Source organism: Hafnia sp., assembly GCF_036648275.1.
In the GTDB taxonomy this organism is placed as follows: Bacteria; Pseudomonadota; Gammaproteobacteria; order Enterobacterales; family Enterobacteriaceae; genus Hafnia; species Hafnia alvei.
In genome coordinates this window covers 201,652-259,322 of the sequence record NZ_JAVXIQ010000001.1, presented here as the reverse complement: position 1 = coordinate 259,322, position 57,671 = coordinate 201,652, and the positions used below count along the sequence as shown (strand labels likewise).

Annotated in this window: 53 protein-coding genes and 1 riboswitch (1 of these 54 running past the window's edge); of the genes, 22 read left to right on the top strand and 31 right to left on the bottom strand. The window is 48.7% G+C overall.

What is annotated here, in order from left to right; all coding sequences use genetic code 11:
* From RSC70_RS01375 to mqo, 5 genes are all read right to left on the bottom strand, one after another.
* Positions 1-368 carry the 5' portion of an A24 family peptidase gene (locus tag RSC70_RS01375; RefSeq protein WP_227658630.1) on the bottom strand. 139 nt of this gene lie to the left of the window's left edge, so the window shows 368 of its 507 coding nt (coding positions 1-368); its start codon is at positions 366-368; its stop codon lies off the left edge, out of view.
* An 84-nt stretch (positions 369-452) separates the two neighbouring features.
* On the bottom strand, positions 453-689 hold the full coding sequence (locus RSC70_RS01370) for a Flp family type IVb pilin (RefSeq protein ID WP_025801724.1): 237 nt from the start codon (positions 687-689) through the stop codon (positions 453-455).
* A gap of 173 nt (positions 690-862) precedes the next feature.
* A complete protein-coding gene (locus RSC70_RS01365) occupies positions 863-1,453 on the bottom strand; it encodes a winged helix-turn-helix domain-containing protein (protein WP_130998616.1) in 591 nt (196 codons plus the stop codon).
* Positions 1,454-2,065: 612 nt separating this feature from the next.
* Positions 2,066-3,379: a serine hydrolase domain-containing protein gene (locus RSC70_RS01360; protein ID WP_332541434.1), complete on the bottom strand. Its 1,314-nt coding sequence runs from the start codon at positions 3,377-3,379 to the stop codon at positions 2,066-2,068.
* 189 nt (positions 3,380-3,568) lie between these two features.
* Positions 3,569-5,221 (bottom strand): malate dehydrogenase (quinone), encoded by a 1,653-nt coding sequence (gene mqo, locus RSC70_RS01355; RefSeq protein ID WP_282806643.1) that lies wholly within the window; start codon positions 5,219-5,221, stop codon positions 3,569-3,571.
* A 456-nt stretch (positions 5,222-5,677) separates the two neighbouring features.
* Here mqo and RSC70_RS01350 point away from each other — a divergent pair, with 456 nt between their 5' ends.
* The 3 genes from RSC70_RS01350 to RSC70_RS01340 all read left to right on the top strand — a co-directional run bounded on the left by RSC70_RS01350 (position 5,678) and on the right by RSC70_RS01340 (position 8,181).
* A complete protein-coding gene (locus RSC70_RS01350; RefSeq protein ID WP_063587340.1) occupies positions 5,678-6,529 on the top strand; it encodes an aldo/keto reductase in 852 nt (283 codons plus the stop codon).
* A 65-nt stretch (positions 6,530-6,594) separates the two neighbouring features.
* The gene (locus RSC70_RS01345; RefSeq protein WP_332541430.1) at positions 6,595-7,584 is read left to right on the top strand and encodes an aldo/keto reductase; all 990 of its coding nucleotides are present in this window, start codon (positions 6,595-6,597) and stop codon (positions 7,582-7,584) included.
* Between the two features lie 162 nt (positions 7,585-7,746).
* Complete coding sequence (locus tag RSC70_RS01340) at positions 7,747-8,181, top strand: hypothetical protein (protein ID WP_063587342.1); 435 nt, start codon at positions 7,747-7,749, stop codon at positions 8,179-8,181.
* A gap of 103 nt (positions 8,182-8,284) precedes the next feature.
* On the opposite strand, the gene RSC70_RS01335 is transcribed toward RSC70_RS01340, so the two are convergent.
* Positions 8,285-9,298 carry a magnesium transporter gene (locus tag RSC70_RS01335; RefSeq protein WP_025801717.1) on the bottom strand — a complete coding sequence of 338 codons (1,014 nt, stop codon included), beginning with the start codon at positions 9,296-9,298 and terminating at the stop codon, positions 8,285-8,287.
* A 57-nt stretch (positions 9,299-9,355) separates the two neighbouring features.
* Positions 9,356-9,540: riboswitch (M-box (ykoK) riboswitch) on the bottom strand.
* Between the two features lie 200 nt (positions 9,541-9,740).
* On the bottom strand, positions 9,741-10,313 hold the full coding sequence (locus tag RSC70_RS01330) for a TetR/AcrR family transcriptional regulator (protein WP_130934325.1): 573 nt from the start codon (positions 10,311-10,313) through the stop codon (positions 9,741-9,743).
* Between the two features lie 119 nt (positions 10,314-10,432).
* Here RSC70_RS01330 and RSC70_RS01325 point away from each other — a divergent pair, with 119 nt between their 5' ends.
* The 7 genes from RSC70_RS01325 to RSC70_RS01295 all read left to right on the top strand — a co-directional run bounded on the left by RSC70_RS01325 (position 10,433) and on the right by RSC70_RS01295 (position 17,809).
* Positions 10,433-11,899, top strand: coding sequence for an MFS transporter (locus RSC70_RS01325; protein ID WP_130998640.1), 1,467 nt, complete (start codon positions 10,433-10,435; stop codon positions 11,897-11,899).
* Between the two features lie 22 nt (positions 11,900-11,921).
* The gene (locus RSC70_RS01320) at positions 11,922-12,443 is read left to right on the top strand and encodes a DedA family protein (protein WP_332541429.1); all 522 of its coding nucleotides are present in this window, start codon (positions 11,922-11,924) and stop codon (positions 12,441-12,443) included.
* A gap of 89 nt (positions 12,444-12,532) precedes the next feature.
* A complete protein-coding gene (locus tag RSC70_RS01315; protein ID WP_040046954.1) occupies positions 12,533-12,880 on the top strand; it encodes a nitrous oxide-stimulated promoter family protein in 348 nt (115 codons plus the stop codon).
* A 301-nt stretch (positions 12,881-13,181) separates the two neighbouring features.
* Positions 13,182-15,335: a TonB-dependent receptor plug domain-containing protein gene (locus RSC70_RS01310; RefSeq protein ID WP_332541427.1), complete on the top strand. Its 2,154-nt coding sequence runs from the start codon at positions 13,182-13,184 to the stop codon at positions 15,333-15,335.
* A gap of 2 nt (positions 15,336-15,337) precedes the next feature.
* The gene (locus RSC70_RS01305) at positions 15,338-16,174 is read left to right on the top strand and encodes a heme/hemin ABC transporter substrate-binding protein (protein ID WP_130986197.1); all 837 of its coding nucleotides are present in this window, start codon (positions 15,338-15,340) and stop codon (positions 16,172-16,174) included.
* Between the two features lie 45 nt (positions 16,175-16,219).
* Complete coding sequence (gene hutX, locus RSC70_RS01300; RefSeq protein ID WP_234619200.1) at positions 16,220-16,717, top strand: heme utilization cystosolic carrier protein HutX; 498 nt, start codon at positions 16,220-16,222, stop codon at positions 16,715-16,717.
* 87 nt (positions 16,718-16,804) lie between these two features.
* Positions 16,805-17,809, top strand: a complete 1,005-nt coding sequence (locus tag RSC70_RS01295) for a FecCD family ABC transporter permease (protein ID WP_234619199.1) — start codon at positions 16,805-16,807, stop codon at positions 17,807-17,809.
* Positions 17,810-17,856: 47 nt separating this feature from the next.
* On the opposite strand, the gene RSC70_RS01290 is transcribed toward RSC70_RS01295, so the two are convergent.
* Positions 17,857-18,429, bottom strand: coding sequence for a DedA family protein (locus RSC70_RS01290; protein ID WP_040046922.1), 573 nt, complete (start codon positions 18,427-18,429; stop codon positions 17,857-17,859).
* 291 nt (positions 18,430-18,720) lie between these two features.
* Here RSC70_RS01290 and chaA point away from each other — a divergent pair, with 291 nt between their 5' ends.
* From chaA to RSC70_RS01275, 3 genes are all read left to right on the top strand, one after another.
* A complete protein-coding gene (gene chaA / locus RSC70_RS01285) occupies positions 18,721-19,830 on the top strand; it encodes a sodium-potassium/proton antiporter ChaA (protein WP_040046923.1) in 1,110 nt (369 codons plus the stop codon).
* A gap of 184 nt (positions 19,831-20,014) precedes the next feature.
* Positions 20,015-20,299, top strand: a complete 285-nt coding sequence (locus RSC70_RS01280) for a type II toxin-antitoxin system TacA family antitoxin (protein WP_046457807.1) — start codon at positions 20,015-20,017, stop codon at positions 20,297-20,299.
* Complete coding sequence (locus RSC70_RS01275) at positions 20,290-20,772, top strand: GNAT family N-acetyltransferase (protein ID WP_332541426.1); 483 nt, start codon at positions 20,290-20,292, stop codon at positions 20,770-20,772. Before RSC70_RS01280 ends, RSC70_RS01275 begins: the two co-directional genes overlap by 10 nt.
* Before the next feature lie 20 nt (positions 20,773-20,792).
* Here the strand turns inward: RSC70_RS01275 and RSC70_RS01270 are convergent, their stop codons facing one another.
* Positions 20,793-21,635, bottom strand: a complete 843-nt coding sequence (locus tag RSC70_RS01270) for a DMT family transporter (RefSeq protein WP_043492829.1) — start codon at positions 21,633-21,635, stop codon at positions 20,793-20,795.
* Between the two features lie 152 nt (positions 21,636-21,787).
* Positions 21,788-22,576 (bottom strand): phosphate starvation-inducible protein PhoH, encoded by a 789-nt coding sequence (gene phoH, locus RSC70_RS01265; protein ID WP_025801705.1) that lies wholly within the window; start codon positions 22,574-22,576, stop codon positions 21,788-21,790.
* Between the two features lie 534 nt (positions 22,577-23,110).
* Here phoH and RSC70_RS01260 point away from each other — a divergent pair.
* Entirely contained in the window at positions 23,111-23,545 is a 435-nt protein-coding gene (locus RSC70_RS01260; RefSeq protein ID WP_025801704.1) for an Rrf2 family transcriptional regulator, read from the top strand.
* 89 nt (positions 23,546-23,634) lie between these two features.
* Here RSC70_RS01260 and cheZ read toward each other — a convergent pair whose 3' ends face one another.
* The 12 genes from cheZ to flhD all read right to left on the bottom strand — a co-directional run bounded on the left by cheZ (position 23,635) and on the right by flhD (position 36,115).
* On the bottom strand, positions 23,635-24,279 hold the full coding sequence (gene cheZ, locus RSC70_RS01255) for a protein phosphatase CheZ (RefSeq protein WP_332541425.1): 645 nt from the start codon (positions 24,277-24,279) through the stop codon (positions 23,635-23,637).
* A gap of 9 nt (positions 24,280-24,288) precedes the next feature.
* Positions 24,289-24,678 (bottom strand): chemotaxis response regulator CheY, encoded by a 390-nt coding sequence (cheY, locus tag RSC70_RS01250; protein WP_025801702.1) that lies wholly within the window; start codon positions 24,676-24,678, stop codon positions 24,289-24,291.
* 35 nt (positions 24,679-24,713) lie between these two features.
* Entirely contained in the window at positions 24,714-25,766 is a 1,053-nt protein-coding gene (locus RSC70_RS01245) for a protein-glutamate methylesterase/protein-glutamine glutaminase (RefSeq protein ID WP_025801701.1), read from the bottom strand.
* Positions 25,763-26,638 (bottom strand): protein-glutamate O-methyltransferase CheR, encoded by an 876-nt coding sequence (cheR, locus tag RSC70_RS01240; protein WP_025801700.1) that lies wholly within the window; start codon positions 26,636-26,638, stop codon positions 25,763-25,765. The genes RSC70_RS01245 and cheR overlap by 4 nt, the downstream gene beginning before the upstream one ends.
* 67 nt (positions 26,639-26,705) lie before the next feature.
* Positions 26,706-28,337 (bottom strand): methyl-accepting chemotaxis protein, encoded by a 1,632-nt coding sequence (locus RSC70_RS01235; RefSeq protein ID WP_063587645.1) that lies wholly within the window; start codon positions 28,335-28,337, stop codon positions 26,706-26,708.
* A gap of 253 nt (positions 28,338-28,590) precedes the next feature.
* Positions 28,591-30,255: a methyl-accepting chemotaxis protein gene (tsr, locus tag RSC70_RS01230; RefSeq protein ID WP_063587349.1), complete on the bottom strand. Its 1,665-nt coding sequence runs from the start codon at positions 30,253-30,255 to the stop codon at positions 28,591-28,593.
* Between the two features lie 241 nt (positions 30,256-30,496).
* A complete protein-coding gene (gene cheW, locus RSC70_RS01225) occupies positions 30,497-30,991 on the bottom strand; it encodes a chemotaxis protein CheW (protein ID WP_040046929.1) in 495 nt (164 codons plus the stop codon).
* A gap of 77 nt (positions 30,992-31,068) precedes the next feature.
* A complete protein-coding gene (cheA, locus tag RSC70_RS01220; RefSeq protein ID WP_234619217.1) occupies positions 31,069-33,108 on the bottom strand; it encodes a chemotaxis protein CheA in 2,040 nt (679 codons plus the stop codon).
* A 9-nt stretch (positions 33,109-33,117) separates the two neighbouring features.
* The gene (motB, locus tag RSC70_RS01215) at positions 33,118-34,107 is read right to left on the bottom strand and encodes a flagellar motor protein MotB (RefSeq protein ID WP_025801695.1); all 990 of its coding nucleotides are present in this window, start codon (positions 34,105-34,107) and stop codon (positions 33,118-33,120) included.
* Positions 34,104-34,997: a flagellar motor stator protein MotA gene (gene motA / locus RSC70_RS01210; protein ID WP_040046931.1), complete on the bottom strand. Its 894-nt coding sequence runs from the start codon at positions 34,995-34,997 to the stop codon at positions 34,104-34,106. The genes motB and motA overlap by 4 nt, the downstream gene beginning before the upstream one ends.
* A gap of 183 nt (positions 34,998-35,180) precedes the next feature.
* The gene (gene flhC / locus RSC70_RS01205) at positions 35,181-35,762 is read right to left on the bottom strand and encodes a flagellar transcriptional regulator FlhC (RefSeq protein ID WP_025801693.1); all 582 of its coding nucleotides are present in this window, start codon (positions 35,760-35,762) and stop codon (positions 35,181-35,183) included.
* A 2-nt stretch (positions 35,763-35,764) separates the two neighbouring features.
* Positions 35,765-36,115, bottom strand: coding sequence for a flagellar transcriptional regulator FlhD (gene flhD / locus RSC70_RS01200; RefSeq protein ID WP_025801692.1), 351 nt, complete (start codon positions 36,113-36,115; stop codon positions 35,765-35,767).
* A 1,111-nt stretch (positions 36,116-37,226) separates the two neighbouring features.
* Here flhD and RSC70_RS01195 point away from each other — a divergent pair.
* From RSC70_RS01195 to RSC70_RS01180, 4 genes are all read left to right on the top strand, one after another.
* The gene (locus tag RSC70_RS01195) at positions 37,227-37,646 is read left to right on the top strand and encodes a universal stress protein (protein WP_040046933.1); all 420 of its coding nucleotides are present in this window, start codon (positions 37,227-37,229) and stop codon (positions 37,644-37,646) included.
* A gap of 160 nt (positions 37,647-37,806) precedes the next feature.
* Positions 37,807-38,037 carry a (4Fe-4S)-binding protein gene (locus RSC70_RS01190; RefSeq protein WP_130999429.1) on the top strand — a complete coding sequence of 77 codons (231 nt, stop codon included), beginning with the start codon at positions 37,807-37,809 and terminating at the stop codon, positions 38,035-38,037.
* A 10-nt stretch (positions 38,038-38,047) separates the two neighbouring features.
* On the top strand, positions 38,048-38,320 hold the full coding sequence (locus RSC70_RS01185; protein WP_025801688.1) for a GNAT family N-acetyltransferase: 273 nt from the start codon (positions 38,048-38,050) through the stop codon (positions 38,318-38,320).
* An 85-nt stretch (positions 38,321-38,405) separates the two neighbouring features.
* The gene (locus RSC70_RS01180; RefSeq protein WP_332541422.1) at positions 38,406-39,311 is read left to right on the top strand and encodes an alpha/beta hydrolase; all 906 of its coding nucleotides are present in this window, start codon (positions 38,406-38,408) and stop codon (positions 39,309-39,311) included.
* 56 nt (positions 39,312-39,367) lie between these two features.
* Here the strand turns inward: RSC70_RS01180 and RSC70_RS01175 are convergent, their stop codons facing one another.
* Both RSC70_RS01175 and RSC70_RS01170 read right to left on the bottom strand, forming a co-directional pair.
* Complete coding sequence (locus RSC70_RS01175; RefSeq protein WP_063587352.1) at positions 39,368-39,871, bottom strand: DUF2501 domain-containing protein; 504 nt, start codon at positions 39,869-39,871, stop codon at positions 39,368-39,370.
* 187 nt (positions 39,872-40,058) lie between these two features.
* A complete protein-coding gene (locus RSC70_RS01170; RefSeq protein ID WP_234619220.1) occupies positions 40,059-40,382 on the bottom strand; it encodes a hypothetical protein in 324 nt (107 codons plus the stop codon).
* On the opposite strand from RSC70_RS01170, the gene RSC70_RS01165 reads away from it, so the two are divergent.
* The 3 genes from RSC70_RS01165 (at position 40,311) to RSC70_RS01155 (ending at position 45,870) form a co-directional block, all read left to right on the top strand.
* A complete protein-coding gene (locus RSC70_RS01165; protein ID WP_234619216.1) occupies positions 40,311-42,023 on the top strand; it encodes a penicillin-binding transpeptidase domain-containing protein in 1,713 nt (570 codons plus the stop codon). The two genes, RSC70_RS01170 and RSC70_RS01165, sit on opposite strands and share 72 nt — an antisense overlap.
* Before the next feature lie 363 nt (positions 42,024-42,386).
* The gene (locus RSC70_RS01160) at positions 42,387-43,994 is read left to right on the top strand and encodes a phosphoethanolamine transferase (protein ID WP_332541421.1); all 1,608 of its coding nucleotides are present in this window, start codon (positions 42,387-42,389) and stop codon (positions 43,992-43,994) included.
* Between the two features lie 511 nt (positions 43,995-44,505).
* A complete protein-coding gene (locus RSC70_RS01155; protein ID WP_282806657.1) occupies positions 44,506-45,870 on the top strand; it encodes a GGDEF domain-containing protein in 1,365 nt (454 codons plus the stop codon).
* Positions 45,871-45,877: 7 nt separating this feature from the next.
* Here RSC70_RS01155 and RSC70_RS01150 read toward each other — a convergent pair whose 3' ends face one another.
* Positions 45,878-46,582 carry a DUF2461 domain-containing protein gene (locus RSC70_RS01150; protein ID WP_040046939.1) on the bottom strand — a complete coding sequence of 235 codons (705 nt, stop codon included), beginning with the start codon at positions 46,580-46,582 and terminating at the stop codon, positions 45,878-45,880.
* Between the two features lie 74 nt (positions 46,583-46,656).
* On the bottom strand, positions 46,657-47,229 hold the full coding sequence (locus RSC70_RS01145; protein WP_130999425.1) for a hydrolase: 573 nt from the start codon (positions 47,227-47,229) through the stop codon (positions 46,657-46,659).
* Between the two features lie 274 nt (positions 47,230-47,503).
* Between RSC70_RS01145 and RSC70_RS01140 the strand changes: the two genes are divergently transcribed.
* Positions 47,504-48,688, top strand: coding sequence for a multidrug efflux MFS transporter (locus tag RSC70_RS01140; RefSeq protein WP_234619192.1), 1,185 nt, complete (start codon positions 47,504-47,506; stop codon positions 48,686-48,688).
* A 60-nt stretch (positions 48,689-48,748) separates the two neighbouring features.
* Here RSC70_RS01140 and brnQ read toward each other — a convergent pair whose 3' ends face one another.
* The 5 genes from brnQ to RSC70_RS01115 form a co-directional block, all read right to left on the bottom strand.
* The gene (gene brnQ / locus RSC70_RS01135) at positions 48,749-50,038 is read right to left on the bottom strand and encodes a branched-chain amino acid transport system II carrier protein (protein WP_332541419.1); all 1,290 of its coding nucleotides are present in this window, start codon (positions 50,036-50,038) and stop codon (positions 48,749-48,751) included.
* A gap of 597 nt (positions 50,039-50,635) precedes the next feature.
* Positions 50,636-51,535 (bottom strand): DUF4434 domain-containing protein, encoded by a 900-nt coding sequence (locus RSC70_RS01130; RefSeq protein ID WP_332541417.1) that lies wholly within the window; start codon positions 51,533-51,535, stop codon positions 50,636-50,638.
* Positions 51,535-54,510, bottom strand: a complete 2,976-nt coding sequence (locus RSC70_RS01125) for an NfrA family protein (protein WP_332541416.1) — start codon at positions 54,508-54,510, stop codon at positions 51,535-51,537. Before RSC70_RS01125 ends, RSC70_RS01130 begins: the two co-directional genes overlap by 1 nt.
* The gene (nfrB, locus tag RSC70_RS01120; protein ID WP_149227635.1) at positions 54,507-56,729 is read right to left on the bottom strand and encodes a cyclic di-3',5'-guanylate-activated glycosyltransferase NfrB; all 2,223 of its coding nucleotides are present in this window, start codon (positions 56,727-56,729) and stop codon (positions 54,507-54,509) included. Before nfrB ends, RSC70_RS01125 begins: the two co-directional genes overlap by 4 nt.
* A gap of 523 nt (positions 56,730-57,252) precedes the next feature.
* The coding region (locus RSC70_RS01115; RefSeq protein ID WP_332541414.1) for a nickel/cobalt efflux transporter at positions 57,253-57,671 on the bottom strand (419 nt) is incomplete at its 5' end.

Here is a 57,671-nt window from a genome sequence, read left to right as displayed (position 1 = left end):
GTTAAAAACAAGAAATCATAAAATGCGTTGCTTTGAAAAGAGAGCGCTAATACGGTTACTAGCTTGGCATCACCGCCACCCCATAAGCGGGCGACAAAAAGGATAAATCCTCCCACTAACGCGACAAGACCAAACAAAATATTTGGCAGATGTGATTGTAAAAGAATCAAGGACAATAGCGATATGGCGAGTAATGCAAGACTCGTGTGTGTGATCCTTCTAAAAAAAATGTCCTGCCACATAATAAAAATCAAAATCATGCAGGTGACAATAAAATTAGCTTTGATTAACCACACCATGTCTATTTCCACGCCTATTCCACTTCGGTTATTAGAAAAATGCACAACAAAATGCAGCAAGAAAATCATCCATGATGTTCTTGCTGCTAAACAGAGAGCCTTACAATAAATACGTTCTAACTTATTGTTATCGCGTTACGGTGTTGTATTCCGTTACGGCGTAGTTTTGCTGATAGTAACGCTTTTGATTGCTTCAGCAATTTTATCAAACGTTTCTTTCAATGCGCCCAAGAAGCCTGAGTTCTGATCACCAAGAATAAATGCCAACAGAGTAGCCATGGCTACGCCGATTAATGCATATTCAATCGCAGTCACGCCGCGTTGATCTTTACCAAACTCATGAAAACGAACATGAGCAGCCACATAACATTTAGTTAAAAAAGTGTTCATCGATATTCCTTGTAAATTTAAATCCGCCATTTCGGTGGCGTGTTAATAACCATCTTGTTGTTGCCGATGCCCCATAGGTAACGACGGAGCCATTAGAATCTATTGCGCCTCAGGAGTCCTTATTGAGGTCATATTTGTTTTTATAATTTATGATTGATAAACAACGCTGAGAATTATTTAGCAAAAAATAGAATAACTACCACAGCAAGTGTCGATATCCAGCACACCGCTAGCAACGATAATATCGAGATAAATACATTCCAGCGGCGTGAGTGATACCACTCTTTTCCGTTATTCGATGACTCCTTGTGGTGAGCATATCTCATAGTCTCTAAGGGTGACGCTAGCGTTTCATTCATTCCAACCGAAGTCGCCAAAGAGAGTGCTGGCACTTTTTCTTCTTGACCATTATCGGGAAGATATTTTTTCTCACGCAGCACATTCCCCATATACTTGACCCCTTTTCTGGGTATCGTTTTTATAAATGCGCTTGAAAGTCCAATCTGATCAAATGACTTTCTCAACATATAGATTTGGCCATAGTAGCTACTGTCACTCACTGAACCGCGCTGCTCATGCCATACCTGATTGATAATATTTTGTTTATCGGTCTCCCCTTCTAATAAAAGAAGCAAGAATCGATAACTATTTTCTGGCAGGTTAATCACTGTTCCAAAGTCGTTAATCAGACAGCGCTTTTCAGGCTCAAACCGAATGCCATCCCCAAGGATGAATATCGTGTCATCCTTACTTACATCATTCATTAGCCGTAAGCTCCAGTGTGACTTCAATCTTCACTATTATTAGCCTTCGCTGTTAAAAATAGAATCTCATTATCCTCATCTATCTTATCGAATAGCCTATTTAAGATTGAATTATACAAGAGAGAAATAATCGAATAAACCCTATAGACCTCATTTGATCTCATTCATAAAAATTAAGAATAATATAGCGAATATTATATCGATACGCCTTTTTTTAAAGGATGTCAGATCGCGAGAAATACAAAATAAAGATTAATCATTAGTACTATTTTAAAATAACCATAAATAACCTCATGTTGATAAAAAATATAACCATTATAAATAAGAATATTTCTTAGGAATTTAAATAGAACTATTAATTTCAGAAGGATTGTTTTTTGCAATCAGGCATAACCTATACGCTTAGAAAAAACTTATTAATAAGAATATACTGAAGTTTGCGAGATTTATAATTATTTACTGAGAGTTATTGATATCTGCCTGCGAGGTTTAGCTATGTTCTGAAGCCCTTCCTGCGTGTATCTAGCCCACTCTCACGGCTCAAATACAAAGGGTTATAAGTATAAAAAAACCACGCCGAGGCGTGGTTTGAACATCTAAACATGTGTTTGACTATTTGGCTAAATGATTCGCGATAGCATTAAACATCAGCGAAGCCTCAAGCGGTTGCGCACTGAAGGACGGTTCCGCCTGTGGCCAAGTAGACCACTGCACAATAACCAGCTTCTCTTTTTGATTCACAACGATCATTTGACCAAAAATGCCCAAGGCCCACAGGGTATCATTGCTTTCCAACCCTTGTTTCGGCCCTACGTTAACGGCATTCGCTGGTACGCTATTATTCCACCACTCATAACCGTAGCTGCCATCAGGGTGCGCTGCGGTCACCGATTTCTCTGCTCGATTCCATGTGCGCGCATCCGCAACCCAATGATCGGGTAGCATTTTAGTTCCGTCAGGCAGCACGCCGTCATTCATGATAAACAGGCCAAACTTGCCCCAATCTTCGAGCGTGGCGTTAAATCCATGAGCGCCTACATCATGTTTGCCCACCTGATAACTGTGCCAGACACCGTCGTGGACCATTCCATCGGGCTGCCATATTTTGTCCTGAAGGTTCTGTGCCAGCGATTTTCCGGTCGCCTTTTCTAGCGTATCGCCCAGCAGCCATGCCCCGCCAGACGAGTAAGACCATGCCTGTCCCGGTTTGGCGTAGGCTTTCCGCTGTGGATCTTTCACCAATTTATTGACGCAATGGTAGGTGTCACTGTTGGCTTCACACTGGGTGAGTTGCGCAAAGTCAGATTTAGGATTGGTGTAATCCTCGCCCCAGGTAACGCCCGAAGTGTGCTGTAACAGCTGGCGGATCGTGACATGTTCCCATGCCGTACCGCGTACATCAGGATTGTATTTAACCACCTCATCGTCTAACGAGGTGATTTTCCCCTCTTTCAGCGCCACTCCCACCAGCGTTGATACCACGGATTTCCCCACTGAGCGTGATGTCCACAGCGTGGTCGGCGTATTTCCCTTACCGTAATAATCCCACACTATTTTGCCATCTTTAATCACCATCATGCCCGTAACGCTGTTGCGCTTGAGGTAATCTTTCAGCGCAATGTTCACGCCATGATATTGGTAAGTGACACCAGATAAGTTCTGTGCCGCACGCGGGATTGGCTTCGCTTTTCCGGCTTTGAAAACGTCACCTTCATAGGAGCGGTAGTCATTACGAAATCCGACGACCCGCTGTTGTTGATCCCACGTCAGCATGTTTTTAACATCGGGTAGTTGTGTGTCTGTCGGTGCAGGGCAGACCGCGAGTTTCAAGCTATGGCAGTCGTTAGCCGCTGGCGCAGCATTCACCTGTAGCGCAGCCCCCAAACATAGTGCCAGCAGGCAAATACCGGTTTTAATTTTAGTCATGATGTTCCCTTAGTTTCGGTCATGGTCTTGTTTGTAAGACCACTTTATGACGAGTTCAGGAATGTACCGAGGCGGATAGTGTGGGGAAATCCCACATAAAAACGTGTTTGAATCGTTGAGGTTTGGAAAGGAATTGAGTGAGATTTTTTGCAGATAAACGCCCCCGGCTAGCACCGGAGGCATCTCGATTTACAGCGCCATATCGTGCTGTGGAGAATCTTGGCGTTTTTCTTCCGCCTGTATCGCCATGTGGCCTTGATCGTTCATTTGAATCACCGGTGGTTTAGTTAATTGCAACGCTGCCGCGGTGTCATCCCATGTTTTCTGCGTTAACGCCGCGTTACCATTCAGCTTTTGACCGTAGCTGGGTACGATATCGCGAATTTTGCTCTGCCACTCTGGGGAATTGAACTGTTCTGGGAACATCTGCTTAATCACATTCAACGTGATCGGTGCGGCAGTTGAGGCTCCAGGTGAGGCACCCAACAACGCAGAGATTGTTCTTTGCTTATCAACAACCACTTCAGTGCCCAGTTTCAGTACGCCACCTTTCTCAGGATCTTTTTTGATGATCTGTACACGCTGACCCGCTTGGATGAGTTTCCAATCTGCTTTTTGCGCCAGTGGGTAGTACTCTTTCAGTGAAGCAAAGCGATCATCATCACTCAGCATAACCTGGCTAATGAGGTATTTAACCAAATCAAAATTATCCAAGCCGACATCCGTCATTGGAATAAAGTTGCTGGTTGTGGTGGTGCTCAGCAGGTCAAAGATAGAGCCATTTTTCAGGAATTTAGTCGAGAACGTCGCAAATGGCCCAAACAATACCACGCGTTTACCATCAATAAAGCGAGCATCTAAATGCGGTACTGACATCGGCGGCGCACCAACTGATGCCTGACCATACACTTTTTCTAAATGCTGCTTGGTAATCTCAGGGTTTTCTGTCATCAAGAAAGAGCCCCCAACAGGGAAACCGGCATAGTTTTCCGCTTCAGAAATCCCCGTTTTTTGCAGCAATTTCAACGCCCCACCGCCCGCACCGATAAATACATATTTGGCGTCAATCGCATGCTCGCTGCCATTGTTGATATCTTTGATCGTGACATGCCATGAGTTGTCATTATTACGTTTAAATTCAGTCACTTCTGCCGAGGTTTGCAAAGAGAAGTTGCTGTTTTTCTTCAGGCTGCCGATCAGTTGGCGGGTAATCTCGCCGTAGTTAACATCAGTCCCCACAGGAGTCCAAGTCGCGGCCACTTTTTGGTTGGCATCGCGACCATTCATCACCAGTGGAGCCCACTGTTGGATCTGAGCGTGATCGGTTGAGAATTTCATACCTTGGAATAACGTGGTTTGCTGTAAGGCATCGTAACGTTTTTGCAGATAATTAACGTTTTTATCACCCCATACAAAACTCATATGCGGCGTAGAATTAATAAAAGCATGCGGATCATTCAAAATCCCGCGCTTAACCTGAGCAGACCAGAATTGGCGAGAGATCATGAACTGTTCGTTTATATCCAGCGCCTTGCTGACATCGATGGTGCCATCTGGTCGCTCCGGCGTGTAATTCAGCTCCATATTCGCAGAATGGCCGGTTCCGGCATTATTCCAGCCATTGGAAGACTCGAGCGCAACGCCGTCGAGTTTCTCTACCATCACCTGTTTCCATTCAGGTTGTAGTTCTTGTAGCCAGGTGCCAAGTGAAGCACTCATGATGCCGCCGCCGATCAGAAGAAAATCGGTCTTTTGCGTCGCATCATCTTTCGCCCAGGTAGCCGTGCTGACGAACAGCGCGACCGCGGTTAGAGAAACAATAGTCTTTTTTAGTGCAGGCATAATAATAATTTTACATTTCTAAGATATATTCAGTGAATACATGCTACTCCATTTTTACCTTAATTTAAAATTGCATTCACATCTCTATTTATCCATAGGGTTTCTACACGTTCTTAAACTCACGAAATAAAGGCTCATTGATAAATGTAGCAATCTTAATAAGGGTATAAATTAACCACCGAGCTGTACGTACAGCTTTATCTTAGTGAGCATCGCTGCTCTGGATATATATCTTTGAGGAGATAAAGAAAAAGGGTTTCCTATTTCACTCTCTTGCTTGCACATATTATGAATAAAGCCCCCTAACAACAGGCTGTTATCCTTGTCCGTCTTACATCAATCACATCGCCTTCAATTAATGAATTTAACTCATAAAGGTTAGTGCATTTAGGTATCTAATCGAATAAACCCGTTTGCGTTATGCTTTCTCCATCGCAACAAACGGAGGACTGCATCATGCAAACGGTCACACTTAACAACGGTATTGAAATGCCTTTACTCGGCTTTGGCGTTTTTCAGATGACGGACGCAGCCGAATGCGAACGTGCGGTGATTGACGCTATCGAAACGGGTTATCGTCTCATCGATACCGCGGCCTCTTATCAAAACGAAACTCAGGTGGGGAATGCCCTGCGGCAGAGCGGGATTGCTCGCGATGAGCTTTTCGTAACCACCAAACTTTGGCTACAAGATACCAATTATGAAGGTGCAAAAGCGCAGTTCGAGCGTTCACTCAATCGCCTGCAACTTGATTATGTTGACCTTTATTTAATTCATCAGCCATATGGCGACGTGCACGGTGCGTGGCGGGCGATGGAGGAGTTGCAGCAGGCGGGGAAAATTCGTGCCATTGGCGTAAGCAATTTTCACCCCGATAGACTTGCCGACCTGATGGCGTTTAACCGCGTTGTACCAGCGGTGAATCAGGTGGAGGTTAACCCCTTTAATCAGCAGCTTCACGCCGTGCCATGGATGAACAGCCGCCATATTCAGCCTGAGGCTTGGGCACCTTTTGCGGAAGGGAAAAATGGTCTGTTTCAACATCCGGCGCTGACGGCTATCGCCAACCAGTATGGCAAAACCGTCGGACAGGTGGTGCTGCGTTGGCTATATCAGCGAGGCATCGTTTCGTTGGCGAAATCCGTTCGCAAAGCGCGGATGGAAGAAAATATAAACATTCTGGATTTTGCACTTTCAGATGCGGACATGACGCAGATTGCCGCGCTAGACACCGCGACCAGCGCCTTTTTCTCTCATCGCGATCCGGCGATGGTGGAATGGCTCACCCAGCGCAAACTTGACGTGTAACCCTCTTAATATGTCAGCAACACTTACCTCAATAAAATAATGACCTCAATAACAAGGCTTTTAAAATGCAAAAACGAATTCTTGGTAAGTCTGGGCTAGAAGTATCCGCAATGGGTCTGGGCTGTATGGGGTTGAGCTTCGGCTATGGCCCTGCTACCGACACTAAACAAGCAATAGAACTGATCCGCGCAGCCGTTGAACAGGGTGTGACCTTTTTCGACACCGCAGAAGTCTATGGCCCTTATTTAAATGAATCACTGCTTGGCGAAGCGCTTGAGCCGTTCCGCGATCGCGTGGTTATTGCCACTAAATTTGGTTTTACCTTCGGTAATGATAATAAGCAGCAGATTTTAAACAGTCGCCCTGAGCATATTCGTGCCGCCGTTGAAGGTTCGCTGAGCCGATTGAAAACAGACGTCATCGATCTGCTATATCAGCATCGCGTTGATCCCGAGGTTCCTATCGAAGATGTTGCTGGAACCGTGAAAGATTTGATTGCTGAAGGCAAAGTGAAGCACTTTGGATTATCTGAAGCCGGTGTTCAAACCATTCGTCGCGCACACGCCGTTCAGCCCGTTACGGCGCTGCAAAGTGAATACTCAATGTGGTGGCGTGAACCTGAGCAAGAAATCATGCCGTTGTTGGAAGAGCTAGGCATTGGTTTTGTTCCCTTTAGCCCTCTGGGCAAAGGTTTCTTGACTGGCGCTATCAACGCACAAACCACCTTTGGGGCAGATGATTTTAGAAGCAAAGTGCCGCGTTTTGCCTCCGAAGCTATAGAGGCCAACGAAAAACTCGTGTCTCTGCTTGCTGCGTTAGCCGCAGAAAAAAACGTCACTCCGGCACAAATTGCACTAGCGTGGCTGTTAGCGCAGAAACTATGGATTGTGCCAATTCCTGGCACCACCAAACTTCATCGTTTAACAGAAAACTTGGGCGCAGCCGAACTGGTGCTGAACGCAGACGATTTGCGTAAAATCGCCAACGCCCTCGAAACCGTGAAAATCGTGGGCAATCGCTACCCTGCTTCATTGATGGCGCGCGTCGGACGATAAGGGATTAATGGCAGGCGGCCATTGAGCTGTCTGCCTTCATTCAATATTCCAATCATTCACGCCGTTTGATTATGTTGGGTAAAACCTGAGGCCTGAACATTTAAAGTTTGCCACATAATGTGTCGCTCTTAGTTCAGTACCCACTTGATAATAAGCCCTGACATGAAAAAATTATCCGCTCTCGCCTTAGGCTCAGTATTATCACTGACGGGATGTGCCGCCATCGTTGGTGATGAAGCTCAAACGGTTTATGTAGACAGCTCACCGTCTCAGGCTCTGTTCGTTATTTCTGATAATCACGGGCGAATTGCCGCCACCGGAACCACGCCCACAACGGTGACGCTGCCGAAATCTGATGGCACTTATTTGGGGTGGCTGAACTATCAGATAACGTTTTCCAGAGCTGACTTCCAGCCTGTTGTCATGCCGCTCAAAACGCGTCCTAATGCTTGGTATATATTCGGTAATTTGACCACATTAGGCGCAGGCTGGCTGATCGATCCTTTTTGGGGCGGCATGTATAACCTGCATCCCGACTCGGTTCATATCAATATGCTGCCGTGCCCGGTCGGCCGATTCGGTTCATTCTGTTCCTAATCTCGCCTGCATAACCTAATGACTATCCCTTCCCATACGGGAAGGGATACTTATATCTATCACTATATTCAGAGCTTCGCCTAATGATAAGACGGCGTCGCCTTTAATTGATTCCCAAGGTGTACTGCGCAATTTTGAAATAAATAATCAAGCCGGTTCCATCGATAAACGTGGCAATAAACGGTGCAGACACTACCGCTGGGTCAATGCCCACGCGTTTCAATACCATCGGAATCACGGAAGAAACCACGGCGCTCCACAGCGTAATACAAACCAGCGTTAAACTGACAATCAGCGTAATTTCAGGGCCGATGCCCATCATCCATGCACGAACACACCCCGCAAGCCCTAAGGTCGCCGCGATCATCAACGACGTCGTCATCTCTTTACGGATAATTTTGCCCAGATCGCGTAACCGCACCTCACCTAGCGCCATCGAACGCACCAAGGTTGATGTTATCTGTGTACCACTGTTTCCGCCCGTGCCAATAAGCAACGGAATAAAGAAAGCCAGCGCAATGGCAGATTCCAGCGCCTCTTCAAAATGTTGGATCACGCTGCTGGTGTAAGCTTCGGCAACAAACAGCAGTAACAACCACACCGAACGCTTCTTCCACAGCGTTATTGGGCTGGTTTCTAGATACGGTTTTTCCAATGGCAAACTGGCACCCTGACGCTGCGCATCCTCAGTCACTTCATCTTCTAATAAATGCGCAATTTCTCTTTCGGTAAGGCATCCTACTAATTTACCGCCCGCAACGACGGGAACAATATCGACATCCTCCTTGGAAATACGGGAAATAACTTCGGTTCTTTCATCTGCGGGGCTTACATGGAAAAAGTGATGTTCCATTAAATTTCGAATATCTTGGGTATCATTTGTTTCCTGAAGCAATTTCTTAACGGGTAATACCCCGCATAATTGCTCACCGGCAACCACGAAAACTTGTGCCGGTATATCGTTGCTTTTAAGTTGAGAGAGGAAGACCTTACGTGCTTCTTGCACGCTAAGAATATGAGATAGCATGATAAAGTCAGTACTCATATATTGAGCAATGGCATCATCTTCAAACTCATCATTATGATTATGGATCGCATTTTTTACATGGTAAGACATAGTTTGATTCCCTATAGAATTAAAACCTCATAGGGGCGAACAAGACTAAGATAGGAAAATAGATCCCTACGTCTTGGGTTTAGCACTATACAACGTATTCAGCAACATGTTGAATTTACTGAAAGTTACCTTGGCAACACCTTGATTCGATGGATGCCTGTATTTCCCTGTGTGGTCTCTCTCGATACCATCAGGGCGGTAACTTATGTTTGTATAGGAGCCTCGCCATAACGAGATCGTCATAAAACACGGAAATCCTACACTGCAAAAATAAACCCGTTTTCATAATCCGATTTTGGTTTATTGAATATTTAGAAAAATGCATTCAAGTTAAACGAAATCTATTTAACTTAAACAAACCTTCGCTAGTGATTACTTCTTTTTAGTTATTCACCTATCATTTTTTGAGCATCTATCACGATCTAATAACGTCCACATCACGTTATTTATTGGTCTCTTTATCTGTATTTTTATCTGCGGGTAAAATAATCGTTTCAATGTCTTGGAATATAGACTCCCACTCGGTTTGATCAATATCCATTAAACCAAAATAACGCAGCATAAATGCGCCCTCGGTCGCTAAAAACGCGATTCTGGCCTGCTTTCCTTGCTCTGAATCGAGGTCTAAATTTGCAATGCGTTCACGGTACCAGCTGCGCGTATTTTCCAGATGCTCTTTGGTCTGTAGCAGATTGACCAGTAACCCCGCAGCTTTGGCGCTGGAAGCCTGATCGTATTTATGCGTGGCAACTACATGTGCCGCAACGCGATGAGTCGGTGAGTCATCCTGCGTAGCCACGAGATCAAACACCCGATCGTAGGCATTTCCCCAGCGTTCGAACATGGCATCAATCAGCGCGTCTTTGTTGCCAAAACAGTATTGTACGCCGCCTTTTGAGATCCCCATCGCACGCGCCACAGAGTCGATAGTCAATGCCGCAGCGCCATGGTTCGCAATGATCTCTTCCGCTGCATCCAGCACTTTTTCTCTATCGATACTGCGTTGACGTCCCATTTAGGCACCCTCGTTTTAAATACGTACGTATGGATTGAAACTATACATTATCATTCATAAACTTTGTTAGCTGAATGATTGTCGCCACTAGCGGCGCCACAAATTTTAGAGACAAGATGATGAACGTACACTATCGCTGGCTAACACTCACACTCGTATCCAGTGCGCTGTTTTTAATCGTTGTTGATATGACGGTACTGTACACCGCGCTACCTAAACTAACGCTGTCACTGAACGCAAATGCTTCCGAAAAACTGTGGATTATTAATGCCTATCCGCTGGTTGTAGCTGGGCTATTGCCTGCCACGGGCATGCTAAGCGATCGCATCGGTCACAAAAAATTATTTATCTATGGCCTTCCGGTTTTTGCCGCTGCCTCACTGTGCGCCGCATTCTCCCCGAGTGCTTCGACGCTCATCGCCTCACGCGTATTTTTGGCCGTGGGCGCAGCTATGATGATGCCGCCTACGCTTTCGATTATTCGCCATACGTTTACCGATCCTAAAGAGCGCGCTTTGGCCATTGGCATTTGGTCTGCTGTCGCCTCCGGCGGCGCGGCTATCGGCCCCGTCATTGGCGGTGCCTTGCTGGAATATTTCTGGTGGGGCTCCGTTTTCCTGATTAACGTACCGGTGGTTTTGCTGGTATTTCCACTGGCGAGCCGACGAATCCCAAAATGCGGCAGTACCAGTAATCGCCCTTGCGACTATCTCGGCTCCGTTCAGATCATGGTAGGACTGGTAGCATCGATCTACGCGTTGAAAGAACTCAGTAAACCGGATGCGTCATGGACGATAATGTTGCTATCCGCCCTGATTGGCATCGTATTTTTAGTTCTATTTTACAAACGCCAGCGCAGATCTGAGTCACCTATGATTGATTTTTCGCTGTTTAGCAACCGCATGTTTTTCAGCGGCGTTTGTATTGCGTTGGTCGCCATGCTGGCGATGGTCGGCGTTGAATTGGTACTCAGTCAACGCCTCCAGTTGGTGGTTGGGTTGTCACCGCTACAGGCGGCGTTATACATCCTGCCGATCCCACTCGCCTCAGCGCTGGCGGGGCCTTTTTCTGGCCTTTTGCTACCCAAATATGGCGAGCAGAAGATCGTACTGGGCAGCCTGCTGATAACCGGACTCGGTATCCTTGGTTTAGCCCTGCGCTATCAGGAAAGCATTATTGAAATCTTCGGCTATTTGATTGCGATTGGATACGGTATCGGCGGTGCATTTACCGCGTCTTCGACCGCGATTATGTTCAACGCGCCAAATGAAAAATCGGGTATGGCCGCCTCCATTGAAGACGTGGCGTATGAATTGGGCAGCGTCCTTGGGATTACTCTATTGGGGGGAATGATGACGGCCATCTATAGCAACAGCCTGATACTTCCCGCTGAGTTTGAGGAGAATATCGAAGCTTACGACAGTATCGACGAAACGTTGAAGCTGGCGGGAAACATGGATATTGAGCAGGCGCAGACCCTGACTCACCTTGCCCACATGGCATTTGATCAGGCGTTTGTTTCCGTTTTGATTTCCGCCTCCCTGTTACTGTTGTTGAGCGCCGTTACGCTAAAACGCACTCAATAATGCCGCTGCTTTGGAGATTATCATGGCGTGGTTAGAAACCTTTTTGTCACAGATTGTCGATCGCCCAGTGCTTATTTTTGCCCTGTTATTTGCTATCGCGCTCGGTAAATCAACCGTGATGATCTCCTCAATCCTGCCACCGGCATCATTGATGTTGCTGGCGGTGATCGCCATCAGCCAGCCGTCGCTTTCCATCACGCTGGTTTGGCTCGCGATCACGCTGGGAGCCACCTTAGGCTCGGTGCTGACGTTTCATTTTGGTCAACTGATTAACCAGAGAATGCTTTTCCCACGTTTTTTCTCTCGTCATAACAGCAAATTGCAGCGCATCAGCGAAAAGCTACAGCATAAAGGCGGTCTGCTGGTTTTGTTCACGTCGCGTTTTGTCGCCGTATTGCGCTATATGGTGCCTATGGCCTCCGGAATGATGACCTTTAGCCGCACGCGCGTTTACTGCGTCACCGCATTTTCAGCTGCCGTGTGGGCGTGCCTATTTATCGGTATCGTTTCTGGCGCGCTCTATTTCGCCGCTCCCATCATTTAGCCATCAGCGTTAAGAGGTATAGAATCCGTCTCATCAATACATGTATTATAGATGAATATTATGTTGCGATGATGCAGGGAGACTTAGCGATGGCAGATAGCCGAATTCAAAGAGAAAAGCTGACGATCAGAAAAATGATCTCGCTTTATCAGCACCGCTGCCCCGATGCTCAGCATGACGACGAGCACTACGACAACCTGTATGCCTATGCGGTCAAACGCCTCGACCGCTGTGTGTTCGGTGCAGAAAAACCGGCCTGCAAGCAATGCCCTGTGCACTGCTATCAACCTGCCAAGCGCGAAGAAATGAAGCAGATTATGCGTTGGTCAGGCCCGAGAATGCTGTGGCGGCACCCTATTCTTACCGTGCGTCACCTGATTGACGACAAACGCCCTGTACCCGAATTGCCGGAAAAATATCGTCCTAAAAAACCTTAAACGATGAAACGCGTGGGCGCTCAACCCGCGCTGTTGCTGTCCTAATCACTTTCACACTGATAGGCTTGGAAAACATAAACATCGTATTAAATCTATATAGAAAGTACTTACTGTATTTTTACTCTTTTTAAATACCAAAATTCAGAACTAAAAACTCTCTCCACGAAAATATCACCCCCCTCTCTTTTTTGACCTAAATCAATTATGCATTTGATTTACACCTTTATTTGTAGACGTCAGATGCAAGTTTAACTATAAAGCCAAATGATAATCATTATTGTTCGCTTTAAGGTTAAAGACTATGTTCAGTACAAGGAATACGTGCTTTTTACTTTCAGCTTTATCTCTGTTTGTTTCACAGCAGGTTAGCGCAGCATCGGCTCCCCAGCAGTCCGGTGGCAGCGTTGACGAAGATCCTATTTATGTCACCACCACCAGCCGTAGCGAAACAACCCTATGGGACAGCCCTGCAACGATTCAAGTTATCGACAGCGAGCAGCTTGAGCGTTCCACCCGTTTATCGTTAGCCGATGAACTGCAAGATATTCCCGGCGTTGAAATCACCGATAACGGTTTAGCTGGCCGCAAGCAGGTGCGCATCCGCGGTGAAGGCTCTTCACGCGTGCTGTTGCTAATCGATGGTCAGGAAGTCACCTACCAACGCGCAGGACAGGATTTTGGCCCCGGTATTTTAATTGATGAATCTTCGCTCGAGCGCATTGAAGTGGTCAAAGGCCCCTACTCGGTGCTTTATGGCTCTCAGGCCATCGGTGGCGTGATCAACTTCATCACGCGCAAAGGCGGCGATAAGCCGGTCAGCGGTTCGGTCAAAGCGGTTTCTGATACCGCCACCAACGGCTGGCGTGAGTCTGCCAGCGCATGGGGCAGCATCGGTAATTTAGATTACCGGCTGAACGGCAGCTATGCCGATCACGGCGATAGAGACACCCCTGATGGCCGTTTACCGCATACCGGCTTCAACAATAATAGCCAAGGCCTGTGGCTCGGCTACACGCTGGATAAGCATAAGTTTGGCCTTTCGCTAGACCGCTATAAGCTCTCCACCCAGACCTATTATGACGATCCGGCTTATCAGGAATTCAGCGTCAAAATACCAAAGCTGGAACGCGAAAAGATTGGGTTGTTTTATGACTACGCGGTAGACGGCGAATATTTAAAGAATATTCACCTCGACGCTTACAGCCAAAAGCTTGAACGTAAATTCGAGAATAAGGTTACGGTTGTCACGCCTACCGGCAGCCCGATGATCGGCGATCTGCGCGTGGCTAACCAAACGCAGTCTGAAGATACACAGAATACGCGCGGGCTCACCCTGCAATCTAACTTCGAGCTACCCGCGAATAACAATCTGGTGATCGGCGCTCAATATCAAGAAGACCGCGTCAAACAAACCTCCAACGGCAGCACGCAGTCCAGTAGCTCACACGGCTTCCCTGCCGCCGTGAATTACACCAAAGATACGCTGGCACACAACCGTTCGGAGCAAACCAACTGGTCAGCCTTTGGACAAAATGAGTGGCAGTTTGCTGATAACTGGAAATGGACGCTCGGCGCACGCCAATATTGGTTGAAATCTCAGCTATTGAACGGTGACGAAACGGTTTCTCACTCTTCTCAAGGCACGACCACCACCACGCTCGGCTCACAGTCCGTCAGCGATAGCGCGTTTGTAACCGCCACCAGCCTGCGCTATTCCGGTATCGCCAATACCGAACTTCGTTTGGCCTTCGCGCAGGGCTATGTATTCCCAACCCTAACGCAGCAATTTATGCAGACATCCGCAGGTGGCGGCGTGACCTATGGCAATCCGGATCTAGACGCCGAGCACTCCAATAACTTCGAGTTTGGGGCGCGCTATAACGGCAACATGTGGTACATCGACGGCGCGATTTACTACTCCGAAGCCAAAGACTATATCGCCTCAATTGCCTGCTCAGGGCAGAAAATCTGTAACGGCAACAGCAACTCTTCGCGTACCGATTATTACTACTACGATAACGTCGACCGCGCCAAAACCTACGGAATGGAACTCTCCGCCGAATATAACGGCTGGATGATTTCACCGTATGCCAGCGGCAACATCATGCGCCGTCAGTTCATCAGCCCAACCATGAAAACATGGGATACCGGCGATCCCAGCGTCACCGGACGTTTGGGGGTAAAAAACACGATGTTGTTTAATGCGATGAACTTGACCTCCGACCTTTATATTCGCGCGGCCTCCAAAGCCACGGACAGCACCGGTAGCGAAAAGGAAAATCACGCCGGTTGGGCAACCCTAAACCTGGCGTTTAACAGCGAATTTGGCGCTGACGATCAATATCAGGTCAACGTTGAGCTCAACAACCTCACTAACAAACGCTATCAAACCGCGCATGAGTCTATTCCTGCTGCGGGCATTAATGCAGCCGTTGGTTTTGCTTGGAAATTCTGATGATGAAAAAATTGATTATCGGCGCACTGGCGCTGCTGCTCACCAGCGGCGCGATGGCTCAAGAGCGCTTAGTGGTCGCTGGCGGCTCGTTGGTGGAGCTGCTCTACGCGCTTGGCGCGGGTGACACTCTGGTTGGCGTAGATGAAACCACGGCCTATCCACCTGAAACTAAAGCGCTGCCGCACATTGGTTATTGGAAACAGCTGAGCGCCGAAGGTATTTTGTCGCTGGCTCCGACCACCTTTATTACTTGGCAAGACGCCGAACCCAAGCTGGTGCTAAACCAACTCGCACAACAAAAAGTGAAGGTGCTGACGCTGCCGCGCACGCCCGCCACCGTGGAACGGATGTACAGCAACATCCATACCTTAGCTGCCAGTGTGAACAAAACAGCGCAGGGCGATGAGTTAGTCGCCAACCTCCAGCAACGGCTAGCCGCTGCCGACAAAAAAAACCAGCAAATCGCTAAACCCGTACGCGTGATGTTCTTGCTATCACCGGGCGGCGGCGTGCCGCAAATTGCCGGAACCGAAAGCGTAGCGGGCACTATTTTGTCGTTGGCCGGTGGGCAAAATATCGCAAGCCACGCGGAATATAAAACCTACAGCGGCGAAGCAATTATCGCGGCTAATCCCGACGTTATCGTTGTCACCACCCAAAGCTTGGCTGCCGCCGACGGTAAAAAGCAGCTGGGCAACGTAGCCGGTGTCACCCGCACCGCCGCATGGAAAAATCAACGCATCGTTGAAATCGATCAGTCGCTCATTCTGGGGATGGGGCCACGCATCGTTGATGCGGTTGAATTCCTCCAGCAGCAACTTTATCCAAACCCTGCTTAATTTTTTCACTGATACGACAAGTACTTATAACAAGGAGCAACAACAATGACGCATTCTGAACTGCATGCATTCATGCAAACCCGCCCTGATGGCACGCTGGAGGCCATCGCTGAAAAATTCAACACCACGCTGCTTGACGTGATCCAGCATTTGCCGGAGCACACCTTAGTTTCTGGCGATAAATTCGATGCGGTGTGGGATAGCGTCGTGGAATGGGGTAGCGTAACCACCTTGGCGCACACCGCCGATGTTATTTTGGAGTTCACCGGAGAGTTACCTACCGGTTTCCACCGCCATGGTTACTTTAACCTGCGCGGCAAAAAAGGGCTTACTGGGCATATTAAAGCCGAAAACTGTCACCACATTGCGTTGATTGAACGTCAGTTTATGGGCTTGGACACCGCCTCTATTCTTTTCTTGAACCAGCAAGGCAGCGCCATGTTTAAAATTTTCTTGGGCCGCGACGAACATCGCAAACTGCTCGCTTCACAGGTCGAAGCCTTCCGCGCCTTGGCGTTACGCCTTAAAGCAGACACAATCTAAACATGGTTGCCGTCAATCATAACGGAATAGCTCAATATCACTGCGTCGCCTTGGCGCAGTGACTTTTCGATGCGATGGAGATCCTGAGTGATGATTAGCTCACTCTCATCTCCCCAGATGTTCTGGGGACTGACTTTTATCCTGCTGGCCTTGGTGCTGTGTGCCGCAAATCTCGGCGCGATCAGCATGCCGTTTTCAGTGCTGTGGAACCGTGAGCTACAGGACTATTATCTCGATATTTGGCTCAACGTGCGTATGCCACGCGTTTTGCTGGCCGTGTTGGTGGGTGCCGCGCTGGCAACATCGGGCGTGATCATGCAGGGTTTATTTCGTAACCCGATGGCCGATCCGGGTTTGTTAGGCGTTAGCAGCGGCTCGGCATTGATGGTCGGTATGGCTATCGTTTTTCCAGTCTCCCTGCCTGCACTGTTTTTAATGTACGAACACATGCTGTTTGCCGTGTTGGGCAGCCTGCTTATCTGCACATTCATCTTTTTCCTCAGCGGTCGCTCCAGCCACGGTGGCATGCTGCATCTGCTACTGGCCGGTATCGCGATTAACGCGCTGTGCGGCGCAGCGATTGGGATACTAAGCTATGTCGGTGACGATCAGCAGCTTCGCCAGTTAACGCTGTGGATGATGGGCAGTTTGGGACAGGCGCAATGGCCCACGCTTCTGATATCCGCCTCGCTGGCACTTCCGGCGATTTTTTTCACCTGGCGCAATGCGGGAACGTTAAACCTGCTACAGCTGGGTGATGAAGAGGCGCACTATCTTGGCGTCAATGTAAAACGTAAACGCCAAATGCTGTTGGTGCTGAGTTCATTATTGGTGGGCGCATCCGTCGCCATCAGCGGTGTGATTGGTTTTGTCGGATTAGTGGTGCCGCATCTGGTACGCATGACAATCGGCTCAGACCATCGCTGGTTAATCCCCTGCTCTGCGCTATGCGGTGCCTGTTTGTTGTTGCTGGCAGACACCTTGGCTCGAACCGTGGTTCAGCCCGCAGAAATGCCGGTGGGATTACTCACCAGCCTGCTGGGTGGCCCTTATTTTTTATGGCTGATATTTAGATGCCGCCGTGGGCTTTAAATAAGCGCCATGAAATCTGATACAAAGGGCGCGACGCCCTTTGTATTTTACTCATCCTTGTCAGACTGTTTTGAGCGATACCACTTCACACCGATTAATCCCACCAGCAACGCGACCATCAGCACCACAAAGGCGATGCGTCGTTGATGCTCATGGGCAAACAGGCGGAACAGCACCTCGCTGGCGGCATAACCGAGCGTGACAATAATAAATGCCCAAATCGCCGCGCCGATAACATTCAGCAGCACAAACTTGCGCAGCTTAACGCCGGAAGATCCGATGATGATCGGTCCAATGGTGCGGAAACCGTAGGCAAAACGCATCCCTAGGATTAACAGCGTCTCGTGCTCGCGCACTCGCTGTTGAAAGCGTTGGATCTTTTTCTGCTGTCGCTTAAAACGCGCTAAGATCTGACGACCAAACCGCCGCCCCACCAGATACAGCGTAAAATCCCCCGCCGTTGCCCCCAAGAAAGTCATCAACAAAACTAAAGGATAGGACAGTAGATGTTTGTGAGCCGCTGCGCCTGCCAGAAAAGCAATTGTTTCACCCTCAATAATGCTGCCAAGCACCACCGCAACATAGCCGTAATCTGAAATCCACTGGCCTGCATCCGTCATTTTTAGGTTCCTCTCACTTATCTCCCCTTAATGATACCGCAAAAAAGTCATTCCCTTTGGTTTCAGAAAACTAATGAATGTATTCTCAACATTTCCCAAGAGATTAAACGTATCGCGAACTAGCATGATTTAATTGAGCAGACCGTGATAAAAATTCATAAAATAAGTAAAGCTAGGTAAAAACTAATCGATAAAACACATTTTTTTGATAGGCTATACATAGTTTTATCGAAGTATTGATTGGATTTTGCGATTGACCGCCTGCGCATCGTTACACGGAGAATAATCATAATGAAGTCAGAAACTGAAGCATGCCGCGTGAAAACACGGCATAGCGAGTACTCATTAGCTCTACCTGTTATCGCCTTAGTTGTCCTGACTCTGTGGGGCAATACACAGAGTTTACCCGCCGTCGCTGGCATTAATATTCTCGCGCTGATCGCTATATTGAGCAGCGCGTTTAGCGTAGTGCGTCACGCTGACGTGCTGGCACACCGTTTAGGTGAACCGTACGGCTCATTAATTCTGAGCCTTTCCGTGGTTATTCTTGAAGTCAGCCTGATCTCAGCGTTGATGGCTACCGGCGATGCCGCTCCGGCGCTGATGCGCGATACGCTCTATTCCATCGTGATGATCGTCACCGGTGGTTTGGTTGGTTTTTCATTACTGCTCGGCGGACGTAAGTTTGCCACTCAGTTTGTCAATCTGGCCGGTATCAAACAGTATTTAATTACGCTGATCCCGCTGGCGATCATCGTGTTAGTGTTACCGATGACCTTCCCTGGTGGCAACTTCACCACGGGTCAAGCGCTTATGGTGGCGGCTATTTCCGCCGCGATGTACGGCGTGTTCTTGCTGATCCAAACCAAAACTCACCAAAGCCTGTTTGTTTATGAGCATGAAGATGACGGCGATGACCCGACCGATCCACATCACGGCAAACCTTCAGCTCACAGCAGTGCATGGCATGCTGGTTGGCTAGTGGTGCATTTGATTGCCGTTATTGCGGTCACCAAGTTCAATGCCAACCCGCTTGAAAGCCTGCTAAGCACGCTGAATGCGCCGCAGCAGTTCACCGGTTTCTTAGTTGCTCTGCTGATTTTGTCACCGGAAGGATTGGGGGCATTGAAAGCCGTATTGGCCAATCAGGTGCAGCGCGCCATGAACCTGTTCTTCGGTTCGGTGCTAGCCACCATTTCACTGACGGTGCCTGCGGTTACGATTATTGCTACCTTGACCGGCCAGCCGCTGATCTTTGCGCTGGATGCCCCACAGGTGGTGGTGATGGTCGCCGCATTGATGCTGTGTCAGGTTTCATTTAGCACAGGGCGTACTAACGTTCTGAACGGTGCCGCTCACTTGGCCCTGTTTGCCGCGTACCTGATGACGATATTCTTGTAGTCGCCCTGAAATACCTATCATCTCAAAGCGGAGGAACTCATTCCTCCGTTTTGCTTTTTCACAAAGCGCGTTATCAGCACAAGCATCGCCTCTATAGCAAACCGCATTGCGCATGTGTATAGCAATCTGTTACCCGCCCTGCTATTATTTACGTATAGCAATTTGTTACCAATCGGAGATTTCTATGCAAACAACTCCCCGTAAATCTACTCGTAATAAGCAAATAAACGTTCGCGCCAGCGAAGAAGAGAGAGCTGTTATAGACTACGCTGCAAGCCTAGTGAATAAAAATCGGACGGATTTCATCATTGAGAAAGCCGTACATGAAGCCCAAAATATCATTCTCGATCAACGTGTATTTGTCTTGGACGATGCCCGTTATCAGGCTTTTATTGAACAGCTAGAAGCGCCGGTTCAAAATGTTGAAGGTCGCCAACGCTTGATGGATGTGAAACCTGAATGGGAATAAATATCACGTCTCCTGAGTTACTGACCGAAGAGCACGATCTGCAATCTTTCAACAGTGGAAATGATGTGCTCAATGATTGGCTTCGCCGCCGCGCCATAAAAAATCAGTACCTTAATGCCTCCCGCACCTTTGTTATTTGCCTAGAATGTACCAATCGCGTCGTTGGCTATTACTCCCTTGCGACCGGCTCAGTAAGCCACACCGATTTGGGACGTGGCTTGCGCCAGAATATGCCAAACCCCATACCTGTTATTCTGCTGGGCCGCCTTGCCGTTGACGTATCTACTCAGGGTAATAATTTTGGGAAATGGTTACTTAAGGATGCGGTGATGCGCGTCTCTAATCTGGCCGATCAGGTGGGAATTAAGGCCATTATGGTACATGCCATCAATGAGCAAGCGCAGGCGTTCTATGAATACTTTGGTTTTGTTCAGTCTCCCATTGCGCCAAACACGCTGTTCTACAAAATTTAAACACCGTGTTATTGGGGACTTTACCCCAACCGCGACAGCATCACGCCCGTCACAATCACCAAACTGGCGGCGATCCTTGCTTTTCCCATCGGCTCTTTCAGCAACCATACCGAAAATATCATGGCGAATAGCACGCTACTTTCACGCAGCGCGGCAACAACGCCAATCGGCGCCTGAGTCAACGCCCAAATCACAATGCCGTAGGCCAGCAGCGACATCGTTCCCCCCGCTAAACCTACCCGCCAATTGCGCTTAATCTGCCCCCAGGTTTTCCCTCGCTGATGCAGCCATAACAGCGGCAGCATAATGATACCGTTGAGCGTAAACAGCCACAGCGTGTAGGTGAGCGGAGCTTCGGCGGCGCGGGCTCCGGCACCATCTGAAAGCGTATATCCTGCGGTAAACATGGCGGTGATTAAGGCATAGCGCACGGCTTTACCATTCAACTTTCTGCGCCCGCCGCCGCGTAGCGCCATTAGCAGCACACCTGAAACCAACACCAGCGCGCCGATAACGCCGAGCAGAGGCGGATATTCACGCAGAAAAAGCGCGCTGAGCATCATCGCCAACAGCGGCGCACTGCCGCGCGCCAACGGGTAAATTTGGCCGAGATCCCCTTGTCCATAGGCACGGCTGAGAAACAGACAATAGCCAGTGTGCAGCACCAGAGAGAGTAACAGCCACGGCAACGATGAGAGGTTTGGTAAGCCGACCCACGCTAAGCCGCACAGCGAAACCGCGCCGGAGAAAATCGCAATCAGCGCTACGCCAACAAAGCGTTCCTCACCGATTTTAACAAGGGTATTCCAGCTCGCATGCAGCAATGCGGCACACAGCACTGCCAGAAAAACCGGGGTCGTCATACCAACTTCTCACTAAATTAATCGAGATACCAACAGCATAAAGTCTCCACGCTGGATTGTCATAAATACGTCATAGAAGTGTTATGTCTAGGCGATTAAATAAGCAAGGCCACCCGAAGGTGGCCCTGAGAGCAAAATTGGATGGGAAAAGCTTATTGGTATGCGTTTAAGGTGCGCTGGCAAAGCGCCGAGCGAACGCAGTCTTGGCTGTCGAAGCGGATAATACTGACCATCCCATCCTCGGTGAAGCGTTGCAGCGCATCTTCGAGGCCGGATTTCACTCCGCGAGGCAAATCACATTGGGTAATGTCGCCGTTAACCACCACGGTGACGTTTTCCCCCAGACGGGTTAGGAACATTTTCATTTGGCTAGCCGTGACGTTTTGCGCCTCATCGAGGATCACAAAGGCGTTTTCAAAGGTACGGCCACGCATATAAGCGAAAGGTGCAATTTCCACCTTGCCAATTTCAGGACGTAAGCAGTATTGCAGGAATGAAGCCCCTAAACGTCGAACCAGAACGTCATAGACAGGGCGGAAATACGGTGCAAATTTCTCGGACACATCCCCAGGTAAGAAACCGAGATCTTCATCGGCCTGTAATACGGGGCGCGTAACGATAATACGGTCGACTTCTTTATGGATCAGCGCTTCGGCCGCTTTCGCTGCGCTGATGAAAGTTTTCCCGCAGCCTGCTTCGCCTGTTGCGAAGATTAACTGTTTGGATTCAATTGCAGACAGATAAGCGACCTGTGCTTCCGTTCTGGCCGTGACTGGCGCGTTATCACGTTTTTCCCGCGCCATGCCAATGGTTTCAATACCGCCCATCTGAACTAGAGAGGCAGCCTGATCTTCCTCGCGCTGACGTTGACTACGACCATCACGTTTGACTACACGTTTAGCCTCACGACGCGCTCTGATAACAGCTTTCTGTTTTCCCATTTTGGCACCTTACAGTTGGTTTCAATCGTCATTCCACGTTTCATGAACGAACTGTCACTCGCTTATCTGAGAACCTCCTTATAGGAAAGAGACGTGCTTAATACGAACCCACGCGCGAAGCCAATCCCTGCGGCGCGCAGTCGTAACCGATAAAGTGAAAATAGAGGAATGGATAAATTTTTCGGGGAAGAAAGCCGTGACGCCCATTTTGCTGCGTCGACTTTTTGGCTGTCAGAGACAACCTGTTGAGTGGTACTGATTTGACATCGTGCTAGCCCAGGTAAGGACTGTTTCATCCGCGCTCCTCACAAACCTGCTGGTTCAATAACCTGCGTTGATGTGAATACTTCCGTCGCCTCATGAAAATGTACTTCTTAATAATGACAGTATAATGACAGTATAATGACAATGTTAATATTTTCACCATTAATTGTTAATAAAGATTTAACTTTACTATTAATTCTCTGACAGCCAGCCAAAAGCGCCATAATTATGTTATAAACATGGCTAATATTCTTTCTTTTACGCGGCTTCATGAAATTAACCACCTACACCGATTTTGGCTTACGCGCTCTGATGTATCTGGCCTCAATGCCTTACGGTCAGCGCACCAGCGTGGGCGAAATTGCCACCCATTACGATATCTCACGTAATCATATGGTCAAAGTGGTGGCGCAATTAGTGGGGTTAGGCTACATCCATGCGGTGCGCGGCAAAGGCGGCGGCATAGAACTGGGCAAGCCAGCAGCGGAGATAAATATCGGTCAGGTGATCCGTGCGTTAGAGAGTAATCTCAGCGGCATTGACTGCAATTCACCCGGCTGCAAACTGATAAAAATCTGCAAGCTACAGGCCGCGCTAAAAGTCGGCATGGAAGCATTTTTAACGGCGATGGAAGACTTCACGCTGGCCGATTTGGTCAGCAATCGCGGCGAGATTATTGCAATTCTAGGAATTCCAGCAGAGTAATAAACATCAAGGCGGGAAACATTTTCCCGCCTTGATAAGATACCGTGAGAACGTCACCAACACATCGGTGCAACGCCAGCCTTAGGTGATTAGAAGCCTAAACTTCCCAGCAAATCATCCACCTGCTCCTGATTCGCCACAATACCTGGGCCGTTTTGGTTCATCTGCGGACCATTAAGCAAACCATCGTTGTCACGTTTTGGTTTCGCCGTCACGTCTGGAATGTTTTCGACCAACACCGCCAACAGTTCTTTTTCGATTTCTTGCACCACGCCCATCATGCGCTTGATCACCTGACCCGTCAGGTCTTGGAAATCCTGTGCCATCATAATTTCAAGCAGCTGAGCATGCGTGAACGCCGTGTGTTCTGGCACCGTAGCCAAATAGCTGCGGGTGTCAGAAACCAAAACGCGCGCATCAGAAAGCTCGATAGGATTTTCAAACCACTCATCCCAACGCACTTTTAAATCTGTCGCCCCTTTTTCTAACGTCGTTTGACGTGGCTGAGCCGCTTCAACACAGTTTAAAGCACGCTCTGCGGCCTGAGCCGTCATCTGCACCACATAATCTAAACGATCGCGGGCATCTGGAATCGCTTCTGCCGCCTGTGCAATAGCCTGATCCAGCCCAAGTTCTTTTAGGCTGTCGCGCAACATGCGAGTTAATTGCCCAATTCGAGCAATAATATCGTTGGCCGTCGCCGCATCAGTTGCAGGCATAGGATGTTCGTTCATTGTGACTCCTTAGATCCCCAACTTTTCAAAAATCTTATTCAGCTTTTCTTCTAGCGTTGCTGCCGTAAACGGTTTAACGACGTAGCCGCTGGCACCTGCCTGCGCTGCTGCAATAATGTTTTCTTTTTTCGCTTCCGCGGTCACCATCAATACCGGTAATGTTCCCAGACTGCCGTCGGCGCGAATCGCCTGCAACAGTTGCAGACCATCCATGTTAGGCATATTCCAATCGGAAACCACAAAATCAAACGCCCCTGTGCGCAGCTTGGTTAACGCATCCGCGCCATCTTCCGCTTCTTCTACATTGTTAAAACCCAGCTCTTTAAGCAGGTTTCTTACGATGCGGCGCATTGTGGCAAAATCATCGACAACCAAAAAACGCAGATTCTTATCCGCCATACTGACTCCTCAAAAGTCCCCCTCAGCAGGGAACGTTAAATACGCAGCGCCTGTCCGGCACTAATTTGCGTCAGCATTCGCTGACTGACTTGTTGCAGATCGACCACTTCATCGACGCCGCCCGTTAAAATGGCCTCTCTCGGCATGCCAAACACCACACAACTGGCTTCATTTTGCGCGATAGTATAAGCCCCTGCCTGATGCATTTTGAGCATTCCCGCTGCGCCATCGTTACCCATACCGGTTAAAATCACGCCCACCGCGTTGCGTCCTGCATAGCGCGCCACTGAGTCAAACAGCACATCAACCGAAGGCCGATGACGGTTAACCGCAGGGCCTTGATGCAGGCGCACAATATAGTTGGCCCCGCTGCGCGCCAGCTCCAGATGCATATCCCCCGGCGCAATATAGGCATGCCCTGGCAATACACGTTCGCCCTCTTCGGCTTCTTTAACGGTGATCTGGCACAGTTTGTTCAGACGTTCGGCAAACGAACGCGTAAACCCTGGTGGCATATGCTGCGTAATCAGCAGCGCCGGGCTTGATGAAGGCAGCGGCTGTAGCACATGGCGAATCGCCTCGGTTCCGCCCGTTGATGCACCAATCGCAATCAGTTTTTCACTGCTGAGCAACGGGGTATGGCTAAGCGTCACCGGCTTCACCGGCATCGTGCCACGCGCAGGCAGACGCGCTTTCGCCGCCGCACGCACTTTATCGGCAATCATTTCGCTGTAGGCCAGCATGCCTTCGCGGATACCAAGCTGAGGTTTGGTGACGAAATCCACCGCGCCAAGCTCAAGCGCCCTAAGCGTAATTTCTGAGCCTTTACCCGTTAGCGATGACACCATCACCACCGGCATCGGACGTAAACGCATCAGCTTTTCAAGAAAATCGATGCCATCCATGCGTGGCATTTCAACGTCTAGCGTGAGCACCTGCGGATTAAATTTTTTGATCAGATCGCGGGCCACCAGCGGATCTTGCGCCACCGCGACCATTTCCATATCAGGATGGCTATTAATAATCTCGGTCATCAATTGACGCATCAGCGCTGAATCATCAACGCACAACACCCGAATTTTACTCATCGACTCTCCTTGGACAGCCCATACACGGTTTGTCCGCGCAAATAAAACTCTTGGCTGATATGGCTAAAGTTTTCCGAATGCCCCGCAAACAACAACCCGCCGGGTTTCAATAGTTTGATAAAACGATTGAGAATGCGCGCCTGAGTTTCTTTATCGAAATAAATCATTACGTTGCGACAAAATATGGCGTCAAACGGCCCCGGCAGATCCCACTGAGGAGCCAGCAGATTCAGCATTTGAAACTGTACTCGCTGGGCAAGCTCTGGCCTGACACGGACGAAGCCCTCCTGCGGCCCTGTACCACGCAGAAAAAAGCGTTGTAGCTGCGAAGGCGTAAGATGCTTGGTTTCTTCTTGTCGATAAACGCCACGCACCGCTTTCTCTAACACCTGTGTATCGATATCGCTCGCCCAGACCTGCGGCCCCACCGGCGTCGTGCCTAATGCTTCCGCAAGGGTCATCGCGATCGAATAAGGCTCTTCTCCCGAAGAAGCCGCCGTACTCCACACGCAGTAGTTGTGTGGACGCTTACGCGCATGCTCCGCCAAAATCGGGAAGTGGTGCGCTTCGCGAAAAAAAGCGGTTAAATTCGTGGTTAATGAATTAATAAACGTTTGCCACTCTCCGTGGCTCTGGCTGCTTTCCAATAGCGCCAGATACGCGCCAAAATCATTCAGATTCAGCGCGCGTAAACGCCGCACTAGTCGGTTATAAACCATCTCCCGCTTATGGTCGGCCAACACAATCCCTGCGTGTTGGTAAATAAGTTGGCTGATGCGACGAAAATGGGCGTCTGCCAGAGGCACTCTCTGCATCATCAATGCAGGTACCTGAGCATCATCGTTTCCTGACTGTGTAAATAAATTCGCCATCACTCACCCAATTTGCAATACGCGGGCAGAAAACCTCCGCCCGCGATTAACTACCGTTTAGCCGGTGCTAAATCGGTTGCCATACATCTTTGTCCTTGGGCAGCGACTGCTCTGAGCTGGCAATAGGATCATCGACAACTCGGGCAGCGGGTGCTGATACCAGATGGAACGCGGCAACAGAGCGGGTTAGAGCATTTGCTTGTTCTTCAACCGCCTGCGTCGCTGATGCAGCCTCTTCGACCAGTGCCGCGTTCTGCTGCGTCACCTGATCCATTTGCGTTACCGCCAGGGCAACTTGTTCTATGCCTCGGCTCTGTTCATCGGAAGCAGAGGAGATTTCCCCCATAATGTCGGTAACGCGAGCCACCGAACGCACCACTTCATCCATGGTGTTACCGGCGTTTTCAACCAGCGCCGATCCCTGCTTCACACGGCTGACCGAATCATCAATCAGCCCTTTAATTTCTTTTGCCGCCTGCGCGCTGCGCTGCGCCAAATTACGAACCTCTCCAGCGACCACGGCAAAACCGCGACCTTGTTCACCGGCACGTGCCGCCTCAACCGCCGCATTCAGTGCCAGAATGTTGGTTTGGAAAGCAATGCCGTCGATCACGCTGGTGATATCACCAATTTTCTGCGAACTGGTGGCAATCTCGTGCATGGTGCGTACTACGTTACCCACAATTTCGCCGCCGGACGTTGCCGTTCCCGAGGCTTCTTTAGCCAAGCGTGCCGCCTGACGTGCGTTATCGGCGTTTTGTTTCACCGTTGCAGTCAGCTGTTCCATGCTGGCCGCGGTTTCTTCCAGCGACGCGGCCTGCTGTTCGGTACGCGAAGAGAGATCGTTGTTACCCGATGCAATCTCTTGCAGACCGTTATAAATCGCATCAGATCCTTGGCGGACGGTTAATACCGTCTTAGCCAGCGACTGCTGCATTTTTTGTAGGCTGCCAAATAGCTGACTCAGTTCATTACGGCCAAAAACGTGAATTTCGGCTGAAAGATCGCCTTCAGCAATGCGATCAAAATGCGCCCGCATGGTATTCAGCGGACCAATCAGCATTTTGCGCAGCCAATACAGCGAGCATAAAATCACGATAATCAGCATTGCTACGGCACCCACCACCATTAGCATTGAGAGGGTGTAGGAGTTTTTATTTTCCGTTGCCGATTTTGCCAACACATCATCTACGTGCTGGGTGTAGGCCTGCGTCTGGACTTCAAACAGGTCTTGGACTTTCTGCGTAGGCTGATCCATGAAGCCTTGCAGATCACCTTTCTCTAATAACGCAATGAGCTCGCGTAGCGTGGTACGGAGATTTTCGTAGCTCACTTTGGTGGTTTCGGTCAGCTCAATACCTTCTTTGGTCACACGCGGTATGGCTAAGAACTGATTAAAATAGAGATCCGCTTTTTGCAGCGATGATCGCGTGCCCGCCATCAGCTCATTCACTTTTTCCTGCGGGACTTTCAACGCAGCCCTAGTGCCAGCACGGTTAAGCGTGTTACGTGCCTGTAGCAAAGCAACCCATGACTGATTCAGCGCTTCTCGCTGATCGTTAACGATCTGAACGTTAGAAAAGTTGTTGTTATCGGAACGAATCGACATAAACGACAAGCCGGTAGATCCTAATTGCAGCAGACAAAACACCATCAGCAGCAGGAATAGACTGGTTGATACTCGGATTCGGTTAAACACGATGCTTTCCTTTTGGGCCGGTTCGTTTGTAGGGTACCCGGCACTGTCACGTTTAATGATTTCCAACGCCATTGGCGCCGTGTTGCCAGCGACAACGCCAATGCGTGGAAGACATACTCATAATTTCAAGGTGCAGCTCGCTTAAACATAAAGCACATAAATACATTTCAGCTTTTCTGTGAGGCAGTTTTGGCTGCCACACAGACGGTGATCTTCGCCACCGTGTTGCTGTTTAGATCGTCATAGCGAAAACTTAAAACGTTTCCCAATTGTCCCCAGTCTCCGCAGCCGCGATACGCGGTGCAGGCGTGGAAATAACCGGTTTGACGCTACGGCTTTCGCCGATGTCTTCTTTGAAGTCTTGTTGGATACGGAATACAGATACAGCCTGCGTTAGCATGCTGGCCTGCTCTTCCAAAGCAGCCGCAGCAGAGGCCGATTCTTCAACCAACGCGGCGTTTTGCTGGGTAACGCGGTCCATTTCAGACACCGCCTGACCGACCTGATCGATCCCACGGCTTTGCTCATCCGACGCAGAGGCAATTTCCCCCATAATGTCGGTGACGCGCGTCACCGCACTGACGATATCGCCCATGGTTTCGCCCGCGCTTTCCACTAAGGTAGAACCGATATCCACGCGATTAACGGAATCTTCAATCAGGCCTTTGATCTCTTTAGCGGCCTGAGCACTGCGCTGGGCGAGGTTTCGAACTTCACCGGCTACAACCGCAAAACCGCGCCCTTGCTCACCGGCACGCGCGGCTTCAACGGCCGCATTCAGCGCCAGAATATTGGTTTGGAAAGCGATACCGTCGATCACGCTGGTGATGTCAGCAATTTTTTGCGAGCTGCCCGCAATTTCGTGCATGGTTTGCACCACGTTAGCCACGACTTTGCCGCCGCGCTGTGCGGTTTCAGAGGCACTCAACGCAAGATGGCTAGCCTGACGCGCATTTTCGGCGTTTTGTTTTACCGTTGCCGTTAGCTGTTCCATGCTGGCAGCGGTTTCTTCTAGCGATGCGGCCTGCTGTTCGGTACGTGAAGAGAGATCGTTATTGCCGGCTGAGATTTCACTCGCCCCGCTATAAATAGCGTTAGCACCCTGGCGAACGTTACCCACGGTACGCACCAACTCACCCTGCATATGTTTAAGGCTTGCCGCTAACTGCCCCATTTCATTGGTGCCACTAACATCAATGCTGCGCGCCAGATCACCGTTGGCAATATGCTTGATACTGCCAATTAAGCGGTTCAACGGCACGATGAGCGTTCTGCGGATACCAAACCAAACCAGAATAATCGCGGCGGCGACCAAGGCGAGAACGCCGACTAAGATCCACATCGCCATGCTGTAAGAGCTGTTGTTATCATCAACGGCTTCCTGATACAGACGATCGTTTTGAGTCAGATAGGTGACGTAGCTTTTCTCAAAGCCATCTTGATAACCCTGAGTCGGCTGGTCAAAGAACTCATTGATTTTGCCAGTAGACAATAACTGAATAAGTTCAGACAGCGCGCCGTGCAGGATGTCATAGTGACGTTTTAATTCGGCTGTCGCATCTTGGCTTTGACGCGGATCGATAGGCAGCGCTTCATATTCGGCCCAACGACCTTCAGCCTGTTGCAGCGTAGTTTTGGCAATTTGCAGTAAATCATCGACCGTCGCACCGCTGCCCGTTTTGTTAACATCCATCATGTAGCGAATGCCAGCACGGTTTAGCGTGTTTCGTGTTTGCAGCAAGGCTACCCAACTTCCGTTCAGCGTAGACTGCTGCTGTCGGATGGTTTGTAAAACAGTGAAGTTTTCCTTGTCGTTTTTCAGGGCGTTAAAGAACAATCCTCCGGATGTCATTTGCAAAATACCAAACAACCCCAGCACCAACAGCAAACTGGTGACAACTTTTATACGGTTTAACATGGTTTCTCATTCTCGGTACGTCGGATAGAAGGGATATCGGCGTAGCTGAGAAAAACTTTATGGGGAAAGTATTTTTTATTCGGAGTTTTTGTTGCGGAGTTTTTGCTACCCCCTCCCAGCTTCCCCCTTCTCAGGGGGAGGGGCACACCGAGCGCTGAGGATAAAATAGAGCTAAGTTCGGCTCCCTCCCCTGCGAAGGGGAGGGTTGGGGTGGGGTCATTTCAATGGGGCAATATCAAAGTTACACCGTAACACTTTCCACCAACGCCATTTCCTCACTGCTTAACAGCTTTTCAATATCAACCAAAATCAGCATTCGTTCGCCCAGCGAACCTAAGCCGGTGAGATATTCGGTCGATAACGTGACGGCAAATTCAGGGGCAGGACGGATCTGATCGGTGGTTAACGACAGCACGTCAGATACACCATCAACCACAATACCAACTACGCGCTGGCTAAAGTTGAGCACGATCACCACGGTATTATCGTTATAGGTCACGTTTTCTTGTAAGAACTTCACACGCAGATCGATGATCGGCACAATGACGCCGCGTAGATTGGTGACACCTTTGATAAACGCAGGCGTATTAGCAATACGCGTGACCTGATCGTAGCCACGGATCTCTTGTACTTTTAAAATATCGATGCCGTATTCTTCATCGCCGAGAGTGAAAACCAGAAACTCCTGCCCTACAGTTTCTCCCGCCAGTTTGGTTACAGAAGCCAGTCCTGTCATGTTAGTTCACCTTTATGCACAAATTACTTGGGTATAAGAGCCAGCAGTCACCTGCTGGCTAAAATAAAACGTTCACGCTATGCCGCAGATACCGCGACGCGTTTTTCACGGTTGATGTTCTGCAACGCGGCGACGTCCACAATCAACGCGACGCTACCATCACCGAGGATCGTAGCAGCTGAAATCCCTGGTACTTTTCGATAGTTGGTTTCCAGGTTTTTCACCACCACTTGATGCTGCCCAACGAGCTGATCGACCAGCAACGCATAGCGACGTCCCGCACTTTGCAAGATGACCACAATGCCCTGCATAGCATCAGTTTTAGCCCCTTGTACTTCAAACACGCTGTACAGTTCAACCAGCGGTAAGTATTCGCCGCGCACTTGCAGCACGCGCTCGCCGCCCGCTAACGGATAGAGATCTTCTTCACGAGGCTGAAGGGATTCCATCACCGCATTTAATGGCAGAATGAAGACTTCGTTATTCACTTTAACGGACATGCCATCGAGAATTGCCAGCGTTAACGGCAACACGATGCGGATCGTGGTGCCCTTCCCACCCTGCGATTGAATTTCAACGTGGCCGCCCATCTCCTGAATATTTCGCTTCACAACGTCCATACCCACGCCGCGTCCAGACACGTCGGTGACCTGTTCTGCGGTGGAGAAGCCCGGTGCGAAAATCAGCAATCCAACTTCGTCGTCGGTCATGCTGTCGCTGACCGCCATACCCTGAGAACGCGCCTTCGCCAAAATGCGCTCACGGTTCAGCCCTGCACCGTCATCACGGACTTCGATGTAGATATTGCCGCCCTGATGTTCCGCAGAAAGCGTCAGATTTCCAACCGCGCTTTTTCCCGCTGCGACACGAACTTCGGGTGTTTCAATGCCGTGATCGAGGCTGTTGCGTACCAAGTGCGTTAGCGGATCGATAATGCGTTCAATCAGGCTCTTATCTAATTCGGTTGAGCTTCCGAGCAGGGTAATTTCTACCTGCTTGTTTAGCTTACTGGCTAGATCGCGTACCTGACGTGGGAAGCGGCTGAATACGTACTCCATCGGCATCATTCGAATCGACATCACCGACTCTTGCAGGTCGCGCGCGTTGCGCTCTAGCTGACCAAGGCTGTTGAGCAAATCGCCGTGTTCTACCGGATCGAGCATGTCTGAACGCTGCGCGAGCATAGACTGGGTAATCACCAGCTCGCCAACCATGTTAATCAGCTGATCGACCTTCTCCACGGCCACGCGAATACTGGTACTTTCAGCCGCTTTGGCTGGGCGTTTTGGCGCTTCGGTTTGACGCGGGGCGGCCTGCTCAGGAACCAGTTTTAATTCTGGCGCTACGGCTGGTTTAGCTTCTACGGCGGGTGATACAGGCTGAGCGGGCGCTGCGGTATTTTCAGCCGGCGCTCCGTGATTAAACGAAATTTGCTCAGGTTCCAACACAAAGCAGAGAACGGCGGCAATATCGTCTTCGCTGGCCGTCGTCTCCAGAATGGCGTCTAATCCGTGCTCGGTTTCAGCGTGTTGGCGGATGGTGCCTAAATTGCCCAGTTCCTCCAGCATCAGCGGTACTTCTTGCGACTTCAGCCCGCATAAGGAAAGAGAAATACACCCTTCTGGCACCGCCATTTCGCCGGTTTCGTTATTGTTGCCTGCGGTAGTTGCACTCTCTTGCGCGACCACTTTGAGATGTTGACCGTCGGCGGCCTCGGGCTCATTGGTTTCTTGAGCTTCTAACGCCAGTTGCCTTAATGCCTGACAGATATACTCAAAACTAGCGTGATCGGGATCCTGAGTGGATTTATAGGCATCGAGCTGGTCCTGCATAATATCTTTGGTTTCCAGAAACAGGTTGATGATATCGGTGCTCAGGCGCATTTCATGGCGGCGCGCACCGTCGAGTAGGTTTTCCAGCAAATGCGTGGTTTCTTGCAATATATTGAAACCAAAGGTTCCGGCACCGCCTTTAATGGAGTGCGCGGCACGGAAAATCGCGTTAAGTTGTTCTATATCTGGCTCTTCTGGGTCCAGCTCCAGTAGGTGCTGCTCCATATCTGCCAGCAGTTCATCGGCTTCATCAAAGAACGTTTGATAAAACGCAGTAATATCCATGCTCACAGGTCACCTCTTTTCGGTCGGTGTTGTTGTAATAATGTGGTCATTCATCGGTGCTAATGGACTGGCTTGCACCGGCGACGCCTGTGGCGCAAGGTTTACCGCGCCTCCTACGCTCCACTGCTTCATTGCCGCAGGATTAGAAAAATCCATCTCCTGACTTTCTGAATTCTCATGTTCAATGTTGTGCTGGGCGCTTTTGTTTAACACTAAAATACTGATACGACGGTTTATCGCAGCGTCACTCGATTGGGATTTCAAACTCATGGTGTCGGCCATACCGACCACGCGCAGAATTTTTCCTTCGGCAAGCCCACCGGCGATCAGCTCGCGACGCGATGCGTTGGCGCGATCGGCAGACAGCTCCCAGTTGCTGTAGCCACGTTCGCCGCTGGCGTAAGGCAAGTCATCCGTGTGTCCCGACAGGCTAATTTTGTTCGGAACATCATTCAGAATCGGCGCAATGGCATGCAAAATATCGCGCATATAGGGCTCAACTTTGGCACTGCCGTTTTCAAACATCGGGCGATTCTGGCTATCAATAATCTGAATACGTAAACCTTCGTCCATCATGTTAATCAGCAAATGCGGCTGTAATGCTTTTAGTCTTGGATCGGTCAGGATGAGCTGATCGATTTGTTTGCGCAGTTTTTTAAGCCGTTCGCTGTCTGCTTTGGTGGCTGGGTCCGGCATGGATTTCGCAACCTCGCCCTCTTTTTGCATCATGTCGTCACCACCGCCAGGAATTGGGCTGGTGCTGGCGCTTGAACGGTCGCCGTGAGTTAACGCAACGGCTAGCGGCGTTCGAAAGTACTCGGCAATCTTGGTCAGTTCTTGCGGGCTGGCGATGGCCAGCAGCCACATCACCAAAAAGAACGCCATCATTGCCGTCATAAAATCGGCATAGGCAATTTTCCATGAGCCGCCATGATGCCCCCCCTTATGGGAGGACTTCCGTTTTTTAACCAGAATTATCGGGCGGTTGCCATTTTTCATACTTCCTCTTCCACCGCCGACTGTTGTACCGCAGGCGCTTTCACCTGACGCACATGCTCTTCAAGTTCGATGAACGAAGGGCGCTCGGTGGAGTACAACGTTTTACGTCCGAATTCGACCGCAATTTGTGGCGCGTAGCCATGCAGGCTCGACAGCAACGTGGTTTTCACGCACTGCATCATCTTGACGGTTTCAGCACAGTTTTGGCGCATCAAAGACGCCAACGGAGAGACAAATCCATACGCCAGCAGAATCCCTAAGAACGTACCGACCATCGCATGAGCAATCAGCGCGCCCAGTTCTGCGGCAGGACGATCGGCTGAGGCTAAGGCATGAACAACGCCCATGACGGCAGCCACGATGCCAAAGGCCGGCAGCGAATCTCCGACCATCGCCAAGCTGTCTGCCGGACCTTCAGCCTCGCTTTCGAAGGTTTCAATCTCTTCGTCCATCAGCGCTTCAATTTCAAAAGCATTCATGTTGCCGCTTACCATCAATCTCATGTAGTCCGTGATGAACTCGATGAGGATCTTATCGGCAAGAATTCGGGGATAATTAGAGAAAAGTTCACTTTCTTGCGGGTTTTCAATATCGCGTTCGAGTGTGAGCATGCCTTGCTGGCGTGCTTTCGCCAGTAAGAGATACATCAAACCCATGACTTCCATGTACAGTGCTTTGTTGTATTTAGCACCGCGCCCCAGCTTGGGCAGCGTGCGCAACGTCGCTTTGATGGCTTTGCCGTTGTTGCCAACGATAAATGCGCCAATACCAGCACCGGCAATGATGAGCAGCTCTGCGGGCTGATACAGAGCACCAAGATGCCCCCCAACGATCATGTAACCGCCAAGCACGGCGATAGTTACAACGGCATAACCCAATAGAATAAGCACGCGAATTCCTTAATGCTTAGAATGGAAATTGGGTGTAACGCGCTGTCCAGAAGGACGGAGAAGAAGAATTCAGAAGCCGTCAGATGACGGCTCGATAGGAAGTTAACCGGTGGTTTAGCTAAACAATAGCCTTCTTGCTACCCCACCGATCGTCGACCTATAAGACTGATTGCCTCAATCAAGTTACACCACGCGTTTCTCTTGCTCATTGAGCAATTGTGGGAACATATCGGCAAGATTGTCAGAAAGTTTACGTTTTTTTATCGCACGTGACGGTGGTTGGCACAAACTGCAAACAAACGTGCTGAGCGGTTGATGCGCATGTGCAATAAACGAGCCACCGCAGCAAGAGCATGGAGAAGACTCCAGCATCCCGCTATCCACAAAGCGAACCAATGTCCAAGCGCGTGTCAACGCCAAAACAGGTTGTTCACCCGGCATGACAGGGCATTGTTCAAGATAGAGTTTGTAGGCACGTATCACTGCCTCCACGCCACGGCATAATTTACTGTTAATCATGAAGGCATAGACGTTATAGAACATCGAAGAATGAATGTTCTGTTCCCACGTCATAAACCAATCGGTTGAAAACGGTAACATGCCTTTCGGCGGAGGACTGCCTCGCAGCTCTTTGTAGAGCCGAATAAGGCGACCGCGGCTCAATTGCGTTTCACTTTCTAACATCTGAAGGCGGGCCCCCAGAGAGATAAGCTCCATCGCTAGCTGAATGTCGCGTGCTTCCTGAATAATGCTTTTTTCACTCATTATCAGACTCTTTTGTGAGGGGGGCAGGCATCTGTTGGCGAGAGCTGCTTCAGCAAATGGCTGGAAAGCATAATTCCAGTATGTATCTGCTGGAGATCGTCAACGCGAGACTCTTGCGTCAATTTTTGAATCGTTTCGTGGTCGCTGAAACGGAACTGGCAAACCAACTGGTTAGTTTCAGCTAATTTAACCATCTGTGGCAGGGTTAAGAGAGCCAATGAATCTGCCATTTCATTGTTAATCCCCAGCCTGAACATCGCTGAAGCCTTCTCTTCGTGAATTAGACGCTGTGCTAATAACAAATATGACAAATTGATGTCATAAATATGCTTGAGTATTTCAGAGGTACTCATTACTCCCCCTGTAAAATTTGTTTGCCAACATAATGAAACGCACCATTAACCTGTAACGCTCTAGAGGAGCGAAAAAGTAATGGCGCCTGATAACTATCTACTCAAATGAAAGCCTGACCCTATCAGAGGTCACCCCCCTAAAAAGCGGGGGAATTCAACCGTAATATCTTTGGAGGTTGTATCTTAGATGTACAATTTTTCAGACTTACAATATCTAGGAATTTTACAAGCAAATAAGAATATTCCTGATTCGTGGCAACTCTACCCCCGTTTAAGAGATATATACAACGAGCGCCTCAGGTTAATTTAAGAAAAACGTGACACAGATCACATAAAATCAGTAAATAAATATTACGAATGATTTAATAGTTCATTAATGCGTCAAAGATTGCGACCTCTTCATCGAGTCGCTAAGCGATTGAATATCAAACACATCACATACAAAAAACACATAAAAAAAGCAGGTATTTCGAGTTAAAAATCCTTAAATCTTAAATTAAAAGCTTAAAACGCTACTTATATAGCTTTTATAGATATTTAGCCCTACATCCATGTTGAAAGTATGTTTTCTATAAATAACCCATGTAAATTATGTTGCTGCTAGTATAGATTTTCACTGTCATTTGCAGCATTAAAACGAAACATCATTTTATAATTTTAAGCTATCTTTTTCCCAATGTAGAATAACAGTGAATAATGTGAAATACGTCACGGTGTAATCGGTTTCAGTGCAGACTGAAACCAACTTAATACCTTTCAATTTATGTTTTATTCGGCCTATTTACGCCTCATTAATACCTATAGACTCAATATTTATATGTAATTGCAGAATCTATTTTTGTTTTTAAATACGCTATCCCTAACTCTTTATGGCAATACCACCCAGCAAGAATAACCATAAAGAGGTAGTGGAAATACATAGCTCACGTAGCAATACATTCCCTATATCTACCTTTTTATGCCCTCCTCGCCCACGATGATGCTCGGCAGTCGCTGGATTAGACATAAGTGCTATTTTCCGATGAGGTAAAACTGGTTGTGATTTTCCCCACAGCTTGTCTGTGGTCTATTCTTTATCATGGTTATATTGTCATAGGGAATGGAGGCAGATATGAGCTACAGGAGAGTACTCGTTGCCGTTGCGCAAGCACCGGACAGCATCAAACTCGTTGAGAAAGCCATCGCAATCGTTCGCCCTTATCAGGGTGAAATTACACTACTGACCTTGTGCAATGAGGCCGACCTTTGCTCCAGTTTTGCGGGGGCGATGCTGGGCTCCTTACGTGAGCTTATTCATGAAGAGGCCAATCTGTTTTTAGAGCAGCTACGTTCACAGGCAGACTATCCGATTAGCCGCACTATCGTTTGTAACGGCGAGTTGGCTGATGGCGTGATTTATGCTTGTAACGAGAGCCCGATGGATTTAGTGATTTGTGGTAATCACTGTGAAGGGTTCCTAAAGCGCATTTTAAACTCGGCGACTCACATTATCGACAAAACGCATACGGATGTTTTAATCGTGCCGCTTTAAGGGCGATTCCTAATTTCTGCCTCGTTTGGATACTTATCCACCAGCAAGGCGACGACATTAATGCCGTGAGGGTCATTTTTGGCTAATCTTGATCGGGTTATACACCATAAAGAAGCAGATCGACTCAGTCTGCTCACTGCAATGTCGTAGGAGAACACCCATGGATCAAGATCTACAAGATGCGGGTTACCGCCTGTATCACGGCAAAGAAATTGACGTCTATTTTAATCTCAGCATTTGCCAACATTCTGGTAACTGTGTCAGAGGAAATAGCAACCTATTCAAACTGAACCGCCAACCTTGGATTATGCCTGATAACGTCGATGCAAAAACCGTGATAAGCGTTATCAATACCTGCCCCAGCGGCGCACTGAAATATCGTCAAAAATAGGGAGCTTACGGTGGAAATTCTTGAAGGTAACAACAATTTTTATGTGAATGATGCTCAAGGCAACTTGATTGCTGAGGTTGTTTTTGTGCCAACCGGCGAACATCTGGCCATTATCGACCACACCGACGTAGATGAGAGTTTGAAAGGCCAAGGCGTTGGTAAGCAATTAGTCGCCAAAGTGGTTGAGAAAATGCGTAAAGAAAATCGCAAAATCATTCCACTGTGCCCGTTCGCCAAGCATGAGTTTGACACCACGCCAGAATATCAAGATATCCGTGCCTGATTGTTTTTTGCTTTGGCGTCATGATAGGTCTTGAACCGTTTACTCTCGGCGAGCGCCGAATGCTCAAGACAGAAAAGGAATTCACATGCGTAGTTTTAAAAGTCACCTGTTTAAATATGCTATCAAGCGCCATTTTGCTCATGCCGATCTAGACGATGTGGCCACTATGCGCAAACAAATGGATGAATTGGGAGAGCGACTCCCTCTCGCTCCAGGGACGCACCTTGAAAGCGTTGAGCCATCCGGCATTTATGCTGAATGGCTCACGCCATCCAATGCCCACTCGGATGCCGCTATTCTCTATTTGCACGGTGGCGCCTATCACATGGGATCATGTTCCAGCCACAGATCGATGGCGTCATTTATTGCAGATGCCGCCAAAATACCTTTATTGCTGGCGGATTATCGCTTAGCGCCCGAATCGCCCTATCCTGCCGCGCTCAATGATGCAGAAACCGTTTATCGTTGGTTGCTGACCCAACCAGAAATTAACCCCAAGCGTATTTTTGTAATGGGCGACTCTGCCGGTGGCGGATTGGCCTTAGCACTCACACTGCGGATAAAGTCAGATTTAGCGCTTCCTGTTCCCGCAGGCGTTGCCGTTTTAAGCCCTTGGGTCGATCTTTCGATGAGCGGTGAGTCGGTAAAAACACGCCTCACGCGCGATCCATTTTTTGCACATCACCTCCATCAAGCTGAGCGCTGTGTAAACGCGTACAGTGGTACAGCTGCGTTGACCGATCCGGGCGTTTCTCCACTATTCGGTGATTTAGCTGCGTTTCCGCCGCTATTGATTCAGGTGGGAAGTGAAGAGATTCTGTATAGCGATGCCGAACGTTTTGCCCAAAAAGCTGCAAGCGCCGGTGCTGACGTACATTTATCTCGTTGGCAGGGGATGTGGCATGTTTGGCAATATCTGGTGCCGCGCATGAAAGAGTCTCGATTGGCGATTGCCGAGATTGGTGACTTTTGCCGTAAACAGCTTAAATAAAAAAGGGAGTGGCTACGTATGCCAACTCCCTCAACAACGGCGGTCGTCTTCAGTGATTAAACGAATTTTTTCGCCTGATCCAATACCATGCCGCACACTTTGGTTTTAATTTTTGCCTTCATGTCGGTGGTTAGAGAACCTAAATTGTTCAGATCAACGTCATCTTTACCCTGCAGATCCAAAATTCCGTTCAAACCATTCTGGTAAGATTTGCTATCAGTTTGCGTACCCAACTTACTCAGCAGAGAATCTTTAACAGATTCGATCTTTTGATTACCCGCTGCGAGCACGTTGTTCTGCACGCAGTAGCTCAGCACGCCACCAATGTTTGCGCTGCTGGTAGATTGTAATGCCTGAGAGTTTCCTCCCATCAATGAACCCAACGCGCCGCCCAGCAGTGATGTGCTGTTTGCGCCAGTCGATGTATTCGCACTGCTAGACGAAAGCTGTTCACTTGCGCTTTTCAGTGAGCCCATGAGATCTGCATGAGCTGCGTTCATACCGATAACACCGGCTAAAATCAGGGCCGCACGGCTCAGTTGTTTTAATTTTTGGTTCATATTTAACCTCATTCTCTTAGTGAGACGGATAATAAGGTTGCCTATTAGAGAGATCAATATTTGTTTAATGTATTCCATCTATTAAAGAATAATCTGTATGTATGGTTCATTATCAGTACAATGCACCAGAGAATTCTCACTATTCCTCATTTTCATTTTCTGGCGGCATCGCAGAAAACCGTCATGTTCAGGTCTGGTGCGCCTGCGCGATAAAAAATGAGGTATTTTTAAGCATCATATTTTCAATTGTTTCATTTATTTCAATGATAATTGAAGTGCGAATAAATGTTTCATTTTCCTGCCTTTCCATCCAGTCTCTTTTATAGTTAGCGCATTCCAGCTTCTCGCTTTTAATATTTTGTTTTCTACTGGCAGAACTATGCGCAAAAAAAGCCCATCGAATCCACGTGGCAATTATTTTCAAGGACGATTTGTTCTCATCTGTTTTGGTATTGTCGTTTTTCTTGTTCTTCTGCTTGGCAGAGTGGGCTATCTGCAGTTGATGAACCATCCCCTGCTGGAAAAAGAAGCCGATCAGCGCTCGCTGCGCTCGCTCATTACCCAACCACTGCGTGGCACAATAACCGACCGTGAAGGCCAACCGCTGGCCGTTAGCGTGGCATCAAACGATATTATTGCCGATCCTATTCACGTGCTTGAACGCGATCCCAACCTCACCAGTGCACAATGGCCTTATCTCAGCACAGCCCTTTCTATGCCAGAAAGTGACATTAAAGCGAAGATATTAGAAAACGCTCACAAGCATTTCCTCTATCTTGGCCGTCAGGTTGAATCAAATATTGCTGAATATGTGAATAAACTGCACATCTACGGCATTACAACCCCAGCAGATTCTAGCCGCTATTACCCGATGAGCGACGCCGCCTCTAACCTGATTGGTATCGTCGGTATGGATCAGCAAGGACTGGATGGCATCGAAAGCGGATTCAATAACCTGTTGCAAGGTAAGCCTGGGCATCGTGTGTACCGTAAAGATCGCTACGGCAATGTAGTGAGCCTAATGGAAGACGATCCTGCTCAGCAGGCACCCACACTCAGCTTGAGCATCGACCGCTATTTGCAGTACGCGCTTTATTCTCATCTGCGCGAAGGCGTGCTGCTCAATAAAGCCGATTCTGGTGCAGCGGTACTGGTGGACGTGAACACCGGTGAAATTTTGGGAATGGCGAGCTATCCATCCTACAACCCGAATAACTATCAGGGCGTACCGCAGAAAGATATGCGCAACGTGGCGATCTCTGACAGTTTTGAACCGGGTTCAACGGTAAAACCTCTGGTGGTCATGGCGGGCTTAGAACGTCATTTAATCCGTCCTGATTCGGTTATCGACACAACGCCTTATCCCGTTAATGGGCACTTGATTAAAGACGTGGGCCACTGGTCACGCTTAACCATTACCGGCATTTTACAGAAATCGAGCGACATCGGCGTTTCACATATTGCGCTGGCGATGCCGTCTGACGTGCTAGTGAATCTCTATCATAGCTTCGGCTTAGGGGTATCCACCGGTCTGGGCATCGGCGGCGAAAGCAGCGGCTATTTCCCGTTACACCGCGAACGCTGGTCTGACATTGAACGTGCGACCTTCTCCTTTGGCTATGGCCTGCGCGTCACACCGCTGCAAATGGCGCGCGAATATGCCACCATCGGTTCTTTCGGCGTTTTCCGTCCGGTATCTATTACTAAAGTCACCCCGCCGGTATTAGGAACACGGGTCATGGATGAAAAAACCGTGCGCACCGTGGTTCATATGATGGAAAGTGATGCTCTACCTGGCGGTAGCGGCGTAACTGCCGCCGTTCCGGGCTATCGTCTTGCGATAAAAACCGGTACCGCCGAGAAAATGGGCGACACGGGTAAATACGACGGCGGCTACGTCAACTATACGGCTGGCGTGGCTCCCGCCAGCGATCCTCGCGTTGCATTGGTGGTGATGGTCAACCATCCGAATGCAGGCAAACACTTCGGCGGTTCAGTAGCAGGTCCGGTGTTCGGTCAGATCATGGGCGACGTTTTGCGCCATATGAATATTCCTCCCGATGCCTTAACTGACCAGCAGGCCATCAATTTAAATAACCAAACGCTGACACATAATATACAAAGCACCAACATCGTTCACAAAGGCGCTTAGCGCAGCTCATACCGGATGATATCAACCACGTTGGTGTCATCCGGTGAGGGTGGTTTTTTGTTCTGTTAACCCACTGAGCACTCAAACTTTTCACTGTAAACCCCGACTAAATTTCTGCAATTCGCTGTACTATAAAATTTGCCTCCTAAATCACACTAAGAACCCGCAGTTTCTGTTGCTATTCGAGCTCGCTCGGCATATCTTCTTGCAGCTTTGTGTCTCGACGTTAGGCATGGCGCAAAAAGTAAAATGGAAACTCCCCCATGACACACCAGAGACAATGATGACAGTGACCGTCAACATGCGAGTGGAGATGTATCCCGCGGTTAACTTTGGTGCCCTGCACCCTTTCAGATAATAAAAATGAACTTTACATCAAATCCTTTTGAGCCAAAAAATAAGGCTCGTGAACTACTGAGCCCTTATACCCTGCTCTATTTTGTTCTCGCCGCGCTGATTAATCTGGGCTTAGGCTACGAATTCAGCGCTATTTACGCCGTTGGCCTCGGCTGTTTCTTCTTACTGCTCGGCAGCTACTTACCACGTCTGCAAAAAGCAGTGCTGTTTGTCTGCACCTTAACCGCAGCATTTTACTATCCGTTTGGCCGCGTTTTCGGCCCGCCAAACTTCAACTCGATCCTTTCGCTTTACTCAACTAACCCAGAAGAAGCCGGCGAGATGATGCAGATTTTTCCCTATTGGGACTATCTGATCGCCGTCTTTATCATGATCCTCGGCATCTTTATTTTACGCAGAAAAACGCCGCAAATACGCCGTTGGACAATGGCTAAATCTTTGTTCTTATTTGCTTTCATAGGTGCTTTACTGTTAGCGCCGGTGACAAACCTGCGAGCCGGTGGCGAATTCAAATTAAGCGACACTGGCTATCCGGTGGTGCGTTTTGTCGAGGACGTATCGCACGGGAAGAAAGAAGTTGAAGCCGAAATGGCCCGCATGAAAGAGCTATCTTCGGTGCCAGCCACTTGGCATGTAGACAGCGTTAAAGCCAATCGCCAAGTCTATGTGCTCGTCATTGGCGAAAGCGCCCGCCGTGATGCCCATGGCAGTTTTGGAGGTAAATGGGCCAATACGCCGTTCGAGAGCCAAGTTCCGGGCGTATTCTTCAACGATTATCTTTCTGCGGCACCTTCTACACAGAAATCACTCGGCCAAACGCTGAATCTAGTTCGTGACGGAAAGCCTGAGTACCAAAACAGTATTATTACGTTGGCCAAATCTGCGGGCTTTCATACCTATTGGTTTTCTAATCAGGGGCAAATTGGGCGCTATGACACCGTGGTGGCTAGCGTTGCCAAGCGCGCAGACGATGTACGCTTCTTGAAGAAAGGTGATTTTGAAGACGGTAAAGCCACGTCTGATTTCGATCTACTGCGCTTTACCGATGATGCTTTGCAGGCAACTACCGAAGGGCCAAAACTGGTGGTATATCACCTGATAGGTTCACATCCTAAGGCTTGCGATCGTACCGGTGACCGCTATGAGACTTTTGTTCATTCAAAAGAGACCTCATGCTATCTCTACAGCATTACGCAAACGGACAGTTTTCTCAGCCAGCTGTATAACCAGCTGAAAAGTAGCGGACAAAACTTCTCGATGATCTATTTCTCCGATCATGGCTTAGCATTCCACGAGAAAGGTACCAGTAATGAGTTCCTATCTCACGATGATAAATACCAACAAAACTATCAGGTGCCGTTAATGATGCTATCTTCTGATGACACGCGTCGTCGGGCGATAAAAGCACGCCGCTCAGCTGAAGACTTTTTAGTGCTGTTCTCTGAATGGACGGGAATTAAAAGCCAAGAAATTGCGGCTAAATATCAGTTTATTTCCAACCAAAAGCGCCCTTCGCCAACGGTAATGAACTTTGCATTAAAGCAGGTGCCTTACAGCTCTTTGGGAAACGATCCTTTTACGCCTAAAGCGACACCGGCGACTACGCATAAATAATTCACCAGTCCGGATTTAATCAGCCCTACATTGCAAACTGTGCTGTGGGGCTTTTTTATATCATCTAATTTTCCGCTAACGCTTACCCATTATAGTTATTTCACGCCCCACTACTTCCTTATTATATTGAAATATCCCCCCCATTTTCCTGAGCGAGTAATTATATTATTTCAGTCACATAACAATATTAGTGTCACTCAAACAACACTAAATGTAGCGCTACTTTTACAACGCCCCAAATTTAACCCAGAAAATTCCTATTGAGAATTATTTCTTACACCACTTCGGATAAGTTAAACTAGCACAGAGAGTGTCGTTCTTCGCTCAGCAAATATTGCTTATCAAAAAAAATAACATGATGTTTTATATCAATTATTTCTTTAAGGTAACGATACCTAATTTGAGCGAATGCAACACAGTAAGCAAGACGCTCACTTAAAACTATAATGTTAAAATAAAGTCATTAAGCATTGATATATTGTAAACACATTGCGTTATTGGAGTAATGGATATGTTTTTGAAGTTAGCCCCTAAGCGACTTCATACACCGCTTCTCATTTTATTCACTCTGGCGGTGTTTATTTTCGCTGGCAGTTATCGCAGTGAAAGTGCGCCTGTGAATTTTTACTTTATGCCGGTATTTTTGGCCGTGTGTGTGCTGTGCGATATTATTATTACCACCATCGCCTTTAGTCACTCGCGTGCTTTCAATAATCGACAAACCTACGCAATTGGCGGCGCATATTTAGCTTCCGCAATATTAGCAGCCTTTATTATTGCAGATTATCCGACGGCATTAGCCGTAGACGCTACGTTTAATTACGACAGCAACTCGATTTGGTTATGGTTTTTGTTAGAAATTAGCGCTCCTATTTGCGCAGCGATTCTTATCTCATTGCCTCAATCACTCAGTCTTAGACGCACCGTTGCCTTTGTATTATTAGGCTGTCTACTCGCCTCGTTTATCGGGCCATTAATCTCTCGGTTTATTCCATTGCTCACCGAGACGTGCAATCACTATCGCTGTGAACTCACGATTAGAACAGGGTTAGTTTATATCTCTGGTTTGGTGAATTTTCTCTGCCTAACCTTTTTGTGGTTTAAATTAAAAAACAAAGGACTCATCGAACAATGTTTTCTTTTCACATTGTTCCTGTTAGTTCTGGATGACGCCTTCAGCCTATCGTGGCAAGCCCGCTATACCGTTGGTTGGTATACGTGGAAGATCATGATTATGCTATTAAAGCTGGCGATGTTAATGATTGTGTTGCTGCGCATGATGGACGACTACAAGCTCATTGATGAGAATAATCGCCGTCATTATCGTCAGTCCATCACCGACGATCTTACGGGGTTACATAACCGCCGTTATTTCGCACAAAACACCCCCGCGCTTTGGGAGGAAAATAAAGCCTCCGGTCAGCACATTGGGCTAATCATGCTGGATGTCGATAAATTCAAAAAATATAACGATCACTACGGGCATTTAGCCGGCGATCGTTGCTTGGCCAAAATTGGGCATGCACTGGATCTTGCAGGTAATCATGATGGGAATCTGGTGGCACGCATGGGTGGCGAAGAGTTTGCGATGTTTATTCCGTCAACGGACAAACAGCAATTAGCGAAGCTCTGCGAACGGATTCGTTTAGCCATTACGGAATTAAAGATCCCCCATGTTAGAAACCCTGAGGGGGATCACTACGTCAGCATGAGCATTGGCGCAGTCTTGGTTGATCCCAGCCAAACCAACCTCGACATCAGCGGCACCATGAATCTTGCTGATAAAATGCTTTATCTGGCCAAAAAGCAGGGGCGCAATCAGTCAAAAACCATCAGCGAAGGCGAGTTCACGCCACAAATGAGTGAACAGCTTTAATCTGCGCTTAGAGATCCTCGAGTGGTACCTGTTTTAGTGCTTCAACCTTCATCAAAAACTGATATAGCGGCGCCAGCTTAGTCAGTTTTTTGGCCAGCATGGTGGCCAGTTCTGGGGTGAATAGCTGCTCGACTTGATAATCTGTTGCCATCACCGCAAATGTTTTACGGTTGTACCAATCAGCAATTTCAGGGTCTTGCTCTTTTATTAAAGGCCGCTTATAGCTATCGCCCACCAGCTCAAAGGGCGCCTTACAGCAGGCTCGTGCTGCGGCAAATTCCTCAGGTTGGCGCAATGCCAAATGACGAAAACGATCCATCGTTCCCCTCGACGCCGAGTAATAGCCCAAACCATAACGCAGCATATCGGGGCTTATTTCAAAGAAAAATACCGGCGCATCGGTCCATTCTTTGGAATGGCGCTTAAACGTCAGCCACATCCGGCTGCGGTAGCGAGATTTGTCATGTGAAAAGCGGGTATCGCGATGGATGCGAGATAGCGTTTTGCCAATCGCCGGGCGCGTTTCAAACAGCGGATCGATCTTTAGCATGGGTTTCGCGAGTTCATCAACTAAAGCGCGAAACGGGGTCAGAATATGTTGATCGTAGACCGAGCGGTGTTCTTCAAACCAGTCCTTACTATTCTCAATACGCACCTGTTGTAAAAAGTTTAATCCCTGCTGGGTAAAACCGGTAAATTTTGTCTCTTTCACACCCTATTTCCTGCTTATATTTCCACAGGCATTTCGCCTGTGAAAATGGCCTATCAGTAGCAGCCGTTATAGAATTAAGACTTCATCGCTGCAATGATTTTTTCGCTATCAGATACCCGTGAAATCCGCGGGAAAATGTACTTAAAGCTGTGTTGGTGCTGAATATCATCAAAAGCGCTACAGGCATCTTCGGCTATCACCAAAGCATAACCATGCTCCCACGCACTTCTAGCGGTAGATTCTACGCCAATATTTGTGGAAATCCCTGCCAAGACAATATTACGAATACCACGTCGGCGAAGCTGGAGATCCAGATCGGTACCGTAAAATGCGCCCCATTGATGCTTGATCACTTCAATGTCTTCTGGCTGCGCATTCAGCGCTTCAGGGAAATTCCACCAGTCCTCTGGCAGCGCATGGGCTGGCGACGGTGCATCAACTGGCTGCTTAAGCGCTTCGTCAAATGACTCATTCCAACCAACACGCACCAAAATCACCGGCGCATTCAGTTCACGAAAACGTTCCGCCAGCCGCGCCGAGCGTGCCACTACGTCACTGGCTGAATGGGGGCCGCCTGCAAAGGGTAAAATGCCCTCTTGCAGATCGATAAGCACCAGCGCGGTTTCAGCGGCATTCAATGTCAGCATACAAACTCCCGTTATCATTTGAATAAATTATCACGCTAAATTTGATTCTGTGTACGGCTCTAGTTTAGGCGCAAGGCGATACTCAAGGTGTAAATAAAACCTCACCCACGGCGAGAAAGTGTTAGTAAATGTGATAAAAATGCGTTGATTCAATGAATTGAAAATAAAACGTCATTTCTTTTTACTTTTTTTGTGTAACAGGCAAGCCGTTACAAGTGATATTATTACAGCGCAAATCTTTTCGTTTAGCCCTCTCCCCGCATATTGAGACGTCATGGAATCTTGGAAAATAAACCTCATCTCGGTGTGGTTTGGCTGCTTTTTTACTGGCTTAGCGATGAGCCAAATCTTGCCCTTCCTACCGCTGTACGTTGAACAGCTTGGGGTTCACAATCACGAATCACTCAGCCTATGGTCGGGTTTAGTCTTTAGCGCCACCTTTATGGTTTCAGCACTCGTCGCGCCGCTATGGGGAAGTTTAGCCGACCGCAAGGGGCGCAAACTGATGTTGCTGCGTGCTTCATTGGGGATGGGCGTGGTGATTGCATTACAAGGCTTAGCGACCAACGTATGGCAGCTGTTTGCACTGCGTGCACTGATGGGGCTAACTTCTGGCTATATTCCAAATGCCATGGCGCTGGTCGCCTCTCAGGTGCCTAGGGAAAAAAGCGGTTGGGCGTTAGGTACTCTATCGACGGGGCAAATCTGCGGGGTGATTGCCGGCCCGCTGTTAGGTGGTCTGATGGCTGACCATCTGGGGCTGCGCACGGTATTCTTCTCCACCGCAACCATGATGTTCGTCAGCTTTTTCGTTACGCTTTTCTTAATCAAAGAACGCCGTGTGGTGGTGCGTAAAGAAGATCAGCTCAGCGGGAAAGAGGTTTTTCGCTCTCTGCCCTATCCAACGCTTATCATTGCCCTGTTTGTTACCACGCTGATGATCCAATTAGCGAATGCCTCGATCAGTCCTATCCTGACGTTATTCATCCGCCAACTCGCCGCGGATACCAATAATATCGCCTTTGTCAGTGGGATGATCGCCGCCGTGCCAGGCATTGCTGCGCTGATATCGGCACCACGATTAGGCGGGTTGGGCGACAGAATCGGTACCGGTCGTATTCTGATTTTTGCGCTGGGATTCACGGTGGCGCTCTTCGCCATGATGGCTTGGGTAAAATCGCCGCTACAGCTTGGGATGCTGCGCTTTATGCTAGGCTTTGCCGATGGAGCCTTAATGCCAGCGGTGCAAACCTTGTTGCTGAAGTACTCTAGCGATCGCGTGACGGGGCGAATTTTCGGCTATAACCAATCGTTCATGTACTTAGGCAACGTGATCGGCCCAATGCTTGGCTCCAGCGTTTCAGCAGTACTGGGCTTCCGCTGGGTCTTTGTCTTTACCGCCGTACTGGTGCTAATCAACATGCTGCAAATTCGTCACGCATTCAAAAAAATACGCTGAATACTGACGGTTCCGCACAACGGCAACACAACATCATGTTGCCGTTATCGTTGCTGTTAATTAATTCTCTACCGGTACCGGCTTCTTATATTTCAAACATACCGCGCTTAGCATAAAGACCACGATAGTTGGAATAATCCACGCCATGCCCTCTTTATAGAATGGCAGATTTCCGGCTACCCACGGCAGATCCTCGGCGGGAACCACGCTTTGTAAAATCCCGATGATGAACGCGACCAGCGTTGCAGGCATGCACAGGGCGACAGTATGCTCACCCGGTTTAGCCAGTGCGCCGTAGATCACCAGCACAATGAATGGCGGATAGACCGACGTTAACGCCGGCAACGAGAAGTGAATAATTTCGGTCAGCCCAAGATTGGACAGCAACATGGAAATGGCGGCCAAAATCACCACGAACATCTTGTAGGATTTACCCGTTATCTGGCTGAAATAGGAAGCACAGGCGCTGGTTAAACCAATCGCCGTCACCAAGCAGGCAACGGTAATGATAAAGGCCAAAAATACGCTGCCTTGATAACCAAACCCATTCACGATGAAAGCATGTAACACATCAGCACCGTTAGTGGCTGAGCGCGCCAACGGCAGACTGTAGGCGCCTAAATAGAACAGGCTGATGTAAACATAGGTCAGCCCTACCGCGGCAATCAATCCCGTGATCACCATGTAACGCGTGATCCGCTGTGATGAATCAACGCCATGTGACTTAATGGCATTCACGATAATAATACTAAACACCAGTGCAGCTAGCGTATCCATGGTGAGATAGCCGTTAATCATGCCGCTAGAGAGCGGATTCTCAACATATTCAGGAAACGTGAATAGCTCATTTCCTGCTGGGCGCCAAAACGCATACAACCCTAAAGCACCGAGCGAAGCCACTTTGATTGGTGAGAGAAACTTGCCCACGATATCAATCAGCTTTAGCGGATTCAGCGAGCAAAGAACCACGGCAATAAAGAACAATAGGCTAAATGCGCTGAGTGGCACATGGCCTGAAAACAGCGGATTAATACCGATTTCATAAGAAACCGTGGCGGTACGCGGCGCGCCAAACAGCGGGCCAAGCGCCATATAACAGATCAATGAAAGAAGCAGACCAAACAACTTGCCCGCAGGCTTAGTCAATTCAACCAATGAGCCGTTGTTACGTGCCATCGCAATCAATGCCAGCACGGGTAAACCCACGCCGGTAATTAAAAATCCACCGGTGGCATACCAAAAATTTTCACCGGCTCTCAGGCCAATAAAGGGGGGAAAGATGATGTTACCCGCGCCAACAAAGAGCGCAAAAGTCATAAATCCAAGTGTAATAGTTTGTCTAACATTCATAGGTTATAAGCCGCTTCGTGTCTGGGTGTTCTCTGAGCAAAACCTTACCGACCACGCGGCGTGCGCACTCATCTAAAGTAATCAGAAATGATACAAGCCGAAATATCAGCCTGAGATATACATAATTTATCACATCGCTGCCCGATGATGTGTCGGATTCAAATTATCAACTGGAAGTTGAAAAATCAACATTGCGTTGAAAAATAAACTTATGCTAAGGTTCATAGCCTTACCGTCTGTCATACCAGCAATCTGCCTGCCACAGCAGTTTGACCTAGACCTAGACTTAGCTGACTCATTCATCTTTTGAGGCCCGATATGCCTAACCCAAAAAAATCCACCAGCCAACGCCAAGATAGCTATCTTGTTGCGGGAACCACTCTTGTGATGCTGGCGCTCTACATCATTATTTTGGCAGCTAATCTGATGTGAATATTTTCGCGTTCGCGAAAGAGAATGAAAAATAGGTTAAAAGGGGTTTACTGCTGTGGGGTCAGCTATCGCTGACACGATATAAAAAGCACCTGATTCTTTTCAAAATGCTGGCACCCTGCAAATCATCTGCAAAGTGCCAACACATCCTCGCTAACTGCTGACTCAATAAGCCAAAATTCCCTCAGCCGCCGGTAAATAGCGCAGCGAGAATATCAGCTTATCTTTCCCACAGGCTGAAGTTTGATGCAGCACCGAGCTGATTTCTTGCGCCGATGCGGGCTGTGCACGAAAGGCTTTATCGCCTTTAATTTGGCGGAAGATTTCAAAAACTTCCCCTGCCGCTGGCGATGTTTCATCACACCCCACCGTCGCATTGAGATACAGTGAACGTTCGCGTAGGCTGAGTTTATCGACCCCCGCCCCATCCTGAACCCAGATTTTCACCCCAGCAGCTGCAAAATCGGCCACCGTATCGCGATAAGTGTCTGGCGTCATATTACCGGCAAAGAAACTACTGATACTGACCGGTTTATTGGCGACAGCAAGCAACGACTGCTTCGTTTCAGTCAGCCATTTCACAGCAATCTGGCGGCTTGTTTCATCACGCCAGCGTAAATCGTCCAGCTCAGGAGTTAGATACCATCCTGCAATGTTTTGGCGACCAAACTTGTCTACCCAGCGCTGAGCAACGGCAACGTCCTGTGTACGCTGGCGGTTTAAATAGTTGCCTAATGCCTTCGCGGGTTGGTTCTGACGGGTAAAAAACTCAGGATCGGCATACAGACCCACCACGATTTGCAATCCACGATCGTGTGCAATGCGTGCGCGATCCATCAGCCACTGCTGCTCTGCCCCTTGGCTAAAGGCGCTGCCATATTCACTCCATTGCAGCACTAACGTATCAAAACCCGCGTCGTGTAACTTATCCATCAGTGTTTGCCACTGAGCTTTGTCCACACTCATATCTCTAAGCTGCGGTTGATAAATCATGGCGTTCATCGCATGAGCCCAAGGTGCCATCATCAAGAGTAACAAGACGCACCAGCGAGAAATAATTGTCATTACCAGCGCCCTCCAAAGGTCACAAAGGCACCATTTTTAGATTCCACGAATTGGTTCTTCCCACTAAATAAATGTTGGAATTCAATACCAACGCTGATTTTGTGCGGGTAGGCATCATAATGATTTTCGCCTGACCACATATTCCAACGCACCCCGATACCGCCGAGCTTAGCATCAGAGTACGCACCATTCTGAGTGGCGTTATATTGCAGATGCCCGTAAGGCTCCAACGTTTGCGCACTTGGGATATTAGGGATTTTCTGGTGCCAGCTCAGCCGGTAATCAGCGGTGTAGCTTTGACTGTCCTGTTTCACGTAGTGGGCTGCGTCCAGATAGAGGTTTTGTGCTATCCAGCCGTTGCCGTTAGGATGCCATTCATCACTGTACTTGCCCCCGTTAAGGAAGGATGCGCTGGCACGCAGCAGCATATCTGCTTCGCTTTCATGCCTATCCAGCGGAATTTGCTGTTCTGCGGCTAAATAAAATACCTGTTCGCGCAGCGGCTTCCACCTCACACCTAGCCCCATCATTGGTGCCTTAGTAGGTAAGAAGTTGCCCTCGCTTCCGCTACCGGCAAATACGCGACTGTAAACAGACAGCAAATCACCATCCACAATTTGGTTGTGCCCAACGCGGTATTCCGCCTCCATCTGCCCGTAACTTCTACGCGCCGCATACGGCTGGGTCGAACTGCCTAATACGCTGCTGTTTGGAATGCTATTTTTTCCAGAAAGCCCCATCGACGTATCAACGCTAAATGTCCAGCGACGAGCAGTATCTTCATGCATGCGGCGGAAATTGAACCGGCGTTCAGCATCTTGCTCACTTAGGCCCTGCGGTGCATAGCCTCGGTCGATATCGTCCACCACACGTTCGGTATAACTTTGCGCCTGCGGGATGTCATCCAAACGTTGATTCACATAGGCCAGTTGTTGAATCAACGCGGGATCGTCTGGCGTATGTTGTTCCGCCAGTTTCAGCTCATCGCGGGATAGCGCTATTTGATCCGCATCCCATAACGCATAACCCAGCGCTGCATGGTTAGCCGTATTATCAGGCTCTATGGCGATGGCCTGATGCAGATCGGCCAACGCCAGATTAAGCTGATTTTGCTGACGATACAGCGCCGCACGGTCGGCCAACGCTGATGCCATCGGTTTAATTTCTATGGAACGATTCAAGTCTGCCAGAGCGCCGGATGGATTATTTTGGCTATGAGAGTGCAGCCACCAATATTCCGCCGTTTTATCTTGCTGATGCTTCTTCGCTTCGCTAAGCCACCCCGTTAACGCACGAATATCATGGGCTGCCAGCGCACTATTTGCCGCCGCCATCGTGTCCTCAGCGCTCATATCAGCGACCGGAACCGCAGACCATGCACGTGTTGCGGCTTGGAAGTCTTGAACCGCATAGGCTTGGTAGGCGAGCGAGCGCTTGCTGAAAGTATTCGATTGACGCCGATCGGCTTGCTGATACGCGAACAGCGCAAGTCCAGGCGAATCAGTGCGATAGCAATTAGCTAACTGATACCATGCCGTAGCGCCATAGTCTGGCGACATATCCCCTAACAAACGACGCACAATCGGACACTGTTCCTCAGTGTTAAATACCGATGCTTGCTGCATACGCTGCTGTGGCGTTGGCAACGGCACCGACAATCGTTCAATGTCTTTTGCCGTCAGCAAGCGAGGGTTCTCTTTCAACAGAACCATCAAGCGGCTAGTCAGATTTTGTCCCGTTACGCCCGCGTTTTGATATGGATAGCGCGCCAGTAACAAGCGGCTAGCCTCTGCCTTCTGTCCGGTCTTAACCAGTTGATAGCTAAGTCGGTCGAGTAATGTGAAATCCTGCGGCGATCGCTGATACATCTGTCGTGCAAGCTGCACTATTTGCGCGGTATCATTTTCCGCTTCGCTCAGTTGCAACCGCTGTTCTAACAGTTGATCGCGGGAATATCCCGCCAATAGACGTTTTGCTCCGGCAAGATCGTGCTGAGCAATACGGTCGGGGATCAGCGTTTGTGCGATATACGTTTTGTTTTCAGCAAAATCAATGGGATAGCTGGATAATGCTTCACTTGGGTTCTGACTGTATTTCGCCAGTAAATAGAGCCAGCCGCGTTCTTGATCCTGCTGTACAAAACGAGGCGTACGCGTTTGCAGATAGGTACTAAGGCGAGCATTTTCATTACGCAGCGCCAGTGACTGTGCATAATGTAGCTGCTGCAAGGGAGCGTTCATCACGTTGATCCCCTGCAATGCGACTAATTTATCGTCACTATGCTGCGCCAGCAAAATGCCAAACCACTGATTTGACTGTTCGTATGTCAGCTTACCTTGCGTGCGTAGCCGCTCGAAGCTGTCGTCCACGTCATCCCATTTTTTCAGGAAGATCGCCCTTTGCATAATGGCATCCGCCAGCGTATGCCCTTCTGGGGTGGCGTTGAATTTAGCATCGTTAAGCTGCGCTTTAGCGATATCAAGCTGACCCAGACGCAGTGCGTGCTGCCCAACATCGCTGCGGCAGTAGATAGTGGGAGCGCTGTCGCAATCAGCTTGATAGCGTTTTAAATCAGCCAGCGTATTGATAGTCCAAGTTTTTCCCGGAACTGCCGCAAGTGCCGCTTTTAACTCGATATACCCCGGTGCACTGCTTGGGGTTCTTTTCAACTGCCGGTCTAATACCGCTTTCGCCTGATCGTCATGTCCAAAGTGGCGGTAAGCTTCAGAGAGATAAAGGGTTAAGCGCGCACTTTCCGGCGCTTGTTTCTGTGCCCGTTCGAATTCGCTGATAGCCACACTTTCACGCCCTTCTTTGAGCGCCCGCATTGCTTTCTCCAGATGCGGGTAAACCATAAAGTATTGGCGATCGCTGATACCCAGATCCTCTGAACTCCCTGGTTCGGCCGCCGCAAAAGCAACCGTACTCACCAAAACTGAGGCGATGAGTACGCTGAGGTGACAACGCTTAATCATGCGGCCTCCAACATCTGAATTTGTTCCTGACTTAATCCGGCCTGCGCCAGCAATGACGCGAGCGTTGGCTGTAGTTCTTTTTGTATTTCGAGCGCGCGATTTAGCGTTTCTTGACTCACCACATTTTCGGTCACTAAAAACTCTCCAAGCGGCAAAACGCTGCGTTCGTGTCGAAGCAACAGTGCCTTAAGCGAAGCGCCATCAATGCTCCCTAGTGATGCCAAGATTTCCGCAAACAACAATTGGCGCGAAACAAAGCTCGCCCAAATTGACTCACTCTGTTCCTGAGTTAGCCACTTCTCAGCTACCGCTCTTTCAAGCATGGCGTAATGGTCTTTGCCTCGCAGACGGGCATACCAATGGCGCAGCCCCACCACCACCTGTCCGCTTGGCGCAATAACGTAGCTAACCCGCTTGCCGACTTTACGCGCCAGCGCCGCCAGCGAAACAGGATCTATGGCACTTTCGCTGGCGAAGATCATTTTCCCGTTTTCTTCGCGTATCGGTAGCGCCGCATAGTGCAAAGCCACAGAGGCTGGCACTTTTTCGATCAAGGCCGGATCAATTTTGCGCTCATCTATAGACTCTGCCGTAACATCATTTTGGACAGCCAATGCTTGAGCCAACTGCATAGGCGTGATGATGCCGCGATGCACCAACGTATTACCCAGTTTTAAACCGGGAATACGGTTGACCAACGCGTCTTCAAGCTGTTCCTGCGTAACAGCACCCTGCTCAATCAGAATCGAACCTAACAGACGCAACGCGCGGTTTTGCCCCACGCTAGGGAAGTCATGGGTTGTTTTATCCCAAGCCACTCGGCGCGGATCGCCATGCTGAATCACCTGTCTTAATGCACGCCAGTTCGCCATGAAGTTAATCAAGTTGCCCCAGAACAGCCGCAGAATCGACATCAAACCTTGGCGTAGCCCATAATAAACCGTCACGAAAACAACGCGTTGGAACATACGGTTCGCCATCAGGCCAAAGTTGATCCACAGCAGCGTGTACAGCCATATGTCGCCGGTAAAAATCGACAAAAAATGCCACGCATCAGGCCAAAATCGTTGATAAAGCGCCAGCAGGGTCAGTTGAATCATCACCAACATGGCGAAGAAGCTGAGGAAGTTATTAATTGCCCCTTTTCTATCGCGCCACAGGAAGTAATTCATCATCGGGCTGCTGCTCCAATGATGCGTTTTGAACCCTTGAAAAACGATACCGATAATCCAACGTGATTTTTGTCTGACCGCCGTTGAGTATGTGTCGGGGAAATACTCGCGCACACAGATGACGTTTGCCGATCTGGCGCGCTGGCCGAAAGGCGTCGAATGCGGCTTAACCCCATCAGGCAAAACAGGGAAGCGAACAAAAATCTCCTTCATCCCCTTCTCTTTTAAACGAAAGCCGATGTCATAATCTTCGGTCAAACTTTGCACATCAAAAGCAATACCATCACCATCGGCTAACAGCGCCATCACCGCACGACGGCTAAAGCAGGTTCCAACGCCGGCGCTCGGCACCTGCCCCGCGATAACTTCACGCACAGGCACATCTTTGCCGTGCTGTTCAGCAAATTCATCCAGATAGGTCAGGCTAGTGAAACTGGTCCAAGGGCGTTCGAAGGGATAAACAGGGATTTGAATCAAATCTTTGCGTTCAACCAGATAGTTGAACAACCTCAGTTCCATCGGCGAAATAACATCTTCTGCATCGTGCAGAATAAATCCTGAAAACTTAAAGTTGGCACTCTGCTCAAACTGAAGGATTGCATCGAGTACGTTGTTCAGGCAGTCGGCTTTGCTGGTTGGGCCTGGCCTTGCACAGACAACTTTATGAATATTGGGAAAGCGGGCACACACCTCGTCGACATCGCGCTGGGTATCTGGGTCATTTGGATAGGTGCCAACAAAAATATGGTAGTTTTCATAATCCAGCGTTGTAGCGGCTAGCTCTGCCATATTGCCTATTACGCCGGTCTCGTTCCACGCGGGGACCATGATCGCCAGCGGTTTTTCGTCAGGCTTATAGAGTTCTGTGTGGCTGAGATGCTTATGTTTTTTATAGGTCGTTAAGCTTCGCCAAATACGTCTTGACCAGTAAACAACGTCGATGAAAAGATCATCAACACCGCTGATAAGCATCAGTATTGCTAAGGTTATCGCAATAATCTTTATGCCATAAAGATATGTGGTAAATGCATCAACCATCCAATCCATTAAAAACCCCAAAGTGATTTCAAAGTGGTGCAGAGCCGTAACTGAGCAGGAGACGTGGGCGTATCGTTGATCTATAGGCGGTTTTTATGCGTTTTGCTCACTCAAAAGATAAAATTTTTAGATTCGGCAAATCTTAGGTATAAAAAAACCGCCAGATGGCGGGCACAATGCAGCGAGCCCTCCTGATTACCACCGACTCTTTACTGGTTGCACAACGTGTCTACTCGCAGCCGCTGCAACAGGGGTGAATAATTTGGAGGAAAAGATGTGAGCTACACATAGCAGTGTCTCGATTACCCGCTATATATCTAGCTGCAAACTACTATAAAATATCAATAAAGTAAATTTAGGAATTTTCCACAGTTATTGGTTTTTTAATACAACACAATAACTTACCGCCTGTACCAGAGAACAGCAGAGATATATCAGCGAGCGTATTTCTGATAGCAAAAAGCCCTAACTTGCATCAGGGCTTAATAAAAAATAATAGACTTGAGGTAATCTTCAGCGTGGCATATCAGCGTTATTTTAAGATCCCCACCCAACCATGTATCGCCATATACACGCCAACTAAGCCAATAAGAGCACTCGATAAATAAGGTGCCTTTTGTGCGAGCGAGTTAAATCCATGCCACCGCTTTTGTGCCTGTTTCACGCCCACTGCAGCGCCGACACCAACGGCAACTAATGTCAGTGCAAGGCCAATACTGAAACAGACGACCATCGTGGCGCCCAGCGTCAGTGCTTTCAGCTGGATACAGATAAGTAGTACGGTAATAGCCGCAGGACATGGAATTAGCCCGCCGGTCAGACCAAATAGCAGAATTTGCCCATTAGTCACCGAGCTATTTGCAAACCGCTTTTTGATATCGTTGGCATGAGCCAAAGCGTGAGCATCTTGGTACTCTTTGCCTCCTTGCAGCAAACCATCAAATTGATGCT

Coding starts and splice junctions, on each gene's coding strand:
- RSC70_RS01370 (WP_025801724.1), bottom strand. CDS start 689: ATGAACACTTTTTTAACTAAATGTTATGTGGCTGCTCATGTTCGTTTT.
- RSC70_RS01365 (WP_130998616.1), bottom strand. CDS start 1,453: ATGAATGATGTAAGTAAGGATGACACGATATTCATCCTTGGGGATGGC.
- RSC70_RS01360 (WP_332541434.1), bottom strand. CDS start 3,379: ATGACTAAAATTAAAACCGGTATTTGCCTGCTGGCACTATGTTTGGGG.
- mqo (WP_282806643.1), bottom strand. CDS start 5,221: ATGCCTGCACTAAAAAAGACTATTGTTTCTCTAACCGCGGTCGCGCTG.
- RSC70_RS01350 (WP_063587340.1), top strand. CDS start 5,678: ATGCAAACGGTCACACTTAACAACGGTATTGAAATGCCTTTACTCGGC.
- RSC70_RS01345 (WP_332541430.1), top strand. CDS start 6,595: ATGCAAAAACGAATTCTTGGTAAGTCTGGGCTAGAAGTATCCGCAATG.
- RSC70_RS01340 (WP_063587342.1), top strand. CDS start 7,747: ATGAAAAAATTATCCGCTCTCGCCTTAGGCTCAGTATTATCACTGACG.
- RSC70_RS01335 (WP_025801717.1), bottom strand. CDS start 9,298: ATGTCTTACCATGTAAAAAATGCGATCCATAATCATAATGATGAGTTT.
- RSC70_RS01330 (WP_130934325.1), bottom strand. CDS start 10,313: ATGGGACGTCAACGCAGTATCGATAGAGAAAAAGTGCTGGATGCAGCG.
- RSC70_RS01325 (WP_130998640.1), top strand. CDS start 10,433: ATGAACGTACACTATCGCTGGCTAACACTCACACTCGTATCCAGTGCG.
- RSC70_RS01320 (WP_332541429.1), top strand. CDS start 11,922: ATGGCGTGGTTAGAAACCTTTTTGTCACAGATTGTCGATCGCCCAGTG.
- RSC70_RS01315 (WP_040046954.1), top strand. CDS start 12,533: ATGGCAGATAGCCGAATTCAAAGAGAAAAGCTGACGATCAGAAAAATG.
- RSC70_RS01310 (WP_332541427.1), top strand. CDS start 13,182: ATGTTCAGTACAAGGAATACGTGCTTTTTACTTTCAGCTTTATCTCTG.
- RSC70_RS01305 (WP_130986197.1), top strand. CDS start 15,338: ATGAAAAAATTGATTATCGGCGCACTGGCGCTGCTGCTCACCAGCGGC.
- hutX (WP_234619200.1), top strand. CDS start 16,220: ATGACGCATTCTGAACTGCATGCATTCATGCAAACCCGCCCTGATGGC.
- RSC70_RS01290 (WP_040046922.1), bottom strand. CDS start 18,429: ATGACGGATGCAGGCCAGTGGATTTCAGATTACGGCTATGTTGCGGTG.
- chaA (WP_040046923.1), top strand. CDS start 18,721: ATGAAGTCAGAAACTGAAGCATGCCGCGTGAAAACACGGCATAGCGAG.
- RSC70_RS01280 (WP_046457807.1), top strand. CDS start 20,015: ATGCAAACAACTCCCCGTAAATCTACTCGTAATAAGCAAATAAACGTT.
- RSC70_RS01275 (WP_332541426.1), top strand. CDS start 20,290: ATGGGAATAAATATCACGTCTCCTGAGTTACTGACCGAAGAGCACGAT.
- RSC70_RS01270 (WP_043492829.1), bottom strand. CDS start 21,635: ATGACGACCCCGGTTTTTCTGGCAGTGCTGTGTGCCGCATTGCTGCAT.
- phoH (WP_025801705.1), bottom strand. CDS start 22,576: ATGGGAAAACAGAAAGCTGTTATCAGAGCGCGTCGTGAGGCTAAACGT.
- RSC70_RS01260 (WP_025801704.1), top strand. CDS start 23,111: ATGAAATTAACCACCTACACCGATTTTGGCTTACGCGCTCTGATGTAT.
- cheZ (WP_332541425.1), bottom strand. CDS start 24,279: ATGAACGAACATCCTATGCCTGCAACTGATGCGGCGACGGCCAACGAT.
- cheY (WP_025801702.1), bottom strand. CDS start 24,678: ATGGCGGATAAGAATCTGCGTTTTTTGGTTGTCGATGATTTTGCCACA.
- RSC70_RS01245 (WP_025801701.1), bottom strand. CDS start 25,766: ATGAGTAAAATTCGGGTGTTGTGCGTTGATGATTCAGCGCTGATGCGT.
- cheR (WP_025801700.1), bottom strand. CDS start 26,638: ATGGCGAATTTATTTACACAGTCAGGAAACGATGATGCTCAGGTACCT.
- tsr (WP_063587349.1), bottom strand. CDS start 30,255: ATGTTAAACCGTATAAAAGTTGTCACCAGTTTGCTGTTGGTGCTGGGG.
- cheW (WP_040046929.1), bottom strand. CDS start 30,991: ATGACAGGACTGGCTTCTGTAACCAAACTGGCGGGAGAAACTGTAGGG.
- cheA (WP_234619217.1), bottom strand. CDS start 33,108: ATGGATATTACTGCGTTTTATCAAACGTTCTTTGATGAAGCCGATGAA.
- motB (WP_025801695.1), bottom strand. CDS start 34,107: ATGAAAAATGGCAACCGCCCGATAATTCTGGTTAAAAAACGGAAGTCC.
- flhC (WP_025801693.1), bottom strand. CDS start 35,762: ATGAGTGAAAAAAGCATTATTCAGGAAGCACGCGACATTCAGCTAGCG.
- flhD (WP_025801692.1), bottom strand. CDS start 36,115: ATGAGTACCTCTGAAATACTCAAGCATATTTATGACATCAATTTGTCA.
- RSC70_RS01195 (WP_040046933.1), top strand. CDS start 37,227: ATGAGCTACAGGAGAGTACTCGTTGCCGTTGCGCAAGCACCGGACAGC.
- RSC70_RS01190 (WP_130999429.1), top strand. CDS start 37,807: ATGGATCAAGATCTACAAGATGCGGGTTACCGCCTGTATCACGGCAAA.
- RSC70_RS01180 (WP_332541422.1), top strand. CDS start 38,406: ATGCGTAGTTTTAAAAGTCACCTGTTTAAATATGCTATCAAGCGCCAT.
- RSC70_RS01175 (WP_063587352.1), bottom strand. CDS start 39,871: ATGAACCAAAAATTAAAACAACTGAGCCGTGCGGCCCTGATTTTAGCC.
- RSC70_RS01170 (WP_234619220.1), bottom strand. CDS start 40,382: ATGGTTCATCAACTGCAGATAGCCCACTCTGCCAAGCAGAAGAACAAG.
- RSC70_RS01160 (WP_332541421.1), top strand. CDS start 42,387: ATGAACTTTACATCAAATCCTTTTGAGCCAAAAAATAAGGCTCGTGAA.
- RSC70_RS01155 (WP_282806657.1), top strand. CDS start 44,506: ATGTTTTTGAAGTTAGCCCCTAAGCGACTTCATACACCGCTTCTCATT.
- RSC70_RS01145 (WP_130999425.1), bottom strand. CDS start 47,229: ATGCTGACATTGAATGCCGCTGAAACCGCGCTGGTGCTTATCGATCTG.
- RSC70_RS01140 (WP_234619192.1), top strand. CDS start 47,504: ATGGAATCTTGGAAAATAAACCTCATCTCGGTGTGGTTTGGCTGCTTT.
- brnQ (WP_332541419.1), bottom strand. CDS start 50,038: ATGAATGTTAGACAAACTATTACACTTGGATTTATGACTTTTGCGCTC.
- RSC70_RS01130 (WP_332541417.1), bottom strand. CDS start 51,535: ATGACAATTATTTCTCGCTGGTGCGTCTTGTTACTCTTGATGATGGCA.
- RSC70_RS01125 (WP_332541416.1), bottom strand. CDS start 54,510: ATGATTAAGCGTTGTCACCTCAGCGTACTCATCGCCTCAGTTTTGGTG.
- nfrB (WP_149227635.1), bottom strand. CDS start 56,729: ATGGATTGGATGGTTGATGCATTTACCACATATCTTTATGGCATAAAG.